At 40.8% G+C, this 57671-nt stretch carries 42 protein-coding genes and 5 pseudogenes (2 of these 47 cut by a window edge); 34 read left to right on the top strand and 13 right to left on the bottom strand.

The genetic code is table 11. The features are described from left to right. Positions 1 to 841: pseudogene (locus AC6IZ0_RS06300) on the top strand (phosphorylase b kinase regulatory subunit alpha/beta) (it extends 2364 nt beyond the left edge of the window). Positions 842 to 907: 66 nt separating this feature from the next. On the opposite strand, the gene AC6IZ0_RS06295 reads toward AC6IZ0_RS06300, so the two are convergent. Continuing rightward, positions 908 to 1189 carry a YkvA family protein gene (locus tag AC6IZ0_RS06295; RefSeq protein WP_271760425.1) on the bottom strand — a complete coding sequence of 94 codons (282 nt, stop codon included), beginning with the start codon at positions 1187 to 1189 and terminating at the stop codon, positions 908 to 910. Positions 1190 to 1407: 218 nt separating this feature from the next. On the opposite strand from AC6IZ0_RS06295, the gene AC6IZ0_RS06290 reads away from it, so the two are divergent. From AC6IZ0_RS06290 to AC6IZ0_RS06280, 3 genes are all read left to right on the top strand, one after another. After that, on the top strand, positions 1408 to 2148 hold the full coding sequence (locus AC6IZ0_RS06290) for a MotA/TolQ/ExbB proton channel family protein (protein WP_271732732.1): 741 nt from the start codon (positions 1408 to 1410) through the stop codon (positions 2146 to 2148). 44 nt (positions 2149 to 2192) lie between these two features. Next, complete coding sequence (locus AC6IZ0_RS06285; RefSeq protein WP_271732731.1) at positions 2193 to 2762, top strand: ExbD/TolR family protein; 570 nt, start codon at positions 2193 to 2195, stop codon at positions 2760 to 2762. Positions 2763 to 3174: 412 nt separating this feature from the next. Then, entirely contained in the window at positions 3175 to 3537 is a 363-nt protein-coding gene (locus AC6IZ0_RS06280) for a phage holin family protein (RefSeq protein ID WP_271732730.1), read from the top strand. 122 nt (positions 3538 to 3659) lie between these two features. On the opposite strand, the gene psb29 is transcribed toward AC6IZ0_RS06280, so the two are convergent. Next, the gene (psb29, locus tag AC6IZ0_RS06275; RefSeq protein WP_497725467.1) at positions 3660 to 4367 is read right to left on the bottom strand and encodes a photosystem II biogenesis protein Psp29; all 708 of its coding nucleotides are present in this window, start codon (positions 4365 to 4367) and stop codon (positions 3660 to 3662) included. A 326-nt stretch (positions 4368 to 4693) separates the two neighbouring features. Then, positions 4694 to 5740 carry an oxygen-dependent coproporphyrinogen oxidase gene (hemF, locus tag AC6IZ0_RS06270; protein ID WP_271732726.1) on the bottom strand — a complete coding sequence of 349 codons (1047 nt, stop codon included), beginning with the start codon at positions 5738 to 5740 and terminating at the stop codon, positions 4694 to 4696. 338 nt (positions 5741 to 6078) lie between these two features. On the opposite strand from hemF, the gene AC6IZ0_RS06265 reads away from it, so the two are divergent. The 3 genes and pseudogenes from AC6IZ0_RS06265 (at position 6079) to rodA (ending at position 9141) form a co-directional block, all read left to right on the top strand. Further along, on the top strand, positions 6079 to 6603 hold the full coding sequence (locus tag AC6IZ0_RS06265) for an SRPBCC family protein (protein ID WP_271732725.1): 525 nt from the start codon (positions 6079 to 6081) through the stop codon (positions 6601 to 6603). A gap of 79 nt (positions 6604 to 6682) precedes the next feature. Next, positions 6683 to 7753, top strand: coding sequence for an Mrp/NBP35 family ATP-binding protein (locus AC6IZ0_RS06260; protein ID WP_497725466.1), 1071 nt, complete (start codon positions 6683 to 6685; stop codon positions 7751 to 7753). A 72-nt stretch (positions 7754 to 7825) separates the two neighbouring features. After that, positions 7826 to 9141, top strand: a pseudogene (rodA, locus tag AC6IZ0_RS06255) (rod shape-determining protein RodA). Positions 9142 to 9151: 10 nt separating this feature from the next. Here the strand turns inward: rodA and AC6IZ0_RS06250 are convergent. Continuing rightward, positions 9152 to 10195, bottom strand: a complete 1044-nt coding sequence (locus AC6IZ0_RS06250; protein WP_271732719.1) for a mechanosensitive ion channel family protein — start codon at positions 10193 to 10195, stop codon at positions 9152 to 9154. A gap of 74 nt (positions 10196 to 10269) precedes the next feature. Here AC6IZ0_RS06250 and AC6IZ0_RS06245 point away from each other — a divergent pair, with 74 nt between their 5' ends. From AC6IZ0_RS06245 to AC6IZ0_RS06210, 8 genes are all read left to right on the top strand, one after another. Next, a complete protein-coding gene (locus AC6IZ0_RS06245) occupies positions 10270 to 11187 on the top strand; it encodes a histone deacetylase family protein (RefSeq protein WP_497725465.1) in 918 nt (305 codons plus the stop codon). A 90-nt stretch (positions 11188 to 11277) separates the two neighbouring features. Continuing rightward, positions 11278 to 15471: a DEAD/DEAH box helicase gene (locus AC6IZ0_RS06240; RefSeq protein ID WP_497725464.1), complete on the top strand. Its 4194-nt coding sequence runs from the start codon at positions 11278 to 11280 to the stop codon at positions 15469 to 15471. Next, positions 15449 to 17245 carry a phospholipase D-like domain-containing protein gene (locus tag AC6IZ0_RS06235; protein WP_497725463.1) on the top strand — a complete coding sequence of 599 codons (1797 nt, stop codon included), beginning with the start codon at positions 15449 to 15451 and terminating at the stop codon, positions 17243 to 17245. The genes AC6IZ0_RS06240 and AC6IZ0_RS06235 overlap by 23 nt, the downstream gene beginning before the upstream one ends. Positions 17246 to 17400: 155 nt before the next feature. Continuing rightward, complete coding sequence (gshA, locus tag AC6IZ0_RS06230; protein ID WP_497725462.1) at positions 17401 to 18540, top strand: glutamate--cysteine ligase; 1140 nt, start codon at positions 17401 to 17403, stop codon at positions 18538 to 18540. A 229-nt stretch (positions 18541 to 18769) separates the two neighbouring features. Further along, on the top strand, positions 18770 to 19231 hold the full coding sequence (locus tag AC6IZ0_RS06225) for a tRNA (cytidine(34)-2'-O)-methyltransferase (RefSeq protein WP_271732713.1): 462 nt from the start codon (positions 18770 to 18772) through the stop codon (positions 19229 to 19231). A gap of 777 nt (positions 19232 to 20008) precedes the next feature. Next, positions 20009 to 22687, top strand: a complete 2679-nt coding sequence (locus tag AC6IZ0_RS06220; protein ID WP_497725461.1) for a peptidoglycan DD-metalloendopeptidase family protein — start codon at positions 20009 to 20011, stop codon at positions 22685 to 22687. 424 nt (positions 22688 to 23111) lie between these two features. Then, on the top strand, positions 23112 to 23570 hold the full coding sequence (locus tag AC6IZ0_RS06215) for a pentapeptide repeat-containing protein (RefSeq protein WP_271732710.1): 459 nt from the start codon (positions 23112 to 23114) through the stop codon (positions 23568 to 23570). Between the two features lie 756 nt (positions 23571 to 24326). Then, a complete protein-coding gene (locus AC6IZ0_RS06210; protein ID WP_271732709.1) occupies positions 24327 to 24764 on the top strand; it encodes a CAAD domain-containing protein in 438 nt (145 codons plus the stop codon). 185 nt (positions 24765 to 24949) lie between these two features. Here the strand turns inward: AC6IZ0_RS06210 and AC6IZ0_RS06205 are convergent, their stop codons facing one another. Together AC6IZ0_RS06205 and cpcD/petH are read right to left on the bottom strand one after the other, a co-directional pair. After that, positions 24950 to 26236: a homoserine dehydrogenase gene (locus AC6IZ0_RS06205; RefSeq protein ID WP_497725460.1), complete on the bottom strand. Its 1287-nt coding sequence runs from the start codon at positions 26234 to 26236 to the stop codon at positions 24950 to 24952. A gap of 166 nt (positions 26237 to 26402) precedes the next feature. Beyond that, complete coding sequence (gene cpcD/petH, locus AC6IZ0_RS06200) at positions 26403 to 27746, bottom strand: bifunctional rod-capping linker CpcD/ferredoxin--NADP reductase PetH (protein ID WP_271732705.1); 1344 nt, start codon at positions 27744 to 27746, stop codon at positions 26403 to 26405. A gap of 980 nt (positions 27747 to 28726) precedes the next feature. Here cpcD/petH and AC6IZ0_RS06195 point away from each other — a divergent pair. From AC6IZ0_RS06195 to pcrA, 4 genes and pseudogenes are all read left to right on the top strand, one after another. Further along, positions 28727 to 29731 carry a phosphoribulokinase gene (locus AC6IZ0_RS06195; protein WP_271732704.1) on the top strand — a complete coding sequence of 335 codons (1005 nt, stop codon included), beginning with the start codon at positions 28727 to 28729 and terminating at the stop codon, positions 29729 to 29731. Positions 29732 to 30100: 369 nt separating this feature from the next. Beyond that, positions 30101 to 31362: pseudogene (gene metK / locus AC6IZ0_RS06190) on the top strand (methionine adenosyltransferase). A 510-nt stretch (positions 31363 to 31872) separates the two neighbouring features. Further along, positions 31873 to 33585, top strand: a complete 1713-nt coding sequence (locus AC6IZ0_RS06185) for a sensor histidine kinase (protein WP_497725459.1) — start codon at positions 31873 to 31875, stop codon at positions 33583 to 33585. Between the two features lie 73 nt (positions 33586 to 33658). Further along, positions 33659 to 35983 (top strand): DNA helicase PcrA, encoded by a 2325-nt coding sequence (pcrA, locus tag AC6IZ0_RS06180; RefSeq protein WP_497725458.1) that lies wholly within the window; start codon positions 33659 to 33661, stop codon positions 35981 to 35983. A 122-nt stretch (positions 35984 to 36105) separates the two neighbouring features. Here pcrA and AC6IZ0_RS06175 read toward each other — a convergent pair whose 3' ends face one another. Beyond that, on the bottom strand, positions 36106 to 37023 hold the full coding sequence (locus AC6IZ0_RS06175) for a metallophosphoesterase family protein (RefSeq protein ID WP_497725457.1): 918 nt from the start codon (positions 37021 to 37023) through the stop codon (positions 36106 to 36108). Between the two features lie 93 nt (positions 37024 to 37116). On the opposite strand from AC6IZ0_RS06175, the gene AC6IZ0_RS06170 reads away from it, so the two are divergent. The 4 genes from AC6IZ0_RS06170 to AC6IZ0_RS06155 all read left to right on the top strand — a co-directional run bounded on the left by AC6IZ0_RS06170 (position 37117) and on the right by AC6IZ0_RS06155 (position 41370). After that, a complete protein-coding gene (locus tag AC6IZ0_RS06170; protein ID WP_497725456.1) occupies positions 37117 to 37959 on the top strand; it encodes a hypothetical protein in 843 nt (280 codons plus the stop codon). Between the two features lie 88 nt (positions 37960 to 38047). Then, positions 38048 to 39775, top strand: coding sequence for a DUF389 domain-containing protein (locus tag AC6IZ0_RS06165; protein ID WP_497725455.1), 1728 nt, complete (start codon positions 38048 to 38050; stop codon positions 39773 to 39775). A 146-nt stretch (positions 39776 to 39921) separates the two neighbouring features. Then, positions 39922 to 40248 (top strand): DUF4112 domain-containing protein, encoded by a 327-nt coding sequence (locus AC6IZ0_RS06160; protein ID WP_497726009.1) that lies wholly within the window; start codon positions 39922 to 39924, stop codon positions 40246 to 40248. Positions 40249 to 40437: 189 nt separating this feature from the next. Continuing rightward, positions 40438 to 41370 (top strand): alpha/beta fold hydrolase, encoded by a 933-nt coding sequence (locus AC6IZ0_RS06155; RefSeq protein WP_497725453.1) that lies wholly within the window; start codon positions 40438 to 40440, stop codon positions 41368 to 41370. A 373-nt stretch (positions 41371 to 41743) separates the two neighbouring features. Here the strand turns inward: AC6IZ0_RS06155 and AC6IZ0_RS06150 are convergent, their stop codons facing one another. The 5 genes and pseudogenes from AC6IZ0_RS06150 to AC6IZ0_RS06130 form a co-directional block, all read right to left on the bottom strand. Continuing rightward, complete coding sequence (locus AC6IZ0_RS06150; RefSeq protein ID WP_497725452.1) at positions 41744 to 42343, bottom strand: hypothetical protein; 600 nt, start codon at positions 42341 to 42343, stop codon at positions 41744 to 41746. Between the two features lie 540 nt (positions 42344 to 42883). Continuing rightward, positions 42884 to 44050 (bottom strand): RNA-guided endonuclease InsQ/TnpB family protein, encoded by a 1167-nt coding sequence (locus AC6IZ0_RS06145; RefSeq protein WP_497725451.1) that lies wholly within the window; start codon positions 44048 to 44050, stop codon positions 42884 to 42886. Between the two features lie 76 nt (positions 44051 to 44126). Further along, a complete protein-coding gene (locus tag AC6IZ0_RS06140; RefSeq protein WP_497725450.1) occupies positions 44127 to 44666 on the bottom strand; it encodes an IS607 family transposase in 540 nt (179 codons plus the stop codon). A gap of 57 nt (positions 44667 to 44723) precedes the next feature. Continuing rightward, positions 44724 to 45776 carry a D-alanine--D-alanine ligase family protein gene (locus AC6IZ0_RS06135; RefSeq protein WP_280801630.1) on the bottom strand — a complete coding sequence of 351 codons (1053 nt, stop codon included), beginning with the start codon at positions 45774 to 45776 and terminating at the stop codon, positions 44724 to 44726. Between the two features lie 121 nt (positions 45777 to 45897). Then, positions 45898 to 47525, bottom strand: a pseudogene (locus tag AC6IZ0_RS06130) (purple acid phosphatase family protein). A gap of 441 nt (positions 47526 to 47966) precedes the next feature. Between AC6IZ0_RS06130 and gvpA (AC6IZ0_RS06125) the strand changes: the two are divergent. The 8 genes from gvpA (AC6IZ0_RS06125) to AC6IZ0_RS06090 all read left to right on the top strand — a co-directional run bounded on the left by gvpA (AC6IZ0_RS06125) (position 47967) and on the right by AC6IZ0_RS06090 (position 53267). After that, positions 47967 to 48182, top strand: coding sequence for a gas vesicle structural protein GvpA (gene gvpA, locus AC6IZ0_RS06125; RefSeq protein WP_063873375.1), 216 nt, complete (start codon positions 47967 to 47969; stop codon positions 48180 to 48182). A gap of 131 nt (positions 48183 to 48313) precedes the next feature. After that, positions 48314 to 48529 (top strand): gas vesicle structural protein GvpA, encoded by a 216-nt coding sequence (gvpA, locus tag AC6IZ0_RS06120; RefSeq protein WP_063873375.1) that lies wholly within the window; start codon positions 48314 to 48316, stop codon positions 48527 to 48529. A gap of 45 nt (positions 48530 to 48574) precedes the next feature. Next, complete coding sequence (gene gvpC, locus AC6IZ0_RS06115) at positions 48575 to 49366, top strand: gas vesicle protein GvpC (RefSeq protein ID WP_497725449.1); 792 nt, start codon at positions 48575 to 48577, stop codon at positions 49364 to 49366. A gap of 574 nt (positions 49367 to 49940) precedes the next feature. Further along, positions 49941 to 50921 (top strand): gas vesicle protein GvpN, encoded by a 981-nt coding sequence (gene gvpN, locus AC6IZ0_RS06110; protein ID WP_497725448.1) that lies wholly within the window; start codon positions 49941 to 49943, stop codon positions 50919 to 50921. A gap of 148 nt (positions 50922 to 51069) precedes the next feature. Next, positions 51070 to 51462 carry a gas vesicle protein gene (locus AC6IZ0_RS06105; protein WP_271732686.1) on the top strand — a complete coding sequence of 131 codons (393 nt, stop codon included), beginning with the start codon at positions 51070 to 51072 and terminating at the stop codon, positions 51460 to 51462. Positions 51463 to 51631: 169 nt separating this feature from the next. Continuing rightward, positions 51632 to 52096 (top strand): gas vesicle protein K, encoded by a 465-nt coding sequence (locus AC6IZ0_RS06100; RefSeq protein ID WP_271732685.1) that lies wholly within the window; start codon positions 51632 to 51634, stop codon positions 52094 to 52096. Positions 52097 to 52143: 47 nt separating this feature from the next. Continuing rightward, positions 52144 to 52884: a gas vesicle protein GvpF gene (gene gvpF / locus AC6IZ0_RS06095; protein WP_271732684.1), complete on the top strand. Its 741-nt coding sequence runs from the start codon at positions 52144 to 52146 to the stop codon at positions 52882 to 52884. Positions 52885 to 53003: 119 nt separating this feature from the next. Continuing rightward, positions 53004 to 53267 (top strand): gas vesicle protein GvpG, encoded by a 264-nt coding sequence (locus AC6IZ0_RS06090; protein WP_497725447.1) that lies wholly within the window; start codon positions 53004 to 53006, stop codon positions 53265 to 53267. A 57-nt stretch (positions 53268 to 53324) separates the two neighbouring features. Here AC6IZ0_RS06090 and AC6IZ0_RS06085 read toward each other — a convergent pair whose 3' ends face one another. Beyond that, positions 53325 to 53669 carry a hypothetical protein gene (locus tag AC6IZ0_RS06085; protein ID WP_497725445.1) on the bottom strand — a complete coding sequence of 115 codons (345 nt, stop codon included), beginning with the start codon at positions 53667 to 53669 and terminating at the stop codon, positions 53325 to 53327. A gap of 253 nt (positions 53670 to 53922) precedes the next feature. Between AC6IZ0_RS06085 and AC6IZ0_RS06080 the strand changes: the two genes are divergently transcribed. From AC6IZ0_RS06080 to AC6IZ0_RS06070, 3 genes and pseudogenes are all read left to right on the top strand, one after another. Next, on the top strand, positions 53923 to 54603 hold the full coding sequence (locus tag AC6IZ0_RS06080; RefSeq protein ID WP_497725444.1) for a GvpL/GvpF family gas vesicle protein: 681 nt from the start codon (positions 53923 to 53925) through the stop codon (positions 54601 to 54603). Between the two features lie 39 nt (positions 54604 to 54642). Next, positions 54643 to 56526 carry an ArsA family ATPase gene (locus AC6IZ0_RS06075; protein ID WP_497725443.1) on the top strand — a complete coding sequence of 628 codons (1884 nt, stop codon included), beginning with the start codon at positions 54643 to 54645 and terminating at the stop codon, positions 56524 to 56526. Between the two features lie 67 nt (positions 56527 to 56593). Further along, positions 56594 to 57671: pseudogene (locus tag AC6IZ0_RS06070) on the top strand (AAA family ATPase) (it continues 757 nt past the right edge of the window).

Genomic DNA, 57671 nt, shown 5'->3' with positions numbered 1-57671 from the left:
CCTCACACAAGAAATTATTATCTATCTTGGGGTGTTAATGCGATCAGAACCTCAACTGTTTAAAGGTTTGCTAACTCTGAGAGTCGGCTATCTGATCTTATTAATTACCAGTGAATTAGCACAAGAGTTGGGTGTCACTCAAGATGAAGCCTATGAACAATTGATGGAACTGTCACCCTTTGAAGTGAAAATGCGCTTGCATCAAGTATTAAGAGGTTATACAGGTATTAGTAAATTATTACGCCAACAGGAATCACTGCACATCAAGCAAAAAGAAAGCGATATTGCTTGGGTAGTGCTACCGACAACCGAAAAAGAACAAAGCACAGTCCCCCCGGGTGGTTGGCGGAGATTTCGCCAAGGCGAAGGAGCATTAAACCGAGTCCCTAAAGACTTCTTCCAGCAGGTTTGGCGATTAATGAAACATTGTAAAGGAATTGTGATTGGCGATAAACTAGAGCGTCGCAATCGTTTAGATAGTGAGTTAATTTTATCAGAAATGACAGCCGGGGAAAAGAACTTTGCCCTGAGAGTTGAGCATTTACTCAATAAAATTGAGGCTCCAGAATACCGCCAAGTCAATGTTGAAGCCTTGATGGAATTAGCCACAATTGTCGCCAATAATCCCAGCTTACAAATTGAGGAGTATATAGTTTTAGATGTATTAATTGGCCATGCGGTGCGATTAGCATGGTTAGAACAGCATCCCGAACGAGGCGATCGCTATGATGAAGATAAAGCTTCAGCCTGGCAATGCTTTTATAATACCTCTCCTCAAGATTGTGTAAGTTATATATTGAAAGCCTTAAGATTCTTAACAGAATTTGTCAAAGATATTTAAATCCAGATTGACGCCAAGGAGTCGCAGAGAAATATCCGTCTTTGCGTACCTTGGCGTGGAAATTTTTCAATCCACAGACACCGCATCAACATCAACAGTTTCAGTACTAGGTTGTTCAGAACCCTGACGCGCCTTCCAACCTGAGAGCACTAACCCAGACACCTCGGAAAAAACTATAGACAGAAGTAAAAAGTCATCAATTTGTCCGAGAATGGGTATGAAGTCGGGAGAGATATCTATAGGGCTAAGAATATAAACCAGTGTCCCTAAAATCACCCACCACCGATAAATAGGATTACGTAGCAAATTACGATACCAATTGTATAGTAATTGGATTGGAAATTTCATGTATTTACCCTCCAGTTATTATTAATTAATTTTGACAAACTCTCAGATAAATTACCGGTAGGAATAACCGTCCCAGGTAGTATGGAAGACGCTAGTAATTTTCCTGGGCTAAATATTTGCCGGAAGATTTTGTAGAGGAATATGTAATTATGCATTAATCTTGAGAATTAAAGTGCTTTAGGATAGTTGCTGTTGAAATCGAAAGGGGAACCCTAACAGTGGATATTTTAGATTTGTTTGAAAAGGGCGGCCCGGCTATGTGGCCTTTGCTGGCGCTGTCGATTATATCTATAACTGTGATTTTTGAGCGTCTGTGGTTCTGGCTAAGAATTATGACCCAAGAAAACCAAATTGTGGATCGTGTATTAAATACTGCCAAAGATAGTTGGGAAGTAGCGGCGGATATTGCTAGAAAGTCCCGCCATCAACCCATTGGACGCTTTCTTTATGCCCCCTTAAGCTTACACAAAAGTGATCCGGAAACCTTTCGATTAGCATTGGAGTCCACCGCCGAAGATGAATTAGCCGGGATGCGCCGGGGTGAAAAACTCTTAGAAGTTATCATCGCCCTGTCTCCTCTGTTGGGATTGCTGGGTACGGTTTTGGGTTTGATCCAATCTTTGCGTTCAATTCGCATTGGTGATTTAGGAACCGAATCTACGGCTGGTGTCACTACTGGTATTGGTGAATCTTTAATTAGTACCGCTACTGGCTTAATAGTGGCCATTATCAGTTTGGTCTTTTATCGCCTATTTCAAAGTTTTGTAGTTGACCAGGTGAAAATTTTTCGTAAAGCGGGTAATGACATGGAATTGTTATATCGCCAGTCTCCCCCTGACTATGAAAAAATTAATTCTCTCATGGTTGCCGAGTCTTTACAAGACAGTAATACTCCTCCCCGCAGGAAAGATAAAAACCCTTTTGGTGAAGCTCCTCAACCCCCCAATGCAACTGAGTAGTTAGATTCTGAGCAATAGTTAAAAATTCTACACCCAACCCAGGTATGAAAATTAATTTACAGAGCCCAGTTGAAGAAACACAAATTCAAATCCTCCCCTTAATTGATGTCGTTTTTTGCATCCTGACGTTTTTTCTGTTGGCGGCTTTGCAATTTACTCGACAACAGGCGATTAATATTGATTTACCTAAAGCTAGTACAAGTACAGCCACTGGTCTCATCTCAGAGAATGCCACTCGCATTATCACTCTTGATGCTATAGGTAATCTTTACATAGAAAAGCAGCCTGTACAACGAGATCAGTTAGTACAAAACTTAAGGCAATATCTCGCCGCTAACCCTAGTGGAACTTTGGTGTTAAATGCATCTCGTACAGCAACCTATAATGATGTAATTTCAATCTTAGACTTGATGCGGCAAGTAGGTGGCGATCGCGTTTCCTTGGGAATTATACCAGGACCTGCCCCATTAACCAGTGACTCATTTAATCTACCTAATTTTCCCATGGCACCAGTTCCGGGGGTAAATCCTGATGTCCAGTCCCCAGTGTTACCCAATGAACTAGCGCCCCAAGTCCCTATAGCACCTGAAACTCCTCCCACACCTCAAAGGTAATACAATTCCCCTGAACGTGAGGTTTTAATTAAGTATGGAACCTCACCCCTAACTCCTCTTATTGCTTAACAGGGAACAGGGAACAGGGAACAGGGAACAGCGAAGGATTGGCAAGGATTGGGGAACACACAAAAAACAATAAAATCCAGTCCCCTCCCCTGACAAGGGGAGGGTTAGGGAGGGGTCAAACAATATTTGATACACTAATCATGACTTGACAAACATCCTCTTAGGAGATGGGTGTATTTTCCGCCCAACTCGAAGGGGTTAAACCTAAAGATATCTGGAATAAAGTATGTTTAGATAAAAATATCTGTTAATTTATAAATAATTGGTTAAGCTTCAAAAATTTATCCCTGGTCAGACTTAGTAATTTAGCGCCGATCACCGTTCACGTTTCAAGGGTTGTGGCATGAATATTGTGACGCTTTTAATTGTTTGGTTGGTAACATCTATCAGCTTATTGATTATTAGTAAGCTCCCTTTGGGAGTGGAAATTGACTCTCCACAAAAGGCATTTTTTTCCGCCGCAGTTCTGGGTATTGTCACAGCAGTAGTGAGACCTATTTTAAGCCTCATATTTACAGTCCCCGATTTACTCACCTTCAACTTATTATCCGGCATTTTCACCTTTATGATTGCCGTTGTGTGTTTTAGTATTGCGGCTTGGTTAGTAGAGGGGTTCCGCTTACGTTTTGGCATCTGGAGTGCTGTACTAGGAGCTTTTGCCTTGAGTATCATCAACAGCCTGATTTACAAATTATTAGGTGTTTAGGAAAAAAGGATTAATTCGTAGTTCGTAATTCCTAATTAATTGAGGTAGCAAATCCTCAACTTATGAATGGAAACAATCAAATTTGTTCCTGAGCAAGAACTACGAATTACGAATTATAGTGGCTATTCGGTTACAGATGGGGGAGCAACTGGGGTCGTAGTTTGTTGTTGACGCTGTTCGCGTTTCTTGCGATCAGCAGATACCATATCTGCCATAACTACCAGGGCTTGAGCCATCTTTTCTAGATTAGAACTGTATAGTTCCAAATCCTTAGTAAGTTTTTCATCAGATAGATGTAAACCAGCCGCAATGGTTTTTAATGCTTCGGTTCGTTGTTTTTCGTCCTTGACTAACTCAGGAGCCGACTGTTCTAATAATGTGAATAAACCAACCGCAAATAAGCGGCTGTATTTAAACTGGGAATTGTTGGCGATCGCTTGGAGTTGTCCTTGTAAATCAGGATCTCGATCTAAATGAGTGGCTTGGCTTAACCAAGCAATTAAATTCTGTACTAGTAGGTCTTGGGCTAAAGCTTGCAGCCGTTGGGCATCCTCTCGGTAACGTTGCGGTTCTTGTTCCACAGCCCGACATAAGGCATTAAAAATCGATTCCTGATCTCGTTCTGGTTGGTAGCCTTGCATAAAGCGGTCAAAGCTGGTGACTACACCCAAGGCATAAATTGGATTGTAGGTAAAACCACTATTGACTGATAGCAGATGCATTTCCACCATCAACTCTTCAACTACCCGACGATAAATGGTGTTAATCGGTCGGGTGTGCAGGGAGTAAAAAGTTCGTTTTGTATCTGAGACAGTACGGACGTTATTCACGAATAAAATGTTAAGAATGTTAAGAGCGACGTTATTACATTTTGTCGCTTAAAGGTGACTTTGCCAAGTTCAGGTTTCCGATCCGTATCATTTATAAGTTTTTGTCCAAATTTAATTGCCTTGGGTAAGTATTGAGTTTGGTTTGTCTATGGACATCTTTAGCCCTTGTTTGGCGAGCCAGCTAATATTTTGACAATCCTACAAAGATTTGAGATTTTGAAACGGATACAGGAAAACCACAGGGGGATTGATTTGACACTCTGCTCGCCATCCCTGGACGTTGATCCCCATCTAACATGAGTCTAGATGGGGAATTAGCAGTGGTTTTATTGAGTTTTAGTTGTCCAGTTGACCCAATCTTGCGGTTTGAGGAAAATTTCATACAACTCGGCTTCTGGAGTATTGGGTTCTGGCTGGTAACCGTATTCCCAACGGACCAAAGGAGGTAAAGACATGAGAATAGATTCTGTACGTCCGTTGGTTTGGAGTCCAAAAATAGTGCCTCGGTCATAAACCAAGTTAAATTCTACATACCTACCGCGACGATAGAGTTGGAAATTCCGTTCGCGATCGCCATATTCCATTTCCCGTCGCCGTTCCACAATGGGCGTGTATGCAGGCAAAAATGCCCGACCACAATCTTGCACCAAAGCAAATAAATCTTCCCAATTGCGGGTTGATGGTGCCCCCACTTGTTGGCTATAAATAGCCGCTTGGCCATTGGGGTCAGGACCGCGATATAACATACCCTGGCCATCTTGGTAATCCAAAAATATCCCACCGACACCACGGTTTTCGTTCCGATGTTTCAAGTAAAAATATTCATCACACCAGCGCTTAAACACTGGGTAATAGTCTGGGTGATGTTGGTCACAAGCTTGCTTAAGTGTGTTATGAAAATGCGCAGCATCTTCAGCAAAGGGGTAATAAGGAGTTAAATCAGCACCGCCACCGAACCACCACACTGGTCCGGCTTCAAAATAGCGGTAATTCAGGTGAACTGTGGGCACATAAGGATTGCGGGGGTGTAGTACCAGTGAAGTACCTGTAGCATAAAAACCCTGTCCTGAGGCTTCTGGGCGCTGGGCTAAAATTGATGGGGGTAGATGAGAACCCCAAACTTCAGAGAAATTTACACCAGCTTGTTCAAATACTGCACCATCACGCAGCACACGCGATCGCCCGCCACCTCCTTCCGGACGTTCCCAACTATCCTCATGAAACTTACCTACACCATCTACTGCTGCCAGTTTTTGGGTAATTTCATCTTGTAACTGTTTCATAAACTGACTTACCCTCGACTGAGAATCAGTTGGAGGTAAAGACTGGGATGGTGTTGCGTCTACAGTTGGCGTTTGCGAATTAGTCAACATAGATTCCAAGACTTAAATTACATTTTCTAAAAAGCCACAAACTTGTTAATTCTCAAATTTGTGGACAAATCCAGCCAATTTATCGGCTTAATTTGCCTAATCTGCTTTTGTCTTACTTGTCAGCATTTACAAGATTGATGGGCATGACTAGAGTTATTTTCCCTCAAATGCGTATAGGCTTGTATATTAACTGAGTTTTTTTTGTACTTCTTGATGTAAACATTCTGGTATCAACACCAGACTCTGGTGAATGACCCTATGAGCGATCTCTACTTTGAGGTAATCTGATTCACCATACCAGAGTCATCAGCAGCTGCATAGGAAGGAGGATGAGGCAAATGCGAAGTTGGTTATCCAAATGCATCCACCGCAAACGTCGTCAGTTTTGCGCTTCTCTGGTGCGAACGTATCGAGAGATTAGTTCTGCATCCGTAGATGATCTCTGGCTAAAGGTAGTAGATTTAACAGATGTTTCCTGGCATCCTCTGCTCAAGAGTACTAATGTACCCTATGGATTAGTACCCAAACCGGGATTAATTTACCAAGCCATCACCCGCTTTTCGCCTATTCCCATCCGGATTTTTGTCGAGGGTGTTAAACCTCATGAAATGTTAAGTATCCGAGTCATGGCGATTCCAGGTATCGAAGAACGAGTTACTTACCGAGTAGAGTCTACAGTTTGTGGTACTTGTTTATCTTATTCAGTCACTCTCCGGGGTTGGTTGTCCCCCCTAATTTGGTCATTATCACGCCCTTATGCAGATCGTGTAGCACGTTCCTTAGTGGAATACGTAGAAAAGGCTGGATTAGCAACAGTCTCAGGGAAGAAAAAATCACTCCATGATAGTTGTTTTGATTTTTAGGGAATCCAGACCACTTCCCAAACAAAGTTAAGATCATATTAGATGATCATAAAATTTTCTTAAATTTTGTTACAAGAGTATGTACGATGTTCTTGATTCCGAGTCAGTTTTAGCAGTTTTGCGACCGGTAGAAGACCCAGAACTCCGCAAGAGTTTGGTGGAACTGAATATGATTCGCAACGTCAAAATTGAGGATGGCAAGGTTAGCTTTACTTTGGTGTTAACCACACCAGCTTGTCCCCTACGTGAATTTATCGTTGAAGATTGCAAAAAAGCCATTAAAAAGCTACCTGGTGTTACAGAGGTAAGTGTAGATGTTACTGCAGAAACACCCCAACAAAAAAGCTTACCAGATAGGACTGGGATTACTGGGGTGAAAAATATTCTGGCTGTTTCCAGCGGTAAAGGCGGTGTTGGTAAAAGCACAGTAGCGGTGAATGTAGCTGTAGCTTTAGCACAAACAGGGGCAAAAGTGGGATTGCTAGATGCCGATATTTACGGACCGAATGACCCAACTATGCTGGGGCTAGCTGATGCTGAAATTGTTGTGCGTTCCACAGATAAAGGTGACATTCTCGAACCTGCTTTTAATCACGGTGTCAAATTAGTCTCAATGGGCTTTTTGATTGACCCAGACCAGCCAGTGATTTGGCGCGGTCCCATGCTTAATGGTGTGATTCGCCAGTTTCTCTATCAAGTGGAATGGGGACAACTGGATTATTTAATCGTCGATATGCCACCGGGAACCGGTGACGCTCAATTAACTTTAACCCAGGCAGTGCCGATGTCAGGCGCTGTAATTGTTACTACACCACAAAATGTCGCCCTGTTAGACTCACGTAAAGGTTTGCGAATGTTCCAGCAAATGAATGTCCCTGTGTTGGGAATCGTAGAAAATATGAGCTACTTTATTCCCCCAGATATGCCAGATAAGCACTATGACATCTTTGGTTCCGGTGGGGGTTCCAAGACAGCATCTGAGTTGGGAGTACCTTTACTGGGGTGCATTCCTCTGGAGATTTCCACCAGAGTCGGTGGTGATAGTGGTGTACCAATAGTTATAGCAGATCCAGATTCAGCCTCAGCACAAGCATTAAAAGCGATCGCTCTAAATATCGCCGGTAAAATATCAGTTGCCGCTCTGACATAATCAAGTAGTTCTTTTTTGATTCCTGGGTAATAGCCCAGGAATGCAGATTCAATATTAAATATAAATTTGCACATGATCTTCAAACGTTTTATCCCCCAAATTCGCCGGCAACATTGGCTGAATTCCTGGCAGCAAATGGATTGGATGCTATTTTGGCTGACTATAGGCATTAGTACATTTGGTGGCTTAATGATATTGAGTACGGAATTAAGACAACCGGTGACTGACTGGTTCTGGCACTGGTTGGTAGCAGCTATTGGCGTTGTGATAGCCTTGTTTTTAGCTCGTAGCCGTTATGAAAATCTGATGCACTGGCATTGGGTAACATACGCACTCACAAATCTCAGTCTGATCGCGGTCATGATCATTGGTACCAGCGCGAAAGGAGCGCAGCGATGGATTAGCATTGGTGGGTTTAACGTCCAGCCTTCGGAATTTGCCAAAATCGGACTGATTATCACCTTAGCGGCTGTATTACACAAGCGCACAGCTTCCACCCTGGAAAGTGTATTTCGGACTTTGGCAATTACTGCTATTCCTTGGGGATTAGTATTTTTACAGCCAGATTTGGCCACATCTTTGGTGTTTGGTGCCATCGTCTTAGGAATGCTGTACTGGGCAAATGCTCATCCTGGCTGGCTGGTGCTGATGATTTCGCCGATAATTTCTGCTATTCTGTTTAGTATAAATTGGCCTTTGTCAGAGCCAGTAAATGTATTTAACATATTATCTTTCGGAGTTTTAGGGTTAGTTTGGGTAGTGGCTATGGGTATTGTAGGGTGGTATACTCTCCCTGGCGGAAATCTGCCCTCAATGGTATTGGCGCATCAGTTCTCAACTTGTTAGGTGGTGAATTGGGAGTTTTTGTCTGGGAGCATATATTGAGGGATTATCAGAAAAACCGCCTAACTGTATTTCTCAGACCAGGACACGATATTTTTGGAGTTGGTTATCATCAACACCAGTCTCGCATCGCTATAGGTGCTGGTGAAGTTTGGGGATGGGGTTTGTTTAAAGGTCCGATGACACAACTAAATTTTGTTCCCGAACAACATACAGACTTTATTTTCTCCGCCGTGGGGGAAGAACTGGGTTTTGTGGGTTGTTTAGTGGTGCTTTTCGTCTTCTGTTTGATCTGCTTTCGCCTATTACGTATAGCTGAAACTGCTAAAGATAACTTTGGTTCATTGTTAGCTATTGGGGTTTTGTCAATGATATTATTTCAGCTAATTGTTAACATAGGGATGACTGTTGGTTTAGCCCCTGTAGCAGGAATTCCCCTACCTTGGATGAGTTACGGACGTTCGGCTATGTTGACGAATTTCATTGCTTTGGGTTTAGTGCAGTCGGTAGCTAATTTTCGACAACGAAAAAAGTATTATTTTTGAGGGCGGTGAATTAGTTTACATCAAGATTTGAATTTTCAGATCCCTGATTATGGAAATAAACCTCTCTGACAGGAAAGGGGATTTGGATTCCTTCTTGTTGATAACGTTTATGTAATTTCTTAATTAGTAAGTGTCTCGCAATGCGCTGGTCAAAATATTCATTTACCCGCATAGATAATTTAAAATCTATACTAAAATCATTAAAGGTATGAAATCTAATAATAGGTTCATTTTCTATTAACTCCGGGGCAATTTCTGCCATCACTTCTTTGGCTACTTCTACAGTCACTATTTCTACTTTTTCTAAATCACTTTCGTAACCGACACCGATATCCATGATTAAAGTAATTGCCTTAGCTGGTAGGTGATAGTTAGTAAAAATCGCTGATGCTAGGCGAGAATTAGGAACAACAATAATATTATTTTTAATCTCTTTAATAGTTGTATTCCGCCAATTGATATCTGTAACATAACCTTCATATCCATCATCTAATTTCAGATAATCTCCAGTTCTCACTTGCTTAGAGATAATCAGATAAAAACCAGAAAATAAATTAGCCAATGTATCTTGGAGCGCCAAACCAACGGCTAAACCACCAACTCCTAAAGTTGTAACTATGGGTGTAATTTGCACACCTATAGTTTGCAGGAGGATGAGTATTCCCAAGATGAAAACACCAATCTTAGCTAAATTAGAAATTAAAGATGCAGGTACTCCTGCTGTTCTCTGTATGAATAAATTTACAAAACCAGCAGTCAATCTAGCTAAGACTAAGGTGACTGAGTAAAGTAATAAAATGGTAATTATTTTTTGCAGGATAATTTTAATATCATTGTTGATATTCAGGGAAGAATACAAAAAAGCCCCTGAGAAACCTGCTAGCAAAAACCAAAAAAATGTCATGCGGTGTAAAGCTGTAAATATGATTTCACCGCCTGGTATCTGCTTTTCAAGAACAAATTCTCTGAGTTTTTTAAAAAAAACTTTTTCACCAATCAACCCAGCCATCCAGCCAAGGAGAATAAATACTATTGGTACAATCCATTGCTGCATAATTAATTTAGAGTTTTATATTTTTGCTAAATTCTAGCTTGTCTATTTGCCTGATTTACTGGTAATTTTAGATTATGGAACTGCCAATTATTTACCATCCAGATTATATTACATCATTACCACCAGGGCATCGCTTCCCGATGTCCAAGTTCCGACAACTCTATGAATTGCTGTTAGCTGACGGTGTAGCGCAAACAGCACAATTTCACACACCATTACCCCCACACCGCGAGTTAATTAAGTTGGTTCATACTCCAGAATATGTTCAAGCTTACTGCGAGGGAACACTAGAACCGAAAGCACAGCGTCGTATTGGGTTACCTTGGAGTCCAGCACTGGTAAATCGTACTTGCGTCGCGGTTGGTGGTACAATACTTACTGCCCAGATGGCACTGAGTCAGGGTTTAGCTTGTAATACAGCTGGTGGTACTCATCATGCTTTTCCTAGTTATGGTTCTGGTTTTTGTATTTTCAACGATTTAGCGATCGCTTGTCGAGTGTTACAAAAACTCGGACTTGTGCAAAAAGTTCTGATTGTGGATTTAGATGTGCATCAAGGGGATGGTACAGCTGTCATTTTCCAAACAGATGAGAGTGTGTTTACTTTCTCCATGCACTGTGAAGTTAATTTTCCTGGTACTAAACAAACCAGTGATTTGGATGTTCCCCTGAGGGTGGGAATGGAAGACGACGAATATTTACAGACTTTGGCGAATTATTTACCAGATTTGCTGTCCAACATTCGCCCTGATTTAGTATTATACGATGCAGGGGTAGATATTCATATCGGCGATCGCTTAGGAAAATTAGCCCTGAGTGATACGGGAATTTTCCGCCGGGAAATGCAGGTTTTAAGTACCTGCGTGGGTGCTGGTTATCCTGTAGCTTGTGTTATTGGAGGGGGTTACGCCGATGATATGAGGTCTCTGGTTTGGCGACACTCTTTGTTACATCGTGCTGCTACTCAGGTTTATCATCAGTATAGGCTATAAATTAGTTCCCCACCTTGGCGCAGTGGTTCTTTGTTTTTTCCCAGGTGCTAAACTATATTATCTCACACATCAGTAAATTCCACTGTATCTATGCCCACTTTTTCCCACAAGCAAAATTACCAAACCTGGAGCTATAAATGTGTTAATTCAGTGGCTCAAAATGAGATAATTGATTTATTGGGTGAGGAAGTTTGTCTGTTTTATGTGCGTCGTCAAGGTGCAGGAAAACATCAAGATGAGGAAATTTGGCAGTTAACAATTGCCACTGATAGAGATGATTTTCCCTTACCTAAACAGATGGAAAAGCAAGGTAAAACATTAGGTTTAATTGCAGCTATTTCCCAGGATGGAATAGGCGGTTTAAAAATTTTATCAATTCGGTTTTTGCCACTTTCCCGCGGACAGGCTGATGGTTACTCTGTTGCTTTTACCTTACGTTTGCTGTCTCATGCTCAACATCGTTTAGGTATTCCTAAACTTGCATTAGCACGCATGGACAAAATGCCTATTTGCGGTGAGCATATACCCACAGAAGAACAGTTACAAGCCTGGAAAGCATTTTTACAAGTTGAGGAAAATATTGCTAAATCCCGTCAGTTTTGTGTGGCATTTGTCAGTAATAATTATGGGCGTAACAGCAGAGATATTACCTTTGAAGTAGATGTTACCTCGGCTACTCTCGATGGTGCTGAAGAAAATTATTTAAATGTCTCCAGTTTCTGGGAACGGGTAAAACGTTCCAAAAACCAAGAAGTTAAACTTGCGGAAACTGTTCCTATAGGGAAACTAACTTACAAAATTCCTCAACTAGGTACAATTGATCAAGTTGATGTGAAAAATTGTTTAATCAAAGTCAAATTAGAACGGGAAGTAGCGGAATATATCGCTACACAACGTTATCAAATACCAGTGAAGGGATTTTTATTTTTTGATGCTGCTGGTGATATTCAACAAGTTAGGCGCAAGAAGGAAGCTTTAGAACAATTAAAGCAGGGACACACTCAAAATCCTTACTTGGGTAACTTTTTATTCGATGCTTCCCAGTCCAGGTGTATTAAGAAAACCGTAGGACTGCAAGGGGATGATTTATTATTATCTTCTGCTAATGCTGGACAAAAAGCAGCTGTGGAGAAGGTCTTAGCAGCTGAAGATTTAGTTCTCATCCAAGGTCCCCCCGGTACTGGTAAAACTACTGTAATTGCAGAAATTTGTTATCAAATAGCCCGGCGGGGTGGACGTACTCTTATCGCTTCTCAAGCTAATTTAGCGGTGGATAATGCTCTGAGTCGATTAGTTCACAACCCAGTTATCCGCGCGGTGCGCAAAGGACGCGCCCACAAAGTGGGGGAAGAAGGACAGCCATTTTTAGAAGATCAAGTTATTGGTACATGGCTGGAAAATACGGCGAATGACTGTGAAAATAGTCTGGCTAAACGTCGGGAAAATGTGAAAATATTGGCTGATTTGTTGTTAGCATTACCACAATTTACAGATTATTTACAGTTAGAAGAGGAACTAAATCAGCAACAAAATCAATTAAATCAGCAAAAGCAAATTTTAGCAGCAAGCTGTAAAAATATAGCAGACATTTATCAGGAAAGTTTATCTGAAAAAAATCAGCTACAATCCATTGGATTAGGGTTAGATTATGTACTCAAAAATGCGCCAAATATTAATTGGGATGCACCAGAAGTTAAAAATTATTTACCACATCTTCATTTATATACAGAAAATAATACTTCAGTCGCTGATTTTTTGACCAATGTGGGTCAAGCTATCAAGTGGACTGATAAACTGGGTTTAGTCCGTCCTGCTCATGGTGCATTTGGTTTAGCATTTTGGTTGTGTGAAAATGTAGCTACTCAATTAGCTGATTTTAAAACAGCATTCCATTACGCCCAAGATATAATTGTGGCAATGTCGGAGCTTGTCAAAGCAGTATCTCCGATTTCCCAATATTCTTCAACAGCCATTAATGAGCAGGAATTTCTAGGTAAACAGCAAAATTTACAGCAGACAATTCAAGGTTGGCAAAACCGTAAACGCGAGATTGATTATGTGATTGCAGCTGTGAAAGAATGGAAGTTTACAGCACCTATTGTATTATATCAAATAATTAAAGAATGCCAGCAGTCGGGACAAATATTAACGCCGGAATTGCTACAGTTACCACTGGGTTTGTTGCTGTTCGCCCAGCAGTTAAAGTTACCTATATTACCTCAGAAATATCAGGTGAATTTGCCAGATTTGTCAGCTTTAGCAAAAGCCTTTATTTATGAAACGGAGGGGGGCTTTGTTGATAGAATCGGTAAACGGCACAGTTTTAGTTACTTTGTAGAGCAAAGTTTTAGTCAAATTCCCATCATCCTATCTGGGAGCGATCGCACTCAATGGCGTAAAATATACGAAGAGTTTAGTAACTATCAACTCCTGAACCTACATCAGCGCCAATTACTGGTGGAAAACACCCAGTTGTTTTTGCTGAGAATGCAGTCAGTCTATGGTACAGTTTGGGAATTAAATCACCTCGACTCTACCCTGAAGCGGGTTAGTGAAGAATTACTCGCGGATATTCTCACCAATGCGCGTCAATGTGTCGCACGAGTTAAAACTGAAACTGAAAAACACCTGGAGTATCTCCAACAGCAACTAACTCAACTGGAGAGAACCACCCAAGAGCAAATATCCGCTACTTCATCTCAAATAAAAGTAGAACAGGTGATCAAGATTTTGCAGTTACTCAACCAACAGCAAAATGTCCCTGATAAATTACGCGGTTTGGTGACAGAATATCTGACAACACCAGCAAAAATTTGGCAACATCCTCAAGAATTTGCTACTCATGTCAATACTGGGTTGGGTCATCTCCACAATTTAGAAACTCTCATCAGTTCCATTCAACCTGTTGCAGTCTTGGAGGTAATTAAAAAATCTTTAGATGAAAAAGTGCTAATTATACAACAACAAAACACACAGGTTCAACACAAACTGCAAGAAACCCAAAGCCAACTGGAAAAATTAAATCAACAACCCGAAATACAACCCACAGAGGATTTAATTTTATCCAGAAATTGGTGGAAACAGTTCTGGGAAACCATACCTGATAAATTAAAGCCAAAAAATCTTGATTTAGGCTTATTTGATCGGGAATTTTTACAGACTATCACAGCCCAGTTTGATGCTTGGCAAAACCAACTGAGTCAAGAAGAAACTTATCTCAACCGCTACCAAGATTTTACCCAAGATTGGATTGCTAAAGTCAAAAATCCTTCAGAGCGCGATCGCAACGACTTAAAACGCATTTACTTAGATAACGCTAACGTCGTCGGTATCACTTGTGTCCAAGCTGCAAATTACAACTTTACCCAAGAATTTAAAGCCTTTGATGTGGTCATCATCGATGAAGTCAGTAAATGTACCCCACCAGAGTTACTCATTCCAGCTTTAAAAGGCAAAAAGTTGGTCTTGGTAGGTGACCATCGCCAATTACCACCCATGCTTGATACTAGCACAGTAGCAGAAGTTGCTCAGTCACTGGGGAGCACAAAATCAGAACTGCAATTTTTAGAAGAATCATTATTTAAAATTCAGTTTGAAGCTGCTGACAAAAGCATTAAACAAATGTTGACTACCCAATATAGAATGCACCCCTCCATTATGGCAGCCATCAATCAATTTTATCAGGGTAAATTAGAATGTGGGCTTTTAGCACCTGACAGCCAACGCGCCCATAATTTAACAGGGGAAATTATCGACCAAAATCACCATCTTATCTGGGTAAACATCCCTAGGAATCTGGAATTCCAAGAAGAACGGGAAAATACTTCCTATTTTAATCCTCGCGAAGTTGATATAATTGAACGCCTGTGTCAGCAATTCGAGCATACTTGGGCTGCTAAAATCGCCAATGGTGCACCCAAAAAGGAAATTGCAGTCATTACATTCTATGGCGCACAACTGAAAAAAATTGAGCAACGGTTACAACCGGAACTATTTCCTTCTTTGGAAATTCGCACAGGGACAGTGGATAGATTTCAGGGAATGGAACGCCCTGTGGTCATTGTGAGTATGGTTCGGAATAATCATCAAGGTGATGTTGGTTTTGCGAATAAACCAGAACGGGTAAACGTAGCTTTTTCTCGCGTCCAAGAACTACTAGTAATTGTAGGTTGTCATGATTTATTTACCCGTCAAGGTGGAAAAGTTGGAGATATGTATTTAGATATTTCCCGTACTGTAAATCGTCAAGGAGGTTTCGTTGATGTTTCTAGGTGCTGCGGCTAAACCTATTGACAAAAAACTCATAAATTTAGTAGAGGAAATTACCGCCCAAAATCCTCACTTATCAGTTTTAGCAGCCCATGAATTTCGCTATAGTTTACATCAAACTCCTGTAGAAATATCTATCCAGGAACCCCGGGAATTTAATGTACTCGAAGAATTTATTATCCGTGCTGGAATTGAGTTTTCACCTCCACCCACAGAAGATGAATTAGCATCCATATTAGGACTTGACCCTATATTTGTCCGCAGTACCGCAGCCAATTTGCAAAGGTTGGAAACCTTATCCGCAACATCCCCCATTACAGTTACAAATCAAGGACGAACTTTTTACTCCCAAGGTTCTGTACCACAACCTGCATATCCTGTAGAAATATATGCTGTTTCCGATGCTTTGGAAGGAAAGCTGATATTTTCTACTGAACCCTGGGATGATGTCTCGTTAAATTTACCTGATTTAGCAGATTTTATCAAAATTGCCCGTAAAATTAATGATATACCTGCTTTAAGCATTGAAAAAATCCAGAAATGTATTCAGTTATCAGGTTTAGATTTTCATGTCCCAGAATTAGGTAAAATTGTTACTCACTGTAAAGTTTTAGCCCCAGCGCAAATTATCTGGAAAAGTATATCACTGTTTGTAATTTGCGATGCTGTCACACAAAAACTCAGGATCGAAATTAGAAGCGGTAAGCAAATTTCGGCATCAGCATCACAACGCATGGAAGTATTGCAAGGTAAAGGTAAAATACCGTATCTTGCTTTATGTCAATTATCCGATGAAGCCGTTAAGGAGCGTGAAGCTACTCTTAATTATAAAAATACTCAAATAGAATCTCGATTAGAAAAACTTACCCCAACAGCTTTAAAGTTAGGCGATGGGGAAATTACTCCCACTTTTCGGGAAATTTTAAATTCTGCTAAACGGCAAATTATCATCTATTCTCCTTGTTTGAGTCAAGATATTATCAATAACGAATTTGTAACGCTGTTGCAAAAGTTGACTAATGATGGAGTACGGGTTTTAATCGCATATGGAATTTCACCAGCAGATGTTCTAGAAAAATTACGCTCTCTCAAAACACCTCACTGTTTATCATCTGTAAAACTTTTCTGTCTGGCTGATTCCCATGTCAAAGAGGTTATAGTTGATCAAGAAACTTATTTTTGTGGATTTTATGACTGGGTTTCTTGTGGTGGGGAATATTTACCACAGGGTGAGTCTGTTTATAAAGTCACTGCTCCCCAGCAAGTTGAGGAAGCATATCAGTTTCTGGTTGCTCGTTGCCAAAATCATGCACAAACTCAATGGGGTATAGCTTTAGAAAACCGTGATTTGCAATTAGCTGTAGAGTCTTTGTCTGTGTGGGGTTTCCTAGGTATGCAAAATATCGCACTCAGGGAGATAAAAAAAAGCAACTGGTTGGAACTTCTGCCAGAGTGGTTAAATATTGTAATTACAGATTTAAATTCAAAGAATTTACTAAATGATTCTATAGCTTCGGCGCTTTCCCTGTTGAATCAGCTTTCTGGGGAGGAAACCTTTATGGAATCCTTACAGCAGGGATGGTGTAAAACCATCAAGACCATAGCATATTATCAACCGGAAACCGCTTTAAACTTACTCAGTAATCAAGTATGGACTGATTTTATCCGCCTGAATATTGCTCAGGAGGATGACTCACCCGACAGGTTCATTATACCACAAAATTTACCGCATCAGAAGAAACAATCAGTCTCACGCCCTGGGGTTAAGTCGAAAAATTCCCGAAAATAGGCATTAAACAGCCTCTGCATTGTTTATAATCGCTGTCTTTGTGCTTCCTGAGATTATTATTAAATATTTGTAAATTATAAGTTAACTTAAATGTAGATGCAAAAATTCGTCTAATTCGATACAATTCTTACATTAGGAGAGGCGAGGAGAACAAAGTGGTCTTATTAAAAGGCTTTGAGATTGAGATGTATACTGGTACGCCTCAAGGTGAAATAGTCGGTCTCTCCGACAAAATTGTAGACTCTTTGGATGGATTTGTGCGGGAACCGGATAGCCGTAATGTGGAATACACCACCCAGCCATTGAGTGATTATGAGAAATTGTTGTGTGCTTTGCTGTGCCCCCGCCGCAACTTGCGCCGCTACCTGCATAAGTTGGGTAATTATACCCTAATTCCTGGTAGCGCTTTATCCTTGGGCGGCAGCGATCGCTTTTTTCGTTCCAACCCCAATAACCCATATCATGAATACATTGAAAATACCTACGGGACAAAAGTAGTTACTGCCAGCGTTCATATTAATATCGGCATCAGTGACCCTGATGTATTAATGCGGGCTTGTCGGCTCATTCGTTTAGAAGCCCCTTTATTCCTGGCTTTAAGCGCCTCGTCCCCCTTCCTGGATGGCAAGGCTACGGGTTATCATTCCACCCGTTGGGCTGTGTTTCCTCAAACTCCCGCCCATGTGCCCTTATTTACTAGTCATGTCCATCATATTGAATGGATGGAAGCACAAATAGCTGCGGGAACTATGCAAAATGTCCGGCATTTGTGGACATCAGTTAGACCAAATGGCGATGATCGTCCTTATGACTTGAATCGTTTGGAATTACGTATTTGTGACTTAGTTACCGACCCCATTGCTTTGCTAGCCATTAGTGCTTTGCTGGAAGCGCGTTTGTTACAGTTAATGGCAAACCCCGAACTCGACCCGTTAACCCAAAGTAGTTTTTCCCCCGAAGAATTGCTGACTATCACCGCCAGCAACGAAGCAGCTGCAGCTAGTGCTAGTCTTGATGCTCAATTACACCATTGGCAAGACGGTAGACCTATCCTTGCCAGAGACTGGATTAACCAATTATATCAAGAAGTTTGGGGGATGGCTAAAGAACATGGTTTTAGCTGTTTCTTATCTCCTGTGCAGAAAATTCTCCGCGCCGGGAACGAAGCCCAACAATGGTTACAACTGCACGCAGTGGGTTTTGACTCTCAGCGTGTCCTGACTCAAGCTATTGTCGCCACTGAAGAACGGGAAGTTGAATTAGAAAACAAATTATGTTCGCCCCTGGTAGCTTAATGGTTCCGTCTTCATCCTGAAGGTAGATTTGGACAGAGAAACCCCAGAATTATTTTCTCTCCCCAAGATTCTTGGTGTCTGGGGTTTTAGGGAATTTGTTTTTTGTTTAAAAAAATTCATATCGAGGTGTTACTGAAGATTTATTAGAAAAACCTATGAATCGACTCTATCTAATGATAGACTTATAAGGATTTCAGTATAGAGGTATACAAAAAATAGTTTACAGACAATGCCCCAGATAGTTTTAGTTTATCCGCAAATACCACCAAATACAGGTAACATTGCCCGTACTTGTGCCGCCACGGGTACGGAATTGCATTTAGTGGCTCCTTTAGGGTTTGAAATTAGCGATCGCTACCTCAAAAGAGCTGGTTTAGACTATTGGCCTTATGTCAAACTACACTATCACGAATCCCTAGCAGCCTTTCAATCCACACATCGACAACGTGGAGGCAGATGCTTAGGCTTCACTGTGCGAGGTAATTTTAATTATGCCAGCTTTCAATTTCAAGCCGATGATTGGTTGCTTTTTGGTAGCGAAACCACAGGGTTACCATCCACAGTGCTGTCAGATTGCGATGCGAAACTGTATATTCCAATGTCAGAGCCTCATGTTCGCAGCCTGAATCTTTCCGTCAGTGTCGCAGTCAGTTTGTTTGAAGCTCATCGTCAGTTGGGCTATTTACTCTGACAATCCTGATGCGATCGCAAATCTTGATCTCAGAGTGTAATTTATCCCCGCCAAACACACTCTGGGAAGAGAAAAAATATAGTTAAATTTTATACAAAAATCTCTTCAGGATAGTCTTAGTAATAAATACTCACCAAAATTAACATAGTTATATAAGAAATTTGTATATTGAATTCGCGAGTCTACGGAACTTATATTATAGATTTTGATGAAGACACAGGCAGCATGAGGAGGATCTCAAAGAAGCTCAAACCCTTTATGTTTATTGATTTGAGACATTTATGTGGGATAAGTAATTGCGAGGATTAGAAAAGTAGTTAGAAGTGTGTACGGTTGATTTTTAGGGACAAATTAACGTAAAGTCTCCTATTGATAAGGCGGATCGAGTAGAAAAACCTTGAATATATCTAGAACATAGGGCATAGCTTTTCCAAAAGTCCGAGCCTCTATATTGCTCACGTCCACAATGGGCAGGGTGAACATATAATAAATATTCTTCACTAACTCCCAGCAAGGGTTGCACAAGCAGTAAAGACAACGGTCAAAAGCAAAAGTTCTATGGTGTGTAGAAATGAACTGGACAAGTGAGCACAGCAACTTTAAAGTTTTCGGTTCCATGTGTGAACTTGTCTAAATCAGAGAAGCAAGTTAATCTTGCGTAAGTATCTCTGGTGAGGTTGATCTTGATCTATCATTTCGATGTGATCTAAATCATTGACTAGTATCCGACTGAAAAATCGAGATCAGTTAAGCACTAGTGATCATAGGAGGTCGTCTTTGAAACGAGCATTAAAAAAAAGAGAAGAGGCTGTGCTGAAAAATACCCCCAGCAGTGATGATACCCCAGTGGAAAACATAGAAAACCTAAATACTTTAGTTCATCCCAAGGTTAACCGCCGGGTAGGTAAACAAGCGGCCATGATTGGTTTGGCCATCTCAATGGGAGCAACCAGCCTTTTGGTGACTCGACAAAGCGATGAAGCCCACGCAGCAGCTTCTGTGGGTGGCCAAAAAGTAACTTCAACAATTCCTGCTGCGTCTGACACAACAGTCAAATTTGCTTCCATAAAGCCGGAGACCCAAACAGTCGTCTCAGCAAGGATCCCCAAAAATTCTATCATCCTCGAACCAACAGCGATTTCACAGTTACCTGGACTGGAAGCTAGATTGCAAGTTACCGAGAGCGAAATGTCTGATACGGTTCCTGTTTATACATCCTGGAAGTCACAATCCCCAGCAGCACAGGGATTATCAACGGAGACAGGGAACCTCACAGGGGAACCACAACTACAAGTACTGGAAAACACAGATACCAGTGATGAAAATAATGATCAACTCAAGGCGCAGCAAGAATTTGCCCTAAATCGCTTACAAGAAAAATCGAACCGTTTAAGAAAGAGTCTGGCGGAGTTGCGGTCTGAGGAGACAAAAAATTTATCAAAAGCTGACAGAGGTTCCACACAGCCGAAAGGGATAGCAAACGTAGAAGAGTTATCCACTGTCAATAATGACAATAACAAAGATTTATTATCCGAGTTTACACAAAGACCAGAAACAAATAAGTCGAACTCGCAAGGGTTAACAAAACCCCGGAAAATTCCAGCCTTGTCGGGTGATAGAAATTACGAAGTTAAACCTGGAGATACATTAGCTGCGATCGCCAGTAGGTACAATATTTCCATTTCAGAACTAGCCCAGGCAAATAATCTGAGCAATCCAAACCAGCTCAAAATTAGCCAAAGGCTGACTATTCCTACCTCTGAGATTAAGAGCTTTAGAGCCATTCAGGTACCAACTGTACTTAACTCCAATAGCACCTATTCTAGTACTGCGCCCCAGCCAGCCAACTCCCCTGTCACCACCCCCAGTATCTACCCTAGTCTACCTGTTGCTTCATCACAGTTACCAGTATATACCAATAACGACAGTGTGAGTATACCCATACCAGTAATTGCGAATCAGCAGCAAAAAGTATATACAGAGACGGAATCTACTAGTATTAATGCAGAGGGATTAGGTGGCGATATACCTATACCAACCATCTCGCAGCAAACGCAGCAGGCTCAAAAGTCCGCTGAGGAAGGGGCCAGCACAACAGATCATCAAGGTCTCCGTGGCTTACATGCGGACATCGAGAGATTAAGGGCAAGATACCGCAATCAAAAGTCTGGGAATGCCGATAACCTAGTCACTACAGAACCAGAAAAAGCTCCCACACCCATTCCTCTGGATCAAACCAATAGCCTAGAAGCGGACATCGAGAGATTACGCCAGCAATACCGCAATCAAAAGTCTGGGAATGCCGATACCCTAGTCACTACAGAACCAGAAAAAGCTCCCACACCTGTTTCTCAGGGTCAAACCAATAGCCTAGAAGCGGACATCGAGAGATTAAGGGAAAAATACCGTAATCAAAAGTCTGGGAATGCCGATACCCTAGTGGCTACAGAACCAGAAAAAGCTCCCATACCTGTTTCTCAGGGTCAAACCAATAGCCTAGAAGCGGACATCGAGAGATTACGTCAGCAATACCGTAATCAAAAGTCTGGGAATGCCGATACCCTAGTGGCTACAGAACCAGAAAAAGCTCCCATACCTGTTTCTCAGGGTCAAACCAATAGCCTAGAAGCGGACATCGAGAGATTACGTCAGCAATACCGTAATCAAAAGTCTGGGAATGCCGATACCCTAGTGGCTACAGAACCAGAAAAAGCTCCCATACCTGTTTCTGTTGTTACACGGAATCATACCGCCCCTTCTAGCCCCACTACAGGAGGACAGAATAGTTCAATTCCCATTTCTGTTCCATCCTATGGTAGTCAATCTGCTAATTCCCAAAACCGTACTCGTGGTAACCAGGCAATTAATCCCGAGTTTTCTGGTAAGTTCACTTCATCTGACCAGAAATCAACAACATTTCCCAGCAGTGCCGATATCTCTGACAGTCTAGGAAACCGCAGGGGAACCATAGTGACTCCACAATTACAGCCACAGTTACCACCTTTGGCCGCAGTAGACCAATACCTACCCCAGCCTATTGACGCCACTACCCCTCCCCTTTCGACCGCTTCAACCACCTACATGTGGCCTGCACAAGGCGTGCTTACCTCCGGCTATGGTAGACGCTGGGGAAGAATGCACAGGGGTATTGATATTGCTAACGCCACTGGTAGCCCAATTTACGCGGCTGCTGATGGTGTGGTGGAAACATCTGGCTGGAACCGAGGTGGTTTCGGCATCCTTGTCGATATTCGCCACTCCGATGGTAGCTTGACTCGCTATGCTCACAATAACCGGACTTTGGTACGCGTCGGTCAACAAGTGACTAAAGGACAACAAATTGCTGAAATGGGTAGCACTGGTTTCAGCACCGGTCCACACACTCATTTTGAAATCCACCCTTCCGGTAAGGGAGCAATCGATCCTATTGCCTTATTACCAAAGGAACGTTTGTAATTCCTGACCCCGGTTGAAATAAATAATTATCTGATTTCTTGAGGGAGCTAAACTCCCTCTTTTGCTTTCTATCCTCCTAAATTAGTATATGAGGGATTTTATAGTGCTTTAAAATACTGCTTTTTCATTGTATACACTGTCATTTTCCTATTAGTCAACGACAGATTAATACTCCCTGTGAAACTATACAAAATAATACAGCTTATTCACAATATTTAACATTACCTTAATCATCCAAATCAGTAGATTTGATGGCTAAGTAATCGCCCAAAAACCTAGTTAACACTAGGTCTCACATCACCAAACCATTTATATAAGCTCACTATCAACTTGTGTATGAAAATCAAAATTTTCGAGAATTTAGTGAGATAATAAGAACGTGAGGAAAAGAACGGATTTAGTTGAAGGATGAGGGGGAAAACATATGAAAACCCAGCTATTCGCGGTTCTGGCCTTAGCAACTCCCCTAATTATAATTAGCAGAGTTAACGCAGGTAATTACCAGGATTTACAAAGGCTAAATTTAACAAGAGAATGTGTTGAGTGCGATTTATCAGGAGTTAACCTCAGAGGTGCTCATTTAATTGGTGCTGATTTACGAGGAGCAAATCTCTCCGGCGCTAACCTTGAAGGAGTCAATCTTGAAGGCGCAGATTTAACTAATGCTAATTTGAAGGGTGCAAATTTAACTTCAGCTTTGCTAACCAACGTTAATTTCAAGGAAGCTAATCTCAACGGAGCAAACCTGACTCGCGCTCAGATTTATGACTCTAATGTCTATGGTGCATCCATGGATGACATGGTAATCACTGGTGCAGAAATTTATCATACTGGAATCGGTATTGGTGGAGATGCGGCAGATATGTTCCCCGACTGGGATTAGCACCTCTTTAAGCTTCCCCTGTCTAAAGATAGGAGGCTTTCTCAAGAGTCCATAAAAGAACTTTCTTAGGCGCACTGAAAGCGCCTTTACTAATTGCGCTTAATTGGTACTCCGGAGTATCAACAGTATTCAGTTTGAATAACAAAAATATAGTCAGATATTAATATCTGTGGTATTATCTATTCTTTGGTATGATTCTGACTAGTAATAACCGCAATGTAAATACCATAAAATATCTTTTGTGTCAAGTGTATTTAAAGACATAAAAATTTTTATTACATATTAAGATGAATTTTCAATGAGTTAATTCACGAAGGCGGCTTAAGATAGCTTGAATATCAGTTAAAATCAGCCTTTAAACTTGTATAAATGTGAGGTAGTCTGATTTTGGCATGATTTGATTGTCAGAACCCGGCTCTCAAGATAGGCATCTTCGTGCCTTCACGTTGAAATAGCTCACCTGCCATGGTATGGGATAATCACAACCTGACGATTCCAACTGATTTACAAAATCTAGAACCCAGAAAGCCCATTTTAAGAGCTATTGCCGCTTTCTGACTTCTATCCCCATGCTGACTGTCTACCTTGTAGTTGATGCAGTAGAGCTGATGAGGCAATTATGGTTATAGGACACTCAAAGCTTTTGTGGATCCAAACCAATTGTACTGATGCCCTCGTGCATTGCCTAATCAACAGCCTTTTGGTTGTCATTGTCCGGATTAGATAAACTCAACTGTTCAATCTATAGGAGTGAAAATGCAAGAACCGGAATACCCAGAAACCAAATCTCAAGAGGCAGCAGTGCCAGATATTAATAACCAAACAGGAAGCATTACTAAACTCCAGCCTCCTATGCAATCTCAAGAGCAATGGCAAAAATACGGTGAACAAATCTCTGGTTTTTTAGCAACACTGCCCGAGTATTTGGGAAGCTTCTTTAATCAATATAAGCAGCCCTTGGTTAGTGTTGGTTTAATTGTCGCAGCAATTGTTTCGGTTAAGGTACTTTTGGCAATATTAGACTCTTTGAATGATATTCCTTTAGTAGCACCGACTTTTGAATTGATTGGTATTGGCTACTCGGCTTGGTTCGTTTATCGCTATTTGCTCAAAGCCTCGACCCGGAAAGAGCTAACTAGTGAAATCACCACTCTAAAATCGCAAGTTGTCGGCAAAAATAGCCCGGAAGGGTAATTAATCCTGGTGGCAATTCCCCCAGTCCGTTGTCAAGGATCTGGGGGATGGTAACTAGTTGGCAAGATATCGGCTCAACATTACTGATCGGGTTTGCCTAGGGTCTGAGCTTGCTTAATATTATCTAGTTATCTAGGTGTTCCTAGTGAGATCGGCAATATCTCGATTAAATGTCCAGTCTCCTGTTACAGCACTCGCAGTAAGCTGGGAATACTATCAATGGCCTCTAAATTCTCAATTTCTGCCAAGGCTTGCCGAAAATCGCCTTCTCGGACATCGTGGGTGACAACGACAATTTCTGCTAGTCCTCCCTGAAAGCCCGTTTGCACTACTGACTCTAAGCTAACGCTATAATTGCCAAAGCAAGTACCCAATTTTCCAATCACTCCAGGTTGGTCTTTGGTCAGGAAACGCGCATAAAATCGCGTCACTAGTTCTGTTATGGGGGCAATTTGACAATAATCTTGGTGTCCACAGCTTAACAGTGGATTTGGCTTGGTTGTACTGGTTTTGAGGACAGCAACTAAATTCAAGATATCTGAGGTCACAGCACTAGCCGTGGCACCCGCACCAGCACCAGGACCAAAAAACATTACCTGCCCAATTGGTTCTCCTTCTACAAGAATCGCATTATAAACACCGTTAATACTGGCTAATGGATGTGTTTTGGGTACTAAGGTGGGATGAACTCTGACAGACAGAGGAGATGAGTCTGTGTATTGTTTAGCGATCGCTAATAATTTAATCACAAATCCCAATTTTTCGGCGTAGGTAATATCTGTCTTGGTGACTGGCCTAATGCCTTCACAATAGACATCTTCCAGGTTGATGCGTCCACCAAAGCCTAATGATGCCAGAATGGCAATTTTATCTGCTGCGTCTAAACCGTCCACATCAGCGGTGGGGTCAGCTTCTGCGTAACCTAATCTTTGGGCATCGGCTAAGACATCGCTGAAGTTGCTACCTTCCGTTTGCATCCGGGTAAGGATGTAGTTAGTTGTACCATTAATGATACCAGTGACAGTATTAATACGGTTAACACTTAAGGACTGCTTTAGAGGTTGAATCACTGGGATGCCGCCCCCCACAGCAGCTTCTAACATCACATATACCCCCGATTGGTTGGCAGTTGTAAAAATTTCTGACCCAAACCGCGCAATGGCGGCTTTATTCGCAGTGACAACCTGTTTACCATTCTTTAAAGCTGTGAGCATCAGCGATCGCGCTGGTTCTAGTCCACCGATTAACTCAACCACTATATCCACAGCCGGATCGTTAACAATGGCTTCTAAATCTGTAGTTAACACATGGGATGGTAATTCTACCTCCCGGATTTTGTCGAGCGATCGCACTCCCACGCGATATATTTCTATTTCCTGCAATAACGGGTTACGTCCCACCACATCTTGCAGTAATTGCACTGTACCTGTGGCGACAGTGCCCAATCCTAATATTCCTAGTTTCACTGCCACAAATTTTGCACCCTATTTTCTGCTTCCTGTGAATCAAGCACCGAGAAATCTGTTCTCAGCTATCCAATAAAACAATTTTAGGGTGGGTTATTCACCCACCCTACTGACTGTCCTTTTATCCTTTGTTAGTCGCCTCAGTCTAATGAGTCATGACTATGGACTTAACTTAGTAAGTTTCCACGTGCCAACGATGAGCCTTTTTGAGTTCCTTTTGGTAATCCTTCCAAACTACTCCTTCCTTAGCCGCCGCAGCTGTCAGGGCTTCATCAATACCACCTTCCATACCACGTAAACCGCAGATGTAAGTGTGAGTTTTTTCTTCTTTAATCAATTGCCACAGTTCATCTGCGTGTTCTGCCACACGGTCTTGGATATACATCCTACCGCCTTGGGCATTTTTCTGTTCCCGGCTAATGGCATAGGTCAGGCGGAAGTTATCAGGATATTTCTCCTGCATTTCCTCGAGTTCTTCTTTATATAAGATGTTCGCACTGGTGGGCACACCAAATATCAGCCAAGAGAATCCTTGGAACTGGTATTCTGGGTTAGCAGCTTTTTCTGCATCCTTAAACATCCGCCATAGGTAAGCCCGCATAGGAGCAATACCTGTTCCCGTTGCCATCATAATTACTTTAGCGTCAGGATCATCAGGTAACAACATTTCCTTACCCACCGGTCCAGTGATTTTCACTTCTGCGCCGGGTTCCAAGAAACACAGGTGAGTAGAGCAAACACCATAGACTGTTTCCCCGGTTTCCGGGTGCTTGTACTCTAACTGACGGACACATAGCGACACTGTTTGATCATCCACATCATCACCATGACGGGTGGAAGCAATGGAATACAATCTGAGTTTTTCAGGCTTGCCGTTCTTATCTACACCCGGGGGAATAATGCCAATGCTTTGCCCTTCTACGTATTTTAAATCACTGCCAGTCAGGTCAAACTTCAGGTGCTGAACAATACCAATACCGCCCTCTTTAACCAGCGGCTCATTAGATATACACTTACCAACAAATGGGGCATTAGGACGATAAGTGTTCACAGGAACGTCAGCACCTTTTTTGGCTTTTGCTTGAGTCATGGTGTTACCTTTCTTGTCCTTCTTCTTATGCTGTTCTTCAGCTGGTGGTTTAGCAAAGCCCTTGACTTCACTATTTGCATTCACAGGTGTGGCTTTACCATTTCCCTCACTGTTAGCAGATGTTTCAGACGTAACTACAGACTCTTGGTTGTTTTCAGCACTTTTATGAGAGCCTTTACCATTCAGTTGTTCTAGAGCACTTACACATTGGATACTAACAATTTTGCCGCCTAGGCGAGTGATCCGTCGCATTTCTTGATTCATGCGGTTGTAAGGTACTCTGATGAACACACTGCCACTTTTGCGAATTGGGTAGTTTGTTTGATCAGTTTCTTCGTTTTGGCGCAGACCCACCACTTCGTAAACGAAGACGCGGCTACCTAATTCTCTATTGGCAGCACCCTCAACAGCACCTTGATTGTACATTCTTTCTCACACTCCGATTTTTACTTAACCGTTTCTCAAAAATTCTTTCCTTTTGCCAGTTTTAGTTTATCGGATTTTCGGTTACTAAAACTGACGCTTTGGGAAAGCGGCATCATCAGCTAATGCCTTACTAGGATCACTCACCAAAGACATACAGGGATAGCAAAAAACACACCTGTTCACCTTCTAAGGTATAGGAGAAATTTTGGGCATAATGTTAATATTGAGTCAATTTAATCTTTTTTTTCGTGAAATACTACCCCTGTGAGGGAGATAGCTTTTCACCGCCCAAGGGCTAAGATACAATGACTTTTGACACTCTCACCGCTATAAAGGCAGTTTTAGCGGCAGATTTTTGCCACATCAGGGTTTGTCTAGTTTGCAGTTATCTCTGCCCTAAAACCCTCTCCAGATTTACCTGCACAAGCATTTGTTCAAGCCTATATCAAGGCATTAACGTTCACTGTATTTCCGTTCCCGGCATTGCTCGGTACTAGGATTTTTTAACACGTCTCTGGTGATCCTTCTTGCACAATCCATTATATCACCGGCGGCTAATTCTAAGATTATTTAGAAGAAAAATTGTCACCTTAAACAAATTATACCTGAAAAGCCCAATAAATATAAGTGTAAAACTTTCACACAACGGTTTTAAGAATGATCCCTGGTCATTTAAAATGAATAACTAAATCATGAGGATGCTTGTAAAGCAGGAGATTCTTTCCCACAGCAAATATTGTGGTGGAATACCCACTTCTGTTAAGATCAAGGACACCACTAGGATTAAATACTTACCCGTCAGGTAATTAAATATTAGCCGGATGAAATACAACTATAACTTGGTTGTATGTCCGTCTCAATATTTCATATGCCTGTGGAGTAGCAAGAACACAGGATCAACTAATGGCGTCAACTCCTGGTTTCAAAATCTTCTGTGTGAAAAAATATTGATTGACACATTTAGTATTTAGAGGAAATTTATGACAACTAAACCCGAACGCGTGGTATTGATTGGAGTAGCCGGAGACTCAGGATGCGGTAAATCTACCTTTTTGCGTCGTTTAATAGATTTATTTGGTGAAGAGTTCATGACAGTTATCTGTCTAGATGACTATCATTCCCTAGATCGCAAACAGCGTAAAGAAACTGGGATAACTGCACTTGACCCCAGAGCCAACAATTTTGACCTGATGTATGAGCAAATCAAAGCGCTCAAAGAAGGTCAAGTGATTAATAAGCCGATTTATAACCACGAAACCGGTATGATCGATCCACCCGAGCGCGTCGAGCCCAATCACATCATAGTTGTGGAAGGACTACATCCTTTATATGACGAGCGCGTGCGATCGCTACTTGATTTCAGCGTCTATTTCGATATTAGTGATGAAGTCAAAATTGCCTGGAAAATCCAGCGGGATATGGCAGAAAGGGGACATCGCTACGAAGACGTTTTAGCTCAAATCAATTCTCGTAAACCCGATTTTGAAAAATTCATCGAGCCACAAAGAGAATTCGCTGATGTGGTGCTGCAAGTACTCCCCACGAACCTGATTAAAAATGATACTGAGCGCAAAGTCCTACGGGTACGTATGCTCCAACGTGAAGACAAGGAAGGATTTGAACCAACCTACTTGTTTGATGAAGGTTCAACCATTAACTGGACACCTTGCGGACGGAAACTCACTTGCTCGTACCCTGGTATGCAAGTATACTATGGCTCTGATGTTTACTACGGACGTTACGTTTCTGTATTAGAAATAGACGGTCAATTTGACAACCTTGATGAAGTTATTTATATCGAAACCCATCTGAGTAAAACATCCACCAAATATCAAGGTGAGATGACTCACTTGCTACTCCAACACCGTGAGTATCCAGGTTCCAACAATGGAACTGGGCTGTTCCAAGTGCTGGCAGGTTTGAAAATGCGTAGCGTCTACGAGCGGTTAACAGCAAAAGAAGCTAAACTGGCAGTTCAAGTTTAAGTCGTCTTTAGCTGTGTCGGATGTTTCGGGGGTACTTCTGGGTTTCCCCCTTTCTTGTATCAGCAAAATATTTCAGTTCACCAGCTATGTGGTAGCAGTGATTATTCCTTAACGACACCTAAGATAGCTTGGCTAGGGTAGCCATGGGGTGGGGGGTATGTACCCTCAATAACTAATCACTACTGACTACCCAAGCAAATCTTATCGTACTCATAGAGTACTTAACGTCAATGTGTAATTTGCAAAAAATAAATCAAATACTAACTACTGAGTGCATAAATATTGTTATGATTTCATACATTAGTTGCTGAACTAAATAAATAACCAAAATTTAGCCAGTAACAACTATTGGAACAGGAGGAATGCTCTTTGTCTAGACGTTATTTATTTACCTCCGAATCAGTTACCGAAGGTCATCCAGATAAGATATGCGATCAGATTTCTGATACTATCCTAGATACCTTACTGACAGAAGACCCCAGCAGTCGTGTCGCGGCTGAGGTAGTAGTTAATACTGGTTTGGTGCTAATAACTGGTGAAATTACTAGTAAAGCCCATGTGAATTACGTTAACATTGCCCGTAAGAAAATAGCCGAAATTGGCTACATAGATGCTGTTAATGGCTTTTCTGCGGGCAGCGCCAGTGTTCTCATAGCTTTAGATGAACAATCACCCGACATCGCCCAGGGTGTTAATACCGCCCAAGAAACACGCCAGCAGGCTAGTGATCAACTATTCGATCAAATTGGCGCGGGTGACCAAGGTATAATGTTCGGTTTTGCCTGCAACGAAACACCAGAACTGATGCCCTTACCCATAAGTCTTGCTCACCGGATTGCTCGCAGACTGGCAGTAGTTCGCAAAACAGGTGAATTGCCATACCTCCGCCCCGACGGCAAAACACAAGTGACTGTGGCCTACGAAGACGGATATCCGGTAGGTATTGACACTATTCTGATTTCGACTCAGCACACAGAAGCTATCAATGAAATTACCGAGGAAGTGGCAATACAAGCCAAAATTAAACAGGACCTCTGGTCAGCAGTAGTAGAACCTGTTTTTGGTGACATTGACATTAAGCCAGATCACAAAACACGTTTCTTAGTCAACCCCACTGGCAAATTTGTCATTGGTGAGCCCAAGGAGACTCTGGTCTGACAGGACGGAAAATTATTGTTGATACCTACGGTGGCTATTCCCGTCATGGCGGCGGCGCTTTTTCCGGTAAAGACCCCACAAAGGTAGACCGTTCTGCTGCTTATGCTGCTCGCTATATGGCCAAGAATATTGTCGCGGCTGGTTTGGCTCAAAAGTGTGAAGTTCAGCTAAGTTATGCCATTGGTGTAGCGCGACCAGTGAGCATTTTTCTGGAAACCTTCGGTACTGGGAAAGTGGATGATCAAACTTTACTGGAATTAGTCAAAGACCAATTTGAACTACGTCCAGCAGGGATTATCGATACTTTCAATCTACGTAACTTACCAAGTGAACGAGGCGGACGTTTTTATCAGGACATCGCAGCTTACGGTCACTTTGGGCGGAATGATTTAGATTTGCCTTGGGAGCGCACCGATAAAGCTGAATTGTTGAAGCAGCTAGTAACACAGTCGCTTTCCGCTGCTGTCCACTAAAGACTGTAGCAACAGTGTCAAGATAGCCATATAACCCTTGCAATGGGACTGGGTTTTCTAGGTTCCCCATCAAAAAACCTAGATTAACTCTGTGCATTTCTAAGAGTTAGAGCTAATATAGGAGGCATACAGCCAATAGTCCTAATATTGCCACAAATAACGTAATTATCTGTGTACCCAGCGGTCATTAGGGACGGGTTAACAGATATGATCAACCATTAAGCATGACATCCACAAACCCCCCTACTTTGTGTATATATCTGTTCTATGGTTACACCAGGCAATCTATAGGTATACCTGATTCAGGTGAGAACTGGTATAGTGGTCAGGAAGCTGGACTAATCAGGGATTTTTGTATCTTCGTAAAATAATTTATCCTTGATAATTATCTAGTCATTAATTCCTTATTCTATGACAAAAGATCATGTCAAATGCTAATCATGAATAAATGTGATCTTAAAAGCAAGGCTGATGGGGTTATATTGGCGGGAGGTTCAGGAGATTTGATCAATGCAAACTCAAAAACCAATTCCTCTTAATAGCAGTTCCAAAAGCAAAAAAGTGCCAGCAGAAGAGCCTTTGACTGAACTCCCAACTATAGAATTTCCCTCACCGGGGAAACTCAAAGCCAGTTCCTGGCGCATACATCAAAAGATTGGTTATGGTTATTTTGTAGCCATCGGAATTGGCTTTTTTGGCGCACTTACTGGATTAGTAATTGCCAATTACTACAGAGGAAGAGAAATCAGACAATTCAATCAAGCCCAAGAACAAAGACAACTACTTACAAATTATAAGGATGCGGTATTAGATGCACAATTCTATAGCTCCAATTTAGTGGCGGTCTTGGAAAATTCACAACGATTACTCAATAAAAAAACCAAATTTTTGCAAAGTGTTAAGACAGCTAAGAGTTTAGAGCAGGATATTGCCCAATATATAGACAGAAAGCCCGATAGATTAGCGGCAAACAGTTATAACTTACAAGTTTTATTACATGACTATGGTCTTAGCTTAACATCATACCTAAATGAAATAGAGACTGTCTTACAGGACATTGACCCTGAACCACAAAAGATTGCAGTTACACGAGAACAATTATTAAAAATCATGGCTGGTGAAACAGCCATGCAGCTCGACCAACTCTCACAAAGATTAACTAATATCCTGAAAATTGCCGAAAACCAAGAACAAGCAAGGCAACAAGACGTAGAGCAGGCTAAAAAAGTTGAGAGGTTTATTGTGATTATGAGTATGCTGGTATCAGTGGTCACTGCGGCCATTATTGCTTGGCGTACTAGTCGCGCGATCGCTGAACCAGTAATTACTGTAACTCAAGTGGCTGAACAAGTGGCAAGAAAATCTAATTTTGATTTACGCGCTCCCGTCACCACTGAAGATGAAATTGGCTTATTAGCCAAGTCCCTAAATCGATTAATTGAACGTGTATCTGAACGCACAAAGGAACTGGAACAAGCTAAAGAATTAGCCGAAGCTGCAAGTAGAGCCAAAAGCATATTTTTAGCCAACGTCAGCCACGAATTACGCACCCCATTAAATGCCGTGATTGGCTTGAGTCAACTGCTGCAAGACGACGCCACAGATTTAAATTTATCTCCAGATTTTATCACTGACTTAGAAACCATTAATTTGGCTGGTAGACATCTCCTAGAACTGATTAATGATATCCTCGACTTGTCAAAAATTGAAGCAGGGAAAATGACTCTCTACCCAGAGACATTCGACATTGCGGCGCTGATCAATAATGTGGTTCTGACAGTTAAATCCGCTATGGACAAAAATCAGAATATCCTAGAAGTGCATTGTGATCAGCAACTGGGTACAATGTACGCAGATCGCACGAGGATGAAGCAAGTATTATTAAACTTACTCAGTAATGCTGCTAAGTTTACCACCAATGGTAAGGTAACCTTAACCGTCAAACGGGAAAAGACAGACGTACTCCCAGATAGTCCTTTTAGTATAATTACTTTCAGCGTCACTGATACAGGAATTGGGATGTCTGAGACTCAACAGCAACAATTATTTAAACCTTTTACACAGGGGGACACATCAACCACAAAAAGGTATGGTGGTACGGGATTGGGTTTAGCAATTACCCACCACTTTTGCCAGATGATGGGTGGTGAGGTTTTTGTTAAAAGTCAGTCGGGAGTGGGATCTACTTTCACTGTTCACTTACCACTGACTATGCAAGATTAAGGCAGGTCGGTAAAATCTTATGGCTCACATACTCTGCTAATATGCAAGTAGTCAATGATTTACCTACACGGCTATGACAACAACTACTGATTTTCTTAGCCATCTTAACTCCAGTCAGCGTCAAGCCGTGGAACACTATTGTGGTCCGCTATTAGTTGTTGCTGGTGCAGGTTCGGGTAAAACACGAGCGCTGACATATCGCATTGCTAACCTGATTCTCAAACACCGTGTTCATCCAGAGAATATCCTGGCGGTTACTTTTACTAATAAAGCTGCGCGGGAGATGAAGGAACGCATTCAAACGCTATTTGCTCAAGACTTGGCGATGAAACAACATGGCCAAAAATTTGAGGTGTTGACAGAATACCAGCAAATGCAGTTGCGATCGCAAGTCTATAAAAATACCATTAAAGACTTGTGGTGTGGGACTTTTCATAGTTTATTTTCTCGGATTCTCCGGTTTGATATTGAGAAATACCAAGATGAAAAAGGACGGATTTGGACTCGTAATTTTTCGATTTTTGATGAATCCGATGTCCAAAGTTTAGTTAAAGAGATTGTCAGCAAACAGCTAAATTTAGACGATAGGAAATTTGACCCGCGCTCTGTGCGCTATGCCATCAGTAACGCTAAAAATCAAGGCTTTTCACCCCGCGAGTTTGAGCGGCAACAACCCAATTATCGCGGGCGGGTGATCGCCGAGGTTTATAATTGTTATCAAGATAAGTTAGCAGAAAATAACGCTCTCGACTTTGATGATTTAATTCTCGTCCCTACAAGGTTGTTTCAGCAAAACGAGCAGGTTTTAGGTTACTGGCATGGTAAGTTTGGCCATATCCTGGTAGATGAATATCAAGATACTAACCGCACTCAGTATGATTTGATTCGCTTGTTAGTGACTAATGGTGAAGAGAACAAAAGTGCATGGGAATGGCAAAACCGCTCAGTGTTTGTGGTGGGTGATGCAGACCAGTCTATTTACAGCTTCAGAATGGCTGACTTCACTATTTTATTAGAATTTCAGCAAGACTTCGGTGATGGTTTAGCTGATGATGATACCCGTTCCATGGTGAAGCTGGAAGAAAATTACCGCTCTTGTGAGAATATTCTGCAAGCAGCTAATGAATTAATCGAGAATAACACTCAACGTATTGATAAAGTCCTCAAACCCACCCGAGGAAGGGGTGAGGAAATTTATTGTCATAAAGCAGATAATGAAATTGAGGAAGCCCAGTTTGTCATTGAGCAAATTCTTGGTTTAGAACAGCAAAATCCTGAGTTAGATTGGGGTAGTTTTGCGATTCTTTATCGGACTAATGCCCAATCACGACCTTTTGAAGAGTTTTTAGTCAGGAATCAAATTCCTTATACTGTTGTGGGAGGAATGAAGTTTTACGATCGCAAGGAAATCAAAGATATTTTAGCTTATCTCAGAGCGATCGCCAATCCTGCTGATACAGTTAGTTTACTGCGAATCATCAATACTCCCCGGCGCGGTATTGGTAAAACCACCATTGAAAGCTTAGTTAACGCCTCTCAAGAACTGGGGATAACCTTGTGGGAAATACTCAGTGATGAAACATCAGTTAATACATTGGCGGGAAGGTCGGCCAAAGCTGTGAATAACTTTGCTCAAATGATTAACAACTGTAAGGAAAAAGCCGCAACAGTTTCAGTTTCCCAACTTTTACAAGAACTGCTAGAGCAGTCTGGTTATACTCAAGACCTGAAAAACCAAACCACAGATGAGGCCGAAGATAGAATTCAAAACGTTCAGGAACTTTATAACGCCGTACTCCAATTTCAAGAAGAAAGTGAGGACGTTTCCCTCACAGCCTTTTTGCAAAGTAGCGCCCTCAGTTCTGATTTGGATAATTTAAAAGCAGGGCAAAAGGCGGTATCTTTAATGACCTTGCACTCTTCTAAGGGTTTAGAATTTCCTGTGGTGTTTTTAGTGGGATTAGAACAGGGATTATTTCCTAATTACCGTTCTATTAACGACCCAGCAGCTTTAGAAGAAGAACGCCGCCTATGTTATGTTGGCATTACTCGCGCCCAAGAAAGGTTATATATATCATACGCCCGCGAACGTCGTTTATATGGTTCTCGTGAGCCGGCTATGCGATCGCAATTTCTCAATGAATTACCAGAAGAATTATTAACTACTCACCATCAAAGCCGTCATACCCAGAGCAAAACTGCTGTCAAAGCTAGCGGTAAGCCTTATACAGCCCAAACTTGGCAAGTTGGGGATAAGGTATTACATAAAGCATTTGGTATAGGTAAAATAACGCATATTTTCGGACAAGGGAATAAGGTATCCGTAGCGATTAAATTCGCCAGTTTGGGGCAGAAAATTGTTGACCCCCACCTAACCCAGTTACAAAGAGTAGACTGATGGATTTAGCCAAGTCAATCCTCCTAGGAGCTATAAGAACGTTGGTATTGAAGCAAGGAAGGCGTTTTAAGTTTGATAGTGCTAATTTATTTGGTGGGTATTAGCCACCAGATACTCAGAGATTAAACAGACTTAAACTGAATCACACCTTGATCAAAAATTCGTTTATCAGTACCCATCGCCCTCACCTCAATTCTATCTGGATACACCTCATAAGCAGCAAAAGCCAATCTTTCGGCAGAATGTTCTGTCCACTGAGAACGCCCCACAGGACGAACACCAGCACCACTACCAGTAGTTAAATAGGTGGTACCATCAATATGACGAGTGCGCTCATAATGGTGGTCGTGACCATTGATGTAAAGCTGCACATTATACTTTTTAAATAAAGGCGTAAAGCGTTTAATTAGTGATTGACTGACTCCATAGTGACCCGATGAGTAAAATGGATCATGTCCAAATACCACTTTCCAAGGTGCATCACTGCGGCTTAATTCCTGTTCTAACCAAATAACTTGATTTTCCCAGTCAGCATTACGGTTAGTATCTAAAGCAAAAAATTGCACCGCATCGCGGCGAAATGTGTAATAACGCCCCTGCATATTAAAGCCGGGATATTTGATTTGTGGGTCGCCGTTCTCAGTGCGAATATCATGATTACCTAAACAAGCATGAAATTTTACATTCTGTGTCAATAATTTTTCATAAGGACGTTCAAAAACAGCACCGATTTTTTCGATTTCGCCATCATTGTAAATATTGTCTCCAGCTAAAACCACTAAATCATAAGGATTTTCTTGGTGATAATAATTCATTGCCCCAGCCACGCTATACTGACCTCTAGCGCCAGTCCCAGTATCCGCAACGGAGGTAAAACGTAATAGTAAGTCCTTTTTGGGTGGGGTGGTGGCTAATACTCTTGAATTTGGCATATTATTATTAATTCGGCTATTGGGACGAGTGAGCGTCCAGCCTAAAAGTCCTGTCCCCATAGTGCCAAGAGTACCTAAAAATAAGAATTGACGGCGTTTCAGGTTCATAAAACTTACCAAACTCAATATCTAGTCAGTTTAGCCGAAGAACTCATGATCAACGAAGTGATACATTAAGGCACAAGCAGCAGTCAAAATTCCATGTCACAAGACAATCAAAATTCACAACCTTCTCCTTCGCCCCAAGTACCCCTTTGGAAAGTTAAAATTATCCAAATTATCAGAGGGACGATTGGAATTTTAGAAACCGCGGTAGTTAAACTTGAGACTCCAGTACTACCAGGTAGTGAAGAAACACCCCGTTTTTGGCAAGGTCTGGTAATACAATGGAATAGATTTTTAAGACAAGTCCGCTTGTTTCTACCATCAAATGTGTCTAACAACTTGTCAGATGCAGTTTTGAGCGGAATTTTAGCCATGATCACTGTGGCGGTAATGTGGTCAACTGTAAGTATCTTTATGCAAAATCAAACTGAAGTAGCTACAGTTGCGCCGGTTGCGGAAGTTGCAGCACCCATACCACAACCAATACCCACCCCGGAAATCATACCGGAACCAGAAGCAATACCCACCCCGGAAGTCATACCGGAACCAGAAGCAATACCCACCCCGGAAGTCATACCGGAACCAGAAGCAATACCCACCCCGGAAGTCATACCGGAACCACAACCAATACCCATCTTAAAATTGACACCAGAAGAAACCTTGATTGCAGCCATTAAAAATCAAGTAGCCGAAATTAGCGATCGCTTTGCATCTGGTTTAATACAATCAATACAAGCTAACTTCCGTACTAGTAATTTGACTGTCAAAATTAATGATGATTGGTACAATCTCCCAGAATCTGAACAAAAGCAACTAGCTGGGGAAATATTACAACGCTCTCAAGAACTTGATTTTACCCATCTAGAAATTATTGACTCCCAAGACAAGCTTATAGCCCGTAACCCAGTTGTTGGTAATGAGATAATTATTTTTCAATAGCATATAAATATACCATAGAATGATAACACACTTAAATTATGCCTAACTTACCGGTACTTTTTGATTGGGGCTGCTATGAGGATTTTATATGTTTAGAAACTGGTTTGCCAACAACTTGGGAGTAGGTCAAGCTCGTAAAGAGCAAGTATACCTGGAAATATGTAGTTCACTCAGCCTGGACGATGTTAGTTATTGGATTCAAGTTTTGTTCTCCGCTGGTATTGCTACCCTAGGACTAGTTCTGAATAGTCCCGCTGTGATTATTGGTGCCATGCTGATTTCTCCATTAATGGGGGGTATTCTCGCCAATGGACTAGCACTAGCTGCGGGTGATGTCGTCTTAGCCATCCGCTCACTGCTGAATTTAATATTAAGTTGTCTAGTTGCCATTTCCTTTGCTGTAATACTAGTATCATTGCTGCCATTCAAAGAAATTACCAGTGAGATTTTAGCCAGGACTCAACCTAATCTTCTGGATTTAGTAGTCGCGCTGTTTTCCGGTGCAGTGGGTTCTGTGGCAATTTGTAAAGAACCCAAAGGGGTGGCTACTTCCATTCCTGGTGTTGCGATTGCCGTGGCCTTGATGCCGCCACTATGTGTTGTCGGCTATGGTATTGGGGTCGCTATCAGCCTCAATAGCGTCCAAGGAATACAGGTAGCTAGTGGTGGCGGCTTACTTTTTTTCACTAACTTGGTAGCCATTACCTTTACTGCCATGCTGGTGTTTCTGGGACTAAATATTGACAATCATCAGGTAAGAGAAAGAGTTAGGGAATGGCGTAACACACATCCAGAGAGTCTCTGGGTGCAGAATTGGTTGGAAAAAGTACCCGCTTATAGCAAGCTGGGCAAAATTGGCTCGCTTCCAGGCAGACTATTGTTAATAATTATCACCATTGGCGCGATTATTTTCCCGCTCAATCGTTCCCTGAGTCAACTCGGACGGGAAATTGCTCTCCAGCAACAGGAAAATCGTATTCGTAGTTCCGCAAAGGATGTGTGGCAGAAAAACTTTGCTACTTTTGCCGATGGTGAAGCACGTTCTTTCATTAGCAACATCTCGACTTCAGAACAAAAGGATAAGCTGACAATTCAACTTCAGGTGTTTACAAGTCAGCAATATTCAGCAGAGGAGCAGGATAGTTATATTCAAATCTTAGCTTCCCGCTTGGGAAGACCTCAAGAATTATTAGCGCTGAAGCTGGTGGAAATTCCCACCGCATCCAATGAACTCTTACGCCCAGTACCAAAGGAACAACCCCCTGAACCAGTGTTAACCATCGCCCAGTTACAATCAATTTTTGTGCAGGAAATTCAATCTGCATTGCTTGATTTGCGGCTTCCCCCACCAGCAAAAATGATTAATTACGAGTTAACTACTAGTCCAGTTGCGCCTTTAAGCATCCGGGTGGTGTATCTCAGTGAACGGGATATTGATAGAGATGCTCAAACTTTAGTCGCCGATAGCGTCAGAAGTCTCCTAGATGATCAGTCTGTTCAGGTGAGTATGCAAAGAGTAGCTACTTCTTTAGGGGCTATATCTTTTGAGAATCAGAAATCAGAAATTAGGTCAGATGACCGTCAATTATTAGACCGTGCAGGTAAAATTTTACAGCAGCAGCCCGGTTTAAACCTACAAATGATCATTAATCAGAGAGAAAATGAGTTAGCGGAACTTGTCCTAGACCGATCGCAAGCAGTGATAGAATATTTGGGGTCGCAATGGCAAATTAGCAGCGATCGCATAGACTGGCAAACAGGAGCAGAATCTCAACCTAGGGCGGTAATCCAACTTACATTAAAATCATCGAGATAGCCCCCAGTAGTCATATCGACAAATAATCGCAAAATCCATACACTAGTAAAAATTTCACCTCAAATAAGCGATCGCCCCCATGTCCTGATTCTTATCGACGGGTTTCTCATCTTGATTCCGACCCTCAAGCACTCACACTCAAACGGCTGCGTCAGCTAAGTCGCATCCTTGATAAAGTTGTCACCATTCCCGGAACCCCAATTCACATTGGTTTAGATCCCCTTGTGGGATTTTTACCCATTGGTGGCGACATTTTGGGAGTCATCCTGGCTAGTTACATCGTTATCGAAGCCGCCAGAATAGGTGTTCCTAAAGGTATGTTAAGCAGAATGGTCTTGAATGTGATCATCGATGGCTTAGTAGGTACTGTCCCCATCATGGGAGACTTATTTGATTTCGCCTGGACAGCTAATGAGTATAATATCAAGCTATTGGAAGAACATTTACAGTTGACTCTACCTCGGAGCAAATAAATACCAAAATTTTTAGCATTCCTATTTGATTTGTCAGTAGGTTTATTCATTAGCCCATAGGCTGATATTTTTCCAGAAATAACTCAGCACGGCTGCAAAAATTAGGAAAATCTATATTTTCATGCCATTGTCTTAATAGCATTCCCATGATAATAATGAGAATGCCTTAAACAACTTATGCATAAAGGAATGAAAGATTGGTGGCAGGCTACGTTTCCTCAAGGTAGACAAACTCTCATTATTAGTGATACACATGGACATCCCGTAGAAATTGCCTATGGTGAAGTAGGTACTGGTCAGCCATTATTTCTATTACACGGTATGGGTAGTTGGAGCTACAATTGGCGCCATAGTATTGCTCCATTATCTAAACATTTTCGAGTCATTTGCTTTGATGCCAAAGGTTATGGTTTTTCGGAAAAACCTCGGTTACGTAAAGAACAGAACGGTCATCAAGTTATTGAGTTAGAAAGAATTATTCAGGCTTTATGTGATCAACCCGCCGCCATTGTAGCAGAATCTTTAGGGGGATTAGTAGCCCTGGCCCTAGCTCAACACAATCCCCAATTAGTGGGGCGGTTAATAGTTGTCAATGTACCTATTTTCACCGAACGGTTACCCCATTGGGCAATGTGGATACTTGCTAAAACGCCACTAGAAGTATTAGATACAATAGACTCTTTGCGTTTAGCTTATCTATTTGCCCCTATATTACGAGAAATCATGGCTATAGAAAGGCGTGGAGTGCTTTTCGACCCATCACTGTTGACACAAGAAGATGTGTATTGGATAACCTATCCATTTATTGAGTTTCCTGGGACTATTGTCAAAGTCGCTGAGGAGTTACAAATAGCAGCACAGGAAATAGAGAACTGGCAACTTAATAAACCTAATATGCTCAGTCAGATTCAAAATAATTTAGGTAATATTAAATGTCCCACACTGATTATGTGGGGAGATCAAGATAGTTGGTTCCCCCTCAGTCATGGTAAAAAGTTACATCTATCTATCCCTCATTCCCAGCTAAGAATTTTAGATAACTGCTGTCATGATGCTGCGACTGGTTCCTCGGCGGTGATCAATGCAGCTATTCTTGATTTTTTGCACAAGACAAATTTTTGACCGAAAAAAAAAGAGTGAGAGAAGGCATACCAATCGCCTTGAACCTCTCACTCTGGTATTTGCTGCTGTAGTGTTCAGGAATATTTATCAGCACTGTCATTGATTTAGGGGGCTAATGTATATAACAGTGACAACGCGGATATATTTAATATTCCCGGTGCGACAAATACCAAAACTATTGATTAAAACCGTTATCCTTTATCAAGGTAAGTTTATTCTTGATAATCCCAATTAATAGAACCCGTCTTGTTTTTGTCTTCTTTAATCTAACCCACTAAATCTCAGTATGGTTGCCATTTTGGCAGTTTTTTAGATTGTTATCATGGCTATTGGTTACCCCTGGGATTATGGACAAAGCTCACATTTTATCAACTTAGGAACCAGGTTGAGATTTGGACAATAAAATTGCCGACCAAGAATTTTTTTGACGAATATCCATCAACTCTGCCAAAATTTCTTGCCTTTTATCCAGTGGATGCATATCTTCTGATGCTAGAACCGTTTCCGGTGTATCTGATTTCCTTAGCCTGGGTTCGAGTGGTGCAACAATAGGTGAACTATTTAAAATCCTTGATTTTGCTCTTGGACTAGTGATGGGTTTGTCCGCTCTTGATACCTGGTGATTGACTAGTCGCAAAATCATTAAGCAACCACTGGCACAACTCAGGGCGATGGCCGCTACCATCCATAAAGGTGTAGGATTGTTCTTGTCGGAAGGCCTTGTCATTGGTTTGGCCACTACAGCCGGTATTTCTAGTGGCTCTACCTGATGTTTACTACCAACATCACCCAAGCTATACAAAGCTAAGGCGGTAATTCCTATGAGGATTGTGAACAACCCAGTCAACAATAACCCTGGATGACGTATCAGCACATAGATAAAAATGTTGAAATTATCGACTAATTTTGATTTCCTATTTCCCGGTCTTCTGATTTGCCTCGCCTCATACTGTCTACTGTGACTATGTTCCATGGTTAGTTTCAACTTACGCCCCTCTAGTTCATGATTGTAGTGGAGGCTTAGACATCAGGTATCAGTAGCCAGGTGTGCAACTCAGTAGCTTTTTTTTTGGAAACATCCAGCCACCGAATCCTATCAAAACATAGTGGGAGCCTGAGAAACCCTACTCTTTAGAGAGGGGATGAAACGTGACTCAACAGGATTTATCCTGTCGTATCCTTAACAAAAAGGTTTTGACAGGTATTTACAAAGCATTTCTGTTCAGTTAAAATAAGATAGCATCAGCAAGTATGGTGAAAAACCCGTTCATATGCTTTACTTAAGTAGCCACACAGCTAGGTATGACCTTGGGCCTAAGGTGGGTAGGGGAGCTTTGACACTCCCAAGACAACATAATTTATTTCATAGATTAAGTAAATAATATTGTAAACGTTGCGTAGCATTGCTTCAGCCTGCGTAGCAACATCTTAGATTCCCCTGTGTTTCAACCAGGGGAGATGTCAAATTTTTGCTCAGATTAGTGATCACTTGGATTCATGACCAGAATAGTTACTAAAAATATTTGACTATATTTTTAGCTTGGTAAGGTCTAAACCTTACTGGGCTAACTACAAACCTCTCTACTGAGTTTCCATCAAAGATAGAGTCCCCAGCTACCTTTCTTAATATATTTAGGGAACCATTCAAGTCTGCTGAATATATTTTCCCAGACTTAGACCTAAATAAACCTCTCTTGATTCTTTTACCTAAATAGTGTTCATGCTTTTTGATAGGTTCAAAATCTAGAAAACTACATTTTGAGGTGTAGCTCTCTTCATTTGTTTGCACCTTGATTCCAGCGAGTTTAGCTTTATATTCTAGTTGCTGGATAAATCGAGCATGGGGAGTATTAGTAAAGTTTTGATTGGTCTTACTTCCCAAGTTAATGCTTTGCTTCCAATTCTCGTTTTTACCTATAATCAAATGGGTTATGTTTTGTCTGACTAGCTGATTAACAATAAATCTACTAGCTGTGTGGAGGTAATAATCCACCTTGTTATTACGTTTAAGTGTCAGTGCTTCTATTTTTCTAGAAGTTTTTTGATTTTTAGGTAACTGAGATTGACGACTAGCTTTAACTTTGTTGTAAAACTGATTACAGGATTTAATAGCTTTACCGCAAACAATAAAAGGTTTGAAGTCGTGACAATTACTACTAACAGTGGCTAAGTTATTTAAGGCTATATCAATTGCTGCTATTCTGTTATTAGTTGTTAGGGATGTTTCTTCTTGCTCATAAACTGCTTCGACAATGTAGGCATTATTTTTGGGAATAATCCTGACTTCTTGAATTTGAGTAAGCTTGGTTTTGATGAGCAATGACAACCCAGAAGGAGAAATTAAACCTTGCTTTAAGGCTTTTTTAGAAAAAGCCTGATTGTTAAAGGTTAAGATATTTCTCCCTTGTTGCTTATGTTTATACTTGGGTAACTTGGGTTCACCTAAAAACTTATCAGGATTTAACTTATACTCTTTTTTGGCTTCTTGATAGGATTTAAAGCATTTATCGACTTGTTTAAATACCAGTTGAGCAACTTTGCTGGGTAAAGCTTTGTAATCATCACTGTTTTTAAGTGAGTGGTATATTTGATTGAAAGTTGGTATTGGTTGACTATTGAAAAAGGCTTGACGACATAAATAAACAGCACAGTTGAATAGGTTTTTTGATAAAAAAGACATTTGATCAATCACCCCAAACCACTTGTTATTTCTTTTGATTATATGTCGTTCAACTAATCGCATTCTGACTCCAGGATTAACAATGCACTTGTGTTTTTCTGTTCCTTCTTCTTAGACCATAGATTCTCGCACAGAAGCTAGTTATGATTGAGATAAAGTCTTGCATAATATCTTCAGTTTCTTCTTCTGCAAGATTTACTACCTCAATATCTTTCCCTTGCTTGTTTACTAAGACTTTCAGATAATTAAAACCCACCCTGGTTAATCTATCTTTATGCTCAACAACAATAATTTTATGATCATCTTCATTTAGCAACGCAACTAATTTTTTTCGGTTGTCATTAACTCCACTTCCCACTTCTTTAACTATTTTCTTTACTTGATACCCTTTAGCTTCGCAGTAACGTACAAGCCTTTCTGCTTGACTGTCTAAATTGCTTTTATTTTCAGCACTAGATACTCTCGTATAAATCACAACTCCTTCAAAGGTTTTTTGTACATCAACGATGACTGTACCTGTAGGAAGCTGAGTAGCTTTAAGTTCACCACGTTTCCACATCCTCCAAGCAGTCTGGTAATTTATTCCCTTTGATTTAGGGTAGTCAGATAGTTTCATTCCCAAAATATCCCATAAATGATTACATCTGACTATATCTGATTATATTTTTATCATTTAAACCTTATACCTTTCTAGAGCTAATTGAATTAACCGGTCTACTAATTCCGCAAAGGGTATACCACTATAAGCCCAAAGCTGGGGATACATACTGGTAGCAGTAAAGCCTGGGAAGGTGTTGATTTCGTTAATTAATACTTCCCCGGTAGCTTCCACAAAGAAAAAATCTACCCTTGCTAACCCAGCAGCATCCACAGCTGCAAAGGCTTGTAAGGCCATATCTTGGATTTGGCGGCTCACACCATCTGGAATGGGTGCAGGAATTAATAAATCTGCCTTACCTACAGTATATTTAGTTTCGTAATCATAGAAGTCACTGTGGAAAGTAATCTCTCCTACAATGGAGGCTTTAGTTTGATCATTACCTAATACGGCACATTCTACTTCTCTAGCAACTACACCCGCTTCCACAATTATTCGTCTGTCATAAGTAGCAGCATTATCTAAGGCCGCTTCTAACTCTGAACGCGATCGCACTTTGGCAATACCCACTGATGAACCTAAGTTAGCAGGTTTCACAAAACAGGGATAGTCTAAGGCTGACTCTATTTCATCGCATAGTTTGGGAAACACACAGGGATTTGACCAAACTTCCGCTCTAGTTAAGGCCTTGTATTTCACTTGGGGTAATCCGGCTTGCTCAAAAGCCATTTTCATGGCAATCTTATCCATACCTACAGCCGAACCTAAGACCCCAGAACCCACAAAGGGAACTTGCATTAATGTCAGCAACCCCTGAATAGTACCGTCTTCTCCGTTGGGACCGTGCAGAATGGGAATCCAAACATCTACTTCTGTTACTTGGTCAGGTAATCGCCACGGGTTCAAGTTTTGGGTTTCTAATTGGGGAATACCAGTTTCTAGAATCTGCTGTGCTAGTTCTCCCCCTAACCAGCAGCCATTTTTCTGGATGTAAAAAGACAATATTTCGTATTTGTGAGCATTTTCTTCTACATTTAAGGCACGGGCGATCGCCCGTGCTGAACTAATTGAAACTTCATGTTCCCCCGAACGACCCCCAAACAGCAGTCCCACCCGCAGCTTAGTCATTTTTAGTACCTTTTTATTTTCTCTGGCTGAGAGTTTATCACAACCTGTTGAGGTTGCTATATTTTTTTGTGCTAACTATAAAGGAACTACACAGACAAACACAGAGGTTTCTGGGATGGGATTATTTTAATTTAAATTCATCGAATTTTACTACATCTGAATCTGGTTTACGCATATCAAAATAATAGCTAGTTACTATCCCAGTGCCTGTGTTAAATATACTAAAAACCGTGATGTCGTTACTTGCTATGTAAGGAATGGGCTGATTATCTTCCCTTAACAAAGGTGCTATGCTTGGGACTACTGGTTCTAATCCGTAAGGATCACCCACTGCAATATAATCTTCTTGAGATACCGTCAGTATTTCTCGTTTATTGTTCCCCCAAGCAGCACCATAGGAGTTACCCACATTCGATGTTTCTAGAAACTGCATTCCACTAGGACTTATAAACCGATTCCACAGGTGGGAATGTCCATATAATACTAGTTGCACTTCAGCCGCTTCTAGTAACGGGACAAGATCACGGTTAATATAGTCTGTGTCTTTGGGGTACTCGTAACGGACAGCGGTAATCTTACCTTTGTGATCACGTTCTATGGTCTGCACTGGGTCAGTATAAGCAGGGACGATGTTATCACCCAGAGTGTGGGGGGGATGATGGAACATCACTACTTTATATTTGGCTTGTTGAAACTCTTCACTGTCAAGTTCTGCTTCTAACCAATTATATTGCTCACTACCTTTGGCAATTGGTTCAAAAATAAACTGTCCATAACCCCAATTTTCAGGATTGTCTAAATCCTGGACTGCTTCTGTATATCTACCTCTGTATACTGTATTTATTTTTTGGGTTCGCCACATACAAGTTACGTACAGTACTACTAGACGCACATCCCCAAAGCTCACTGCATAATACTTTTTACCGCCGGATTCACTTTCAGGTAAGCTAAAAATCTCTTCGTATGTCTGTGTATTAAAGGAATTATCTATTAAAGACTTTCCCTGTATAATTTTTCGGCGACAGCACGGGGAATGGTATCATTAAACTCATTGTTTAAACTATTGCTTCTCCCAACTCTCCCCATGACTTCATGATTACCAATGGCTGTAAACATGGGGGCGTGTTGAATGATTTCACCACCTGTATAAATGGTTTCAACACCATTATGCGCCATCTTATAATTAGCACGACCTTGTAAAGCCGGAAAGAAGGCACCACCCCGATGATCATCAAACCATTCTGAGGCGCGATCGCTCACATTAATTAAATCACCAGCGAACCATACCCCATCTATTTGTCCGACTGTTTCCACCACCTTTTGCAGATTGGCTGCTATCATCGGTTTTAATTGATGGTCTGAAGTCAATAGAATCTTCATTGCTTGACCCCGCTCCGGGGTAGGCGCGAGAGTGAAAACATCACTCCTAACACTTGCACCATCTTCTCGCACACTCATAACAAAATAGGGAACACGCACACCGGGGGTTAACCCCGTCACCTCAGCTGCGTGTCGCCAAATATGACGTTTGACAGGTTGATTTATAGTTGTATTTGCTACTTTTGATTGCTGGTCTTCTCTTGTGCGGCTAAGTTTACTCGTTTTTGCCAATCTCGATTGATCCAGATTTTCACCGTAGTAAACCACGTGTTCTTGACCTGCAAATTCAGTAAACCAAACTACTTGCACTGAGTTGGTAGTTGGCAGTTGCAAAAATGGGTCTGTCAGCAGATGCGGTGCTGATACCATAGTTTTTTACTCCCACATTTACAATTACCAGCATAAAACATAATGTTCTTTCTAGTTCGGCTGGTCGCGAGATCAATAAAAGCGAGGAACTTCAGTGATACCGCAATCGCGCCCCCCGAAGCTGGGGGGATGTTCTATCCTGCACTTTCCAAACTGCGATGCTCCTTATAGACGCCGTAAATAGTATTAAAACAGAGTAAAAGTCACAAAAATTATTAGTATACAGCAATTTGTCAAAATTTGTGACTCTTTTTCCTAAAAATATACTTTTTTCATACATCATTTTCATAAATTAACTTTTTTACACTTTTTTACACTTTTTTTCTTCCAAGGTATTGCCAAATGCTGGGGATAGATGCTAATGTTCCAATTGTGAGTAAAAAAACACATTCTTTTTTTGCCACAGGTAAACTTTGCGACAATTATCTAAGGTGTAAACATATGGCAGTTGAAAAAACTAACTCTTCCTCCAGCTTGGCAGAAGTTATCGACAGAATCCTTGACAAAGGTATCGTTATCGACGCTTGGGCTCGTGTATCCTTGGTTGGTATCGAATTACTGGCTATTGAAGCTAGAATCGTAATCGCTTCTGTAGAAACCTACTTGAAATATGCAGAAGCAGTAGGTCTGACTCAGTCTGCTGCAGTTCCTGCATAATTCTCACAATAAAATCCATTTTTGTAGAATAACTATAAGTTTCTTATAGTTATTCTGCGTTATTCTGCATTTTCCAAATTTTAAAAAAGCTTGATAGCTAACGGTTCCAAGGGATTGTAAGGTGTAAACATATGGCAGTTGAAAAAACTAACTCTTCCTCCAGCTTGGCAGAAGTTATTGATAGAATCCTGGACAAAGGTATCGTCATCGATGCCTGGGCTCGTGTTTCTTTAGTTGGTATTGAATTACTGGCTATTGAAGCTAGAATTGTCATTGCTTCTGTAGAAACTTACCTGAAATATGCAGAAGCAGTAGGACTCACTCAGTCTGCAGCAGTTCCTGCTTAATTATCAAATGGTTTAGACCACTTTATCATTATTCAGGAGAAGTTCATGTCTGCTTTGATGGAAAGAATCCGGGAAGAAAACCGGTCAATATTCGAGAGTGTTAATAAACTTATTGATTGCAGCAAAAGTGCTAGAGTTGCTCAAAGTATTGCTAGAGTTGCTCAAGCGAAAGCACAAGCAGCAGCATTGCTTGAGTTCCAACAAAACCTGCAGCAAGAAACTGAGCAGTTTTTAACAACCACAACTCAAGAACGTGTTGCTCAAGCGAAAGCACAAGCAGCAGCATTGCTTGAGTTCCAACAAAACCTACAGCAAGAAACTGAACAGTTTTTAACAACCACAACTCAAGAACGTGTTGCTCAAGCGAAAGCACAAGCAGCAGCATTGCTTGAGTTCCAACAAAACCTACAGCAAGAAACTGAGCAGTTTTTAACAACCACAACTCAAGAACGTGTTGCTCAAGCGAAAGCACAAGCAGCAGCATTGCTTGAGTTCCAACAAAACCTGCAGCAAGAAACTGAGCAATTTTTAGCCACCACTGCTAAAGAACGTGTTGCTCAAGCGAAAGCACAAGCAGCAGCATTGCTTGAGTTCCAACAAAACCTGCAGCAAGAAACTGAGCAATTTTTAACAACCACAACTCAAGAACGTGTTGCTCAAGCGAAAGCACAAGCAGCAGCATTGCTTGAGTTCCAACAAAACCTGCAGCAAGAAACTGAGCAATTTTTAGCCACCACTGCTAAAGAACGTGTTGCTAAGGCCAAAGCCCAAGCAGCAGAACTGCGTCAATTCCGTCAGGATTTGTTTATGAGTGTTATTGGTGGATCCGGACTTTAATAAAGATTCGCAATAAACACATCTCATCTGTTTCAAAATTGGGCTAAATAATAAACCCCCTTTATCTTTCAGTTGCAAAACTGCTAATACAAGGGGTTAATTAATAAAATTAAAGTGTTCCGAGACTTTAGTAAAATAGGCTTGTATTGCTAACCCACTGATTCCAATATTTGCTGAACGAATAAAGTCAATAGTGTTACTTAACTAGAGTTTTAGATTTATTTACCTTTATATAGTACGATAGAGAGGAACTCTGTCACATTAAATCAATAATCGCACCTTAATTTCCCTCTGATTGAATATAAAGATAGTTCCATGCTTTCTCAACTTATAACTGGGATTTGGATCAGCAATCCTGGTTTTAGTTAGCGTCAAAAATGTTAAGATCATCAAGTGAATAGAAAAAATCAAAACCTAGCCTGGGACTTCAAAAACTAGACCGCTAGAAAAATTTGATATCACTACACACCTTTAAAGTGCAGAGAGTCCCTTGGCAAATCCCAATTGACAGTAACACTTGAAATCTTTCAGTCTATAGTCTCACACACCTTCAATTTATTACCAGCTTCAATTTATGGCTATCACCAATACGAATCACAAAAGAGCAGTTATTCGTGTCCGTCCAGGACAGTTTGTCATGACACCTGCGATTGAGAAAGTAGCAGCTAGAGCATTGCGTTATCTCAAATCAGGGTTTCCCGTTCACTTGCGAGGCCCTGCGGGAACAGGTAAAACAACTTTAGCACTCCACATAGCGCACTGTCTCGAGAGCCCAGTAATGTTACTGTTTGGCGATGACGAATTTAAAAGTTCGGATTTGATTGGTAGTGAAACTGGTTATACTCGCAAGAAATTACTGGACAATTATATTCACAACGTCGTTAAAGTAGAAGACCAATTACAACAGAACTGGGTTGATTCTAGACTGACTTTAGCCTGTCGAGAAGGTTTTACCTTAGTCTATGATGAATTTAACCGTTCACGTCCAGAAGTTAATAACGTTTTACTTTCAGCTTTAGAAGAAAAAATTCTCAGCCTACCTCCTAGTAGTAATCAGCCAGAGTATCTACACGTTAATCCGAAATTTCGCGCTATATTTACATCCAATCCCGAAGAATACTGTGGAGTTCATTCAACCCAAGATGCTTTGATGGATAGGTTAGTAACTATTAATATGCCAGAACCAGATGAGATAACTCAAGGCGAAATATTAATTCAGAAAACAAACATATCTCGAGAATCTGCTTACTTAATAGTGCACTTGGTAAGATCGTTTCGTCTGGTTATAGAAGCAGAGAAAACTTCAGGTTTACGGTCTTGTTTGATGATTGCTAAAGTATGTGCGGACAATGACATTCTAGTAGAAGTAGAAAATCCAGACTTTCAGGAGATTGCTATCGATGTTCTGTGCAACCGCAGTAATTTAGCGATGAGCGAAGCGACAAATATTTTAATGGAATTACTTAGCAAGACTAGTTTCCAAACAGAACTTTCACAGCCAAAGACAGATTTAGAAAATGCTGATCTTTTTGATAAAGAAGTTTACAATCACTAAACTCATACCAAAAAGTCAAGTAATAACTAGAATTTTCAAAGACTTAGCTCCAGATTGCATCTAATACTAAATGCTTCTGGTTCTTTGGAACACAAATTGTTTGTGAGCAAAATTATCGTCTTTATACTATTCAAGAGTTGAATTATTCGTGACTTCTACCCCCATACTACCAACACGTCATCAGACAAACTCAAGTCGAACTATTAACACATCTACTCAAGGCTCAAACTTAGCGGACATTCTGGAAAGAGTCTTAGATAAGGGCGTTGTTATTGCGGGCGATATTTCTATATCTATCGCATCAACTGAACTTTTACATATTCGCATTCGCTTGTTAATTTCCTCCGTTGATAAAGCCAAGGAAATGGGTATTAATTGGTGGGAAAATGACCCTTATCTGAGCAGTAAAGCCCAAAGATTAATTGAAGAAAATCAACAGCTTCAAAATCGCCTGGAGAGTCTAGAATCCGAAATAAAGTTACTTAAGTCTGCGAGTATCCAAGATCAAACTCCATTACCAGAGAATATTCAACATGATTAAGTAACCAGGAAATTATTTGATCACGAGATTCCCAGTTAGATGAGTAATTGGTTAAAATTTCTGTTTGAACCAGCGAAAGTCAAACAGACTGGGACGGTTAATAACTATTGAAAAATGACTGATTGAATTGCATTCAAAGAAACTGAAAGTTTAGGTTACATTTATAGAAATGGTTTGTAATCCATCGGAAGACTTTAAGGATTTACCAACCAAGGCTTCTAAAAATAACGAAGCGGGTTTAGCTCCTTTATTATTGACTGTATTAGAATTGCTGCGTCAACTAATGGAAGCGCAAGTAATTCGGCGTATGGAACAGGAGTTACTGTGTGAATCTGATTTAGACCGAGCGGCGGAAAGTTTGCAAAAGTTAGAGTCACAAATTTTAGATTTTTGTCAGATATTTGAAATTGAGCCATCAGACCTCAATGTAAATTTAGGAGATTTTGGTAGTCTTTTACCTCCCTCTGGTTCTTATTATCCAGGGGAAACTAGCAATCAGGCTTCAGTGGTAGAGTTATTAGACCGGCTTTTAAATACTGGAGTTGTTGTAGACGGTGAGATAGATATCGGTTTAGCTCAACTAGACCTGATTCATGCTAAGTTACGGTTAGTTTTGACCGCCAAAACAATGTAATCAAAAGTGATCAGTTGTAAATTCCAACTCAATGGGTTAATAAATTAATGAATTTTGGTCTTTATTTGTATGGGATTTTCCCCGATATAATTCCTAGCTCTGTTTCTATTACAGGATTGGACGGGAAACCTGTTTATAGTCAGGTAGTTGATGGATTGACTTTTTTATATTCAGAAGCATCTAAAGAGAAATATTTGGCTTCTCGACGCAATTTATTAACTCATGAAAAAGTGTTAGAGGAGACGATGCAAGCAGGATTTAATGTCCTTCTTCCTCTCCAGTTCGGATTAGTTATTAAAGACTGGGACGCAATAACCACACAACTCATCGAACCATATAAAGAGCAATTGCACAACTTATTTCAAAAACTGGCCGGACAAAGAGAGGTGAGTGTTAAGATTTTTTGGGATAGCAAGTCTGAATTGCAAGCCATGATGGAATCTAATCTCGCTTTGAAACAGGAGCGTGACAATATGGAAGGTAGAAAATTAAGTATAGAGGAGGTGATTCACATTGGACAATTAATTGAAAGTAATTTATCCGCTCGCAAACAATCTGTGATTGAAGTTTTCTCTAATGAGCTAAATCCTTTAGCAACAGAGGTTATAGAGGGTGAACTTATGACAGAGGACATGATTTATAACACCGCATTTTTGATTCCTTGGGAAAGTGAATCTAAATTCGGTGAAATCGTAGAAGCAATTGATATGAAATTTGGCGATCGCCTACGTATTCGCTACAACAATTTCACTGCTCCCTACACATTTGCACAACTGGCTGAACCATAGACCCAATTGCAGCTATTTATTACCATCCCTCTTGCTGTATGTAATAATAGCTTTAAAAATGCAATATCAACTACCAAGGATTTATGACTATGCTGATGAAACTTTTACTATCTCCAATAATGGGTCCAATTAATGGAGTTGTATGGATTGCAGAGAAAATTGAAGAGCGTGCTAATACCGAATTTAATGATCAAGAAAACCTGAACAAACAATTATTGACCCTGCAGCTTTCCCTAGACATGGGCGACATTACCGAAGAAGAGTATGACGCTCAAGAAGAAGAAATTCTTTTAAAACTCCAAGAATTGGAAGAAGAAGCCCGACTGGAAGCAGAATCTGAAGAATACGAAGCCTTGGAAGAACAAACTCAGGTGAGAGCATAGACTTAAGTAGATCAAGATCCAACCGGGAGTTGTCAAATTTTCGGCAATATGACCGACTTAATATTCAATTTCCAGAACATTGTAGTTCTTAGATTGCACCGATTCAATAGACTCAACATATATATTTTTTCGAGAGCCTATATCTTGAGTATTTGTTAACTCAGGATCATTTTGACGAAGTTTCTTAATCGTTTTCTCGGTTTCTTCTATTTGGTGATTCAGGGTAGTTAAACGCCTGTTTAGTAAACTTGTTCGCTCTCTAATGAAATATAGTTCCCTTTGAAGACGTTCCTTTTCAGTCACCATTTGATACAGTTCCAGCTGGCACGATGCCTCGTTCTTATTGCGAGGCATTGTACTAATCTTAGGTCTGATAACACTACGCTTAGGAGTATTTTTCATGAACAATGTCTGAATTGTTATTAATTATTAATTATAGCTAACTAAGGTGTCATTGTAAATCTTTCAAGAATATGTAAATATTTTCAGCAATACTTTAAACTAACTCTATAAGTCTTCAAAATCTGGCACTATCACCAAAAATATAAAAATATGGTATAATTTTTACCAAATCGAGGATGATAATTTAATATTATTACAATGTGGGAGCGGAAACTGAATTAGTTAAAATTATACAACTATCTAGGTGCAGTATATGGAATCAGAAAACCTCTATAGTTATGCCTTTTTAGAAACACCTAGCTTGCCCTTAATTTTACCACAAGGTGCTGCTAGTCAAGTAGTGCTGATTAAGAGTACTAATCTTTCGGCTATTGTTGAGCCTGGAATATCTTTAGAGTCATTCCAACATAATGAGCAGAAAATTATCGAGATGGCTTTATGCCATGACCGAGTTATTTGTGAGCTTTACCAGCAGATTACAGTTTTACCCGTGCAGTTTGGAATATGCTTTAATTCTCAGAAAAATCTGCTCATTCACCTAGAATCAAATACCGAAAAATATCGCCAGCAGCTACAAAAAATTCATGGTAAGACTGAATTTACTTTGAAATTGATTCCTGTAATACTAGAGGAAGTTGCACCAGTAAAGGCCAGGGGAAAAGATTACTTTTTAGCTAAAAAGCAACAGTATCAAAACCAAAAAGACTTTAGTATTGCACAAGCAGCAGAAAAACAGTATCTCATTGATTTAATAACAACAACCAATAATTATCCGGTTGTTGTTAAAGAAAAAGAGCAAGAAGTAAGCATTCATATGCTGGTTAATATTGAAGATAAAAATTGGTTTTTAGAACAAACTTTAAATTGGCAAAAAGCTTGTCCTCGTTGGAATTTATTGTTAGGAGATTCTCTTCCTCCTTACCACTTTATTTAATTAAAGTTTATTTATTCTTTTCCTAATTCTTTTAAAGTTATGAAGCAGTACGACTCACTTAACTTGGTTATGTTTAGCGGCAAAGGCGGAGTTGGTAAAACTACTATCTCTTGCAGTTTTGCTCGTTACTGGGCGACAAAGTTTCCAGAGGAAAAAATTTTGTTACTTTCTACAGACCCAGCACATTCCTTAGGAGATGTATTACTTTCAAAAGTCACAGATGATGGTTCACAGGTAGAAGATTTACCTAATTTGAGTGTTCGAGCATTAGATGCTGAAAAACTATTAGTGGAATTTAGGGCTAAATATAGTCGATTCTTAGAACTGCTAGTTGAGCGAGGGAGTTTAGCTGACGGAGAAGATTTAGCCCCGGTTTGGGATCTAAATTGGCCTGGCTTAAATGAACTGATGGGATTGCTAGAAATTCAGCGTCTACTTTCAGAAAAAACCGTAGACCGGATAGTGCTTGATATGGCTCCTTCAGGTCATACATTAAATTTGTTGCAATTAAAAGATTTCTTCGATGTAATTTTAAATTCCTTTGAATTATTTCAACAAAAACATCGTGTGATCACAGAGAGTTTCAGAGGGAGCTATAAATCTGATGAAGTAGATGATTTTCTGGAGGATATGAAATCTCAATTAGCAGAAGGTAGACGACTGCTACAAGATGAGACATTTACAGGTTGCTTGGTAGTCACAATTGCTGAACCCATGTGTTTAGCAGAAACTGAAAGATTTTTAGATAATTTAAAAACTCTCAATATTCATTATACCGGAATTCTGATAAATCGCATCATCACAGATAGCGATATAAATACAGACCGCTATGCAGAGCAACAAAATTTGACCGATAAATTCTTAAAAATTGCCGGCAATCAACCAGTTTTCATTGTACCACAACAAGCAAAAGAACCATTAGGTTCCTTGGCATTGGATGACCTGGCACGACAAATTCAAAAAATTGACAGCGTCGAACTTTCTACCCCGCCAGTAATTCAATGGCCAAGTAGAATCCTCCCAAGCTTCAGTGACTTTGTATCCGAAGGATGTCAACTAATTATTGTGGGGGGTAAAGGAGGAGTTGGTAAAACAACAGTTGCAGGAGCTTTAGGCTGGGGTTTAGCTAATCGTCATCCTCAACAAAAAATTCGGATAATTTCCATAGATCCTGCTCATTCCTTGGGTGATGCATTTGGACAAAAATTGGGACATCAAGCCTCATCATTGGCAACTAATTTGACCGGACAAGAAATTGATGCTGATGAAATATTAGATCAGTTTCGTACGGATTATCTTTGGGAATTAGCGGATATGATTAGTGGTGAAGGAACAGAAACTGATAGCACAATAGATATTGCTTATCTTCCAGGAGCTTGGCGACAGATTATGTCTCAAGCTTTACCAGGTATTGATGAGATACTGTCCCTAATCACTATTATGGACTTATTGGATAGTAACCAGCAAGACTTGATTATTTTAGATACTGCTCCCACCGGTCATCTGCTACAATTTTTGGCAATGCCATCTGCTTTAGGAGATTGGTTATCGTGGATATTTAAGTTATGGATAAAATACCAGAACGTTGTAGGTAGACTAGATTTAATTGGGCGGTTGCGGAATTTACGTCAACAAGTTGTCCAAGCCCAAAAGAAATTAAAAAATCCAAAGCATACGCAATTTGTGGGAGTAATTCAGGCAGAAGGTGCGATTATATCTGAACATATACGCCTAACAGCATCCCTGAAAGATATGGGAATCCAACAACGTTATGTAGTGCAAAATCGCTATACTCAAGAAATAGGAATTGACTCCAGCTTATTTCCCGAACAAACAATCATCCGCTTACCCAATTTACCTAGATCAGTAGAACCAATTGCCCGTATTCAAGCAGCTGCAAATCTTTTATTTGACTTTGATTAATCAATATCAAATTTAAGCTGTATGTAGCCTAAGATATATTTTCTCAATTCATTTTTCGAGGAACTTTATGAGTGATTTATTCAAGGGATTTGAGCAGTTTATAGAGTTGGTGAAAACTCTAGAAGAAAAAGTGGAAAATGGACAAATTAAAACTGATGTGCAGTTTAACTCACGTTCATTAAGCAGTATTCCCAGAACCGGTAACATTCCCCGTACTAATAATAATACAACTAGTAATGTTGGTACTACTTCCATTCGTACCCCATCTTCCCCTGCACGTGATACAGGTGCATCTGACCCAAATATACAACCCGAAGGTAATTTAGGTATAACCCTCAAAGATATTGGGGGATTGAACCAAGAACTCAAAGAACTCAAAGAACTGATTGCTATTCCTTTAAAACGCCCTGACCTGCTAGTTAAGTTAGGACTCGAACCTACACATGGGGTATTATTAGTAGGTCGCCCCGGTACCGGCAAAACACTCACAGCCCGTGCGTTAGCTGAAGAACTGGGGGTTAACTACATTGCCCTTGTTGGCCCTGAAGTCATCACCAAATATTATGGTGAAGCAGAGCAAAAACTGCGGGCTATTTTTGAAAAAGCTGCTAAAAATGCTCCTTGTATTATCTTTATTGACGAAATCGATAGCTTGGCCCCAGACCGTAGTGCAGTAGAAGGGGAAGTAGAAAAGCGTTTAGTTGCCCAACTATTGAGCCTCATGGATGGTTTCTCCCACAACAAAGGCGTGATTTTACTCGGAGCTACTAATCGCCCTGATCATCTTGACCCAGCTCTACGCCGTCCCGGACGATTCGACAGAGAAATTCAGTTTCGAGTTCCAGATATCAATGGGCGCAAAGAAATCCTGCAAGTCCTGACTCGTGCTATGCCCTTAGATAATACAGTTGATCTGGAGTTTATTGCCGATCGCACCGTGGGATTTGTGGGGGCTGACTTAAAAGCTGTCTGTCAAAAAGCAGCATACACAGCTTTACGCCGTCAGGTTCCTTCCATTGATATGCCAATTCCAGAAGTTATTACGGTGCAGCAATCTGATTTCTTGCAGGCGCTCAAGGAAATCAAACCAGCAGTACTTCGTAGCATGGAAGTTGAAGTTCCTCATGTGGAATGGGAAGATATTG

The organism is Anabaenopsis sp. NIES-4685, from assembly GCF_059725405.1.
The sequence above is the reverse complement of the archived record's forward strand: the minus strand, read 5'-3'. Positions and strand labels throughout refer to the sequence as shown.

What these genes read in the sequence shown, in the direction of transcription:
- AC6IZ0_RS06165 (WP_497725455.1), top strand. Translation starts at nt 38,048, where the DNA reads ATGTTTAGAAACTGGTTTGCCAACAACTTGGGAGTAGGTCAAGCTCGT.
- AC6IZ0_RS06155 (WP_497725453.1), top strand. Translation starts at nt 40,438, where the DNA reads ATGAAAGATTGGTGGCAGGCTACGTTTCCTCAAGGTAGACAAACTCTC.
- AC6IZ0_RS06225 (WP_271732713.1), top strand. Translation starts at nt 18,770, where the DNA reads ATGCCCCAGATAGTTTTAGTTTATCCGCAAATACCACCAAATACAGGT.
- AC6IZ0_RS06235 (WP_497725463.1), top strand. Translation starts at nt 15,449, where the DNA reads ATGTTTCTAGGTGCTGCGGCTAAACCTATTGACAAAAAACTCATAAAT.
- AC6IZ0_RS06150 (WP_497725452.1), bottom strand. Translation starts at nt 42,343, where the DNA reads ATGGAACATAGTCACAGTAGACAGTATGAGGCGAGGCAAATCAGAAGA.
- AC6IZ0_RS06295 (WP_271760425.1), bottom strand. Translation starts at nt 1,189, where the DNA reads ATGAAATTTCCAATCCAATTACTATACAATTGGTATCGTAATTTGCTA.
- AC6IZ0_RS06195 (WP_271732704.1), top strand. Translation starts at nt 28,727, where the DNA reads ATGACAACTAAACCCGAACGCGTGGTATTGATTGGAGTAGCCGGAGAC.
- AC6IZ0_RS06215 (WP_271732710.1), top strand. Translation starts at nt 23,112, where the DNA reads ATGAAAACCCAGCTATTCGCGGTTCTGGCCTTAGCAACTCCCCTAATT.
- hemF (WP_271732726.1), bottom strand. Translation starts at nt 5,740, where the DNA reads ATGTTGACTAATTCGCAAACGCCAACTGTAGACGCAACACCATCCCAG.
- AC6IZ0_RS06075 (WP_497725443.1), top strand. Translation starts at nt 54,643, where the DNA reads ATGAAGCAGTACGACTCACTTAACTTGGTTATGTTTAGCGGCAAAGGC.
- gvpC (WP_497725449.1), top strand. Translation starts at nt 48,575, where the DNA reads ATGTCTGCTTTGATGGAAAGAATCCGGGAAGAAAACCGGTCAATATTC.
- AC6IZ0_RS06260 (WP_497725466.1), top strand. Translation starts at nt 6,683, where the DNA reads ATGTACGATGTTCTTGATTCCGAGTCAGTTTTAGCAGTTTTGCGACCG.
- AC6IZ0_RS06280 (WP_271732730.1), top strand. Translation starts at nt 3,175, where the DNA reads ATGAATATTGTGACGCTTTTAATTGTTTGGTTGGTAACATCTATCAGC.
- AC6IZ0_RS06135 (WP_280801630.1), bottom strand. Translation starts at nt 45,776, where the DNA reads ATGACTAAGCTGCGGGTGGGACTGCTGTTTGGGGGTCGTTCGGGGGAA.
- AC6IZ0_RS06240 (WP_497725464.1), top strand. Translation starts at nt 11,278, where the DNA reads ATGCCCACTTTTTCCCACAAGCAAAATTACCAAACCTGGAGCTATAAA.
- AC6IZ0_RS06285 (WP_271732731.1), top strand. Translation starts at nt 2,193, where the DNA reads ATGAAAATTAATTTACAGAGCCCAGTTGAAGAAACACAAATTCAAATC.
- AC6IZ0_RS06265 (WP_271732725.1), top strand. Translation starts at nt 6,079, where the DNA reads ATGCGAAGTTGGTTATCCAAATGCATCCACCGCAAACGTCGTCAGTTT.
- pcrA (WP_497725458.1), top strand. Translation starts at nt 33,659, where the DNA reads ATGACAACAACTACTGATTTTCTTAGCCATCTTAACTCCAGTCAGCGT.
- AC6IZ0_RS06245 (WP_497725465.1), top strand. Translation starts at nt 10,270, where the DNA reads ATGGAACTGCCAATTATTTACCATCCAGATTATATTACATCATTACCA.
- AC6IZ0_RS06100 (WP_271732685.1), top strand. Translation starts at nt 51,632, where the DNA reads ATGGTTTGTAATCCATCGGAAGACTTTAAGGATTTACCAACCAAGGCT.
- AC6IZ0_RS06090 (WP_497725447.1), top strand. Translation starts at nt 53,004, where the DNA reads ATGGGTCCAATTAATGGAGTTGTATGGATTGCAGAGAAAATTGAAGAG.
- AC6IZ0_RS06140 (WP_497725450.1), bottom strand. Translation starts at nt 44,666, where the DNA reads ATGAAACTATCTGACTACCCTAAATCAAAGGGAATAAATTACCAGACT.
- AC6IZ0_RS06210 (WP_271732709.1), top strand. Translation starts at nt 24,327, where the DNA reads ATGCAAGAACCGGAATACCCAGAAACCAAATCTCAAGAGGCAGCAGTG.
- AC6IZ0_RS06085 (WP_497725445.1), bottom strand. Translation starts at nt 53,669, where the DNA reads ATGAAAAATACTCCTAAGCGTAGTGTTATCAGACCTAAGATTAGTACA.
- gvpA (WP_063873375.1), top strand. Translation starts at nt 47,967, where the DNA reads ATGGCAGTTGAAAAAACTAACTCTTCCTCCAGCTTGGCAGAAGTTATC.
- AC6IZ0_RS06185 (WP_497725459.1), top strand. Translation starts at nt 31,873, where the DNA reads ATGCAAACTCAAAAACCAATTCCTCTTAATAGCAGTTCCAAAAGCAAA.
- gvpF (WP_271732684.1), top strand. Translation starts at nt 52,144, where the DNA reads ATGAATTTTGGTCTTTATTTGTATGGGATTTTCCCCGATATAATTCCT.
- AC6IZ0_RS06250 (WP_271732719.1), bottom strand. Translation starts at nt 10,195, where the DNA reads ATGCAGCAATGGATTGTACCAATAGTATTTATTCTCCTTGGCTGGATG.
- AC6IZ0_RS06175 (WP_497725457.1), bottom strand. Translation starts at nt 37,023, where the DNA reads ATGAACCTGAAACGCCGTCAATTCTTATTTTTAGGTACTCTTGGCACT.
- gvpA (WP_063873375.1), top strand. Translation starts at nt 48,314, where the DNA reads ATGGCAGTTGAAAAAACTAACTCTTCCTCCAGCTTGGCAGAAGTTATT.
- gvpN (WP_497725448.1), top strand. Translation starts at nt 49,941, where the DNA reads ATGGCTATCACCAATACGAATCACAAAAGAGCAGTTATTCGTGTCCGT.
- AC6IZ0_RS06080 (WP_497725444.1), top strand. Translation starts at nt 53,923, where the DNA reads ATGGAATCAGAAAACCTCTATAGTTATGCCTTTTTAGAAACACCTAGC.
- AC6IZ0_RS06170 (WP_497725456.1), top strand. Translation starts at nt 37,117, where the DNA reads ATGTCACAAGACAATCAAAATTCACAACCTTCTCCTTCGCCCCAAGTA.
- AC6IZ0_RS06145 (WP_497725451.1), bottom strand. Translation starts at nt 44,050, where the DNA reads ATGTCTTTTTTATCAAAAAACCTATTCAACTGTGCTGTTTATTTATGT.
- cpcD/petH (WP_271732705.1), bottom strand. Translation starts at nt 27,746, where the DNA reads ATGTACAATCAAGGTGCTGTTGAGGGTGCTGCCAATAGAGAATTAGGT.